55 protein-coding genes and 4 pseudogenes (2 of these 59 only partly in view) are annotated in these 55,662 nt (G+C 57.0%); 18 read left to right on the top strand and 41 right to left on the bottom strand.

Going from position 1 to position 55,662, the window contains the following annotated elements; all coding sequences use genetic code 11:
- The 12 genes and pseudogenes from ACZ9H3_RS06800 to ACZ9H3_RS06745 form a co-directional block, all read right to left on the bottom strand.
- Window positions 1-149, bottom strand: partial view of a phage virion morphogenesis protein gene (locus tag ACZ9H3_RS06800; RefSeq protein WP_476220175.1) — the 5' end (the start) only. It extends 304 nt beyond the left edge of the window; only the first 149 of its 453 coding nucleotides appear in the window; it begins with the start codon at window positions 147-149; its stop codon lies off the left edge, out of view.
- Window positions 142-666: a phage tail protein gene (locus ACZ9H3_RS06795; RefSeq protein WP_476220174.1), complete on the bottom strand. Its 525-nt coding sequence runs from the start codon at window positions 664-666 to the stop codon at window positions 142-144. The genes ACZ9H3_RS06800 and ACZ9H3_RS06795 overlap by 8 nt, the downstream gene beginning before the upstream one ends.
- Window positions 663-926 carry an Rz1-like lysis system protein LysC gene (gene lysC, locus ACZ9H3_RS06790; protein ID WP_476220173.1) on the bottom strand — a complete coding sequence of 88 codons (264 nt, stop codon included), beginning with the start codon at window positions 924-926 and terminating at the stop codon, window positions 663-665. The genes ACZ9H3_RS06795 and lysC overlap by 4 nt, the downstream gene beginning before the upstream one ends.
- Window positions 850-1,212 (bottom strand): annotated as a pseudogene (locus ACZ9H3_RS06785) (Rz-like lysis system protein LysB); the annotation flags it as partial. The gene lysC and the pseudogene ACZ9H3_RS06785, both read right to left, overlap by 77 nt.
- A 277-nt stretch (window positions 1,213-1,489) precedes the next feature.
- On the bottom strand, window positions 1,490-2,338 hold the full coding sequence (locus ACZ9H3_RS06780) for an N-acetylmuramidase domain-containing protein (protein ID WP_476220172.1): 849 nt from the start codon (window positions 2,336-2,338) through the stop codon (window positions 1,490-1,492).
- Window positions 2,335-2,613, bottom strand: coding sequence for a phage holin family protein (locus ACZ9H3_RS06775; RefSeq protein ID WP_157193327.1), 279 nt, complete (start codon window positions 2,611-2,613; stop codon window positions 2,335-2,337). Before ACZ9H3_RS06775 ends, ACZ9H3_RS06780 begins: the two co-directional genes overlap by 4 nt.
- Window position 2,614: 1 nt before the next feature.
- Window positions 2,615-2,968 carry a putative holin gene (locus ACZ9H3_RS06770; RefSeq protein WP_446443975.1) on the bottom strand — a complete coding sequence of 118 codons (354 nt, stop codon included), beginning with the start codon at window positions 2,966-2,968 and terminating at the stop codon, window positions 2,615-2,617.
- A 27-nt stretch (window positions 2,969-2,995) separates the two neighbouring features.
- A complete protein-coding gene (locus tag ACZ9H3_RS06765) occupies window positions 2,996-3,205 on the bottom strand; it encodes a tail protein X (RefSeq protein ID WP_476220171.1) in 210 nt (69 codons plus the stop codon).
- Window positions 3,205-3,669, bottom strand: coding sequence for a head completion/stabilization protein (locus ACZ9H3_RS06760; protein WP_476220170.1), 465 nt, complete (start codon window positions 3,667-3,669; stop codon window positions 3,205-3,207). The genes ACZ9H3_RS06765 and ACZ9H3_RS06760 overlap by 1 nt, the downstream gene beginning before the upstream one ends.
- Window positions 3,670-3,772: 103 nt before the next feature.
- Window positions 3,773-4,474 (bottom strand): phage terminase small subunit, encoded by a 702-nt coding sequence (gene gpM, locus ACZ9H3_RS06755; RefSeq protein ID WP_476220169.1) that lies wholly within the window; start codon window positions 4,472-4,474, stop codon window positions 3,773-3,775.
- A gap of 3 nt (window positions 4,475-4,477) precedes the next feature.
- A complete protein-coding gene (locus ACZ9H3_RS06750) occupies window positions 4,478-5,482 on the bottom strand; it encodes a phage major capsid protein, P2 family (protein ID WP_476220168.1) in 1,005 nt (334 codons plus the stop codon).
- A gap of 30 nt (window positions 5,483-5,512) precedes the next feature.
- Window positions 5,513-6,370, bottom strand: a complete 858-nt coding sequence (locus ACZ9H3_RS06745) for a GPO family capsid scaffolding protein (protein WP_476220167.1) — start codon at window positions 6,368-6,370, stop codon at window positions 5,513-5,515.
- A gap of 151 nt (window positions 6,371-6,521) precedes the next feature.
- Between ACZ9H3_RS06745 and ACZ9H3_RS06740 the strand changes: the two genes are divergently transcribed.
- On the top strand, window positions 6,522-8,276 hold the full coding sequence (locus ACZ9H3_RS06740; RefSeq protein WP_476220166.1) for a terminase ATPase subunit family protein: 1,755 nt from the start codon (window positions 6,522-6,524) through the stop codon (window positions 8,274-8,276).
- Window positions 8,276-9,319: a phage portal protein gene (locus tag ACZ9H3_RS06735; protein WP_476220165.1), complete on the top strand. Its 1,044-nt coding sequence runs from the start codon at window positions 8,276-8,278 to the stop codon at window positions 9,317-9,319. Before ACZ9H3_RS06740 ends, ACZ9H3_RS06735 begins: the two co-directional genes overlap by 1 nt.
- 101 nt (window positions 9,320-9,420) lie before the next feature.
- Here ACZ9H3_RS06735 and ACZ9H3_RS06730 read toward each other — a convergent pair whose 3' ends face one another.
- The 3 genes from ACZ9H3_RS06730 to ACZ9H3_RS06720 all read right to left on the bottom strand — a co-directional run bounded on the left by ACZ9H3_RS06730 (window position 9,421) and on the right by ACZ9H3_RS06720 (window position 11,819).
- Window positions 9,421-10,740 (bottom strand): KAP family P-loop NTPase fold protein, encoded by a 1,320-nt coding sequence (locus ACZ9H3_RS06730; RefSeq protein WP_476220163.1) that lies wholly within the window; start codon window positions 10,738-10,740, stop codon window positions 9,421-9,423.
- Between the two features lie 78 nt (window positions 10,741-10,818).
- Window positions 10,819-11,637, bottom strand: coding sequence for an ORF6N domain-containing protein (locus ACZ9H3_RS06725; protein WP_476220162.1), 819 nt, complete (start codon window positions 11,635-11,637; stop codon window positions 10,819-10,821).
- A complete protein-coding gene (locus ACZ9H3_RS06720) occupies window positions 11,634-11,819 on the bottom strand; it encodes a hypothetical protein (RefSeq protein ID WP_476220161.1) in 186 nt (61 codons plus the stop codon). Before ACZ9H3_RS06720 ends, ACZ9H3_RS06725 begins: the two co-directional genes overlap by 4 nt.
- 1,426 nt (window positions 11,820-13,245) lie before the next feature.
- On the opposite strand from ACZ9H3_RS06720, the gene ACZ9H3_RS06715 reads away from it, so the two are divergent.
- Window positions 13,246-15,720 carry a hypothetical protein gene (locus ACZ9H3_RS06715; protein WP_476220160.1) on the top strand — a complete coding sequence of 825 codons (2,475 nt, stop codon included), beginning with the start codon at window positions 13,246-13,248 and terminating at the stop codon, window positions 15,718-15,720.
- Window positions 15,721-16,107: 387 nt separating this feature from the next.
- Here the strand turns inward: ACZ9H3_RS06715 and ACZ9H3_RS06710 are convergent, their stop codons facing one another.
- A complete protein-coding gene (locus ACZ9H3_RS06710) occupies window positions 16,108-16,665 on the bottom strand; it encodes a hypothetical protein (RefSeq protein WP_476220159.1) in 558 nt (185 codons plus the stop codon).
- Between the two features lie 239 nt (window positions 16,666-16,904).
- Between ACZ9H3_RS06710 and ACZ9H3_RS06705 the strand changes: the two genes are divergently transcribed.
- From ACZ9H3_RS06705 to ACZ9H3_RS06685, 5 genes are all read left to right on the top strand, one after another.
- Window positions 16,905-18,605, top strand: coding sequence for an FAD-dependent monooxygenase (locus tag ACZ9H3_RS06705; protein ID WP_476220158.1), 1,701 nt, complete (start codon window positions 16,905-16,907; stop codon window positions 18,603-18,605).
- Between the two features lie 10 nt (window positions 18,606-18,615).
- A complete protein-coding gene (locus tag ACZ9H3_RS06700) occupies window positions 18,616-18,804 on the top strand; it encodes a DUF2783 domain-containing protein (RefSeq protein WP_083199803.1) in 189 nt (62 codons plus the stop codon).
- Between the two features lie 86 nt (window positions 18,805-18,890).
- The gene (locus ACZ9H3_RS06695) at window positions 18,891-20,240 is read left to right on the top strand and encodes an MFS transporter (RefSeq protein ID WP_476220156.1); all 1,350 of its coding nucleotides are present in this window, start codon (window positions 18,891-18,893) and stop codon (window positions 20,238-20,240) included.
- Between the two features lie 76 nt (window positions 20,241-20,316).
- The gene (locus ACZ9H3_RS06690; protein WP_476220155.1) at window positions 20,317-21,126 is read left to right on the top strand and encodes a helix-turn-helix transcriptional regulator; all 810 of its coding nucleotides are present in this window, start codon (window positions 20,317-20,319) and stop codon (window positions 21,124-21,126) included.
- 472 nt (window positions 21,127-21,598) lie between these two features.
- Complete coding sequence (locus ACZ9H3_RS06685) at window positions 21,599-22,393, top strand: helix-turn-helix transcriptional regulator (protein ID WP_476220154.1); 795 nt, start codon at window positions 21,599-21,601, stop codon at window positions 22,391-22,393.
- Here the strand turns inward: ACZ9H3_RS06685 and ACZ9H3_RS06680 are convergent.
- The 3 genes from ACZ9H3_RS06680 to ACZ9H3_RS06670 all read right to left on the bottom strand — a co-directional run bounded on the left by ACZ9H3_RS06680 (window position 22,345) and on the right by ACZ9H3_RS06670 (window position 25,386).
- Window positions 22,345-23,004 (bottom strand): LysE family translocator, encoded by a 660-nt coding sequence (locus ACZ9H3_RS06680; RefSeq protein ID WP_476220153.1) that lies wholly within the window; start codon window positions 23,002-23,004, stop codon window positions 22,345-22,347. The two genes, ACZ9H3_RS06685 and ACZ9H3_RS06680, sit on opposite strands and share 49 nt — an antisense overlap.
- Window positions 23,005-24,300 (bottom strand): hypothetical protein, encoded by a 1,296-nt coding sequence (locus ACZ9H3_RS06675; RefSeq protein ID WP_330523832.1) that lies wholly within the window; start codon window positions 24,298-24,300, stop codon window positions 23,005-23,007.
- 120 nt (window positions 24,301-24,420) lie between these two features.
- Complete coding sequence (locus tag ACZ9H3_RS06670) at window positions 24,421-25,386, bottom strand: endonuclease (protein WP_476220152.1); 966 nt, start codon at window positions 25,384-25,386, stop codon at window positions 24,421-24,423.
- Window positions 25,387-25,587: 201 nt separating this feature from the next.
- On the opposite strand from ACZ9H3_RS06670, the gene ACZ9H3_RS06665 reads away from it, so the two are divergent.
- Both ACZ9H3_RS06665 and ACZ9H3_RS06660 read left to right on the top strand, forming a co-directional pair.
- Window positions 25,588-26,169: a hypothetical protein gene (locus ACZ9H3_RS06665; protein WP_476220151.1), complete on the top strand. Its 582-nt coding sequence runs from the start codon at window positions 25,588-25,590 to the stop codon at window positions 26,167-26,169.
- A gap of 129 nt (window positions 26,170-26,298) precedes the next feature.
- A complete protein-coding gene (locus ACZ9H3_RS06660; protein WP_476220150.1) occupies window positions 26,299-26,772 on the top strand; it encodes an OsmC family protein in 474 nt (157 codons plus the stop codon).
- A 505-nt stretch (window positions 26,773-27,277) separates the two neighbouring features.
- Here ACZ9H3_RS06660 and ACZ9H3_RS06655 read toward each other — a convergent pair.
- A complete protein-coding gene (locus tag ACZ9H3_RS06655; protein ID WP_476220149.1) occupies window positions 27,278-28,237 on the bottom strand; it encodes a DMT family transporter in 960 nt (319 codons plus the stop codon).
- 104 nt (window positions 28,238-28,341) lie between these two features.
- On the opposite strand from ACZ9H3_RS06655, the gene ACZ9H3_RS06650 reads away from it, so the two are divergent.
- Complete coding sequence (locus ACZ9H3_RS06650) at window positions 28,342-29,226, top strand: LysR substrate-binding domain-containing protein (protein WP_476220148.1); 885 nt, start codon at window positions 28,342-28,344, stop codon at window positions 29,224-29,226.
- A gap of 130 nt (window positions 29,227-29,356) precedes the next feature.
- Here the strand turns inward: ACZ9H3_RS06650 and ACZ9H3_RS06645 are convergent, their stop codons facing one another.
- Both ACZ9H3_RS06645 and ACZ9H3_RS06640 read right to left on the bottom strand, forming a co-directional pair.
- A complete protein-coding gene (locus ACZ9H3_RS06645; protein ID WP_454241853.1) occupies window positions 29,357-31,039 on the bottom strand; it encodes a SulP family inorganic anion transporter in 1,683 nt (560 codons plus the stop codon).
- Between the two features lie 340 nt (window positions 31,040-31,379).
- Window positions 31,380-31,766, bottom strand: a complete 387-nt coding sequence (locus tag ACZ9H3_RS06640) for a hypothetical protein (protein WP_454241852.1) — start codon at window positions 31,764-31,766, stop codon at window positions 31,380-31,382.
- A 183-nt stretch (window positions 31,767-31,949) separates the two neighbouring features.
- Here ACZ9H3_RS06640 and ACZ9H3_RS06635 point away from each other — a divergent pair, with 183 nt between their 5' ends.
- A complete protein-coding gene (locus ACZ9H3_RS06635; protein WP_476220147.1) occupies window positions 31,950-32,456 on the top strand; it encodes a DUF1993 domain-containing protein in 507 nt (168 codons plus the stop codon).
- Window positions 32,457-32,559: 103 nt separating this feature from the next.
- Here ACZ9H3_RS06635 and ACZ9H3_RS06630 read toward each other — a convergent pair whose 3' ends face one another.
- The 3 genes and pseudogenes from ACZ9H3_RS06630 to ACZ9H3_RS06620 all read right to left on the bottom strand — a co-directional run.
- Window positions 32,560-33,330: an EAL domain-containing protein gene (locus tag ACZ9H3_RS06630; RefSeq protein WP_102051965.1), complete on the bottom strand. Its 771-nt coding sequence runs from the start codon at window positions 33,328-33,330 to the stop codon at window positions 32,560-32,562.
- A 247-nt stretch (window positions 33,331-33,577) separates the two neighbouring features.
- Window positions 33,578-34,012, bottom strand: a pseudogene (locus tag ACZ9H3_RS06625) (methyl-accepting chemotaxis protein); the annotation flags it as partial.
- 108 nt (window positions 34,013-34,120) lie between these two features.
- Window positions 34,121-34,837: pseudogene (locus ACZ9H3_RS06620) on the bottom strand (PAS domain-containing protein); the annotation flags it as partial.
- A gap of 300 nt (window positions 34,838-35,137) precedes the next feature.
- On the opposite strand from ACZ9H3_RS06620, the gene ACZ9H3_RS06615 reads away from it, so the two are divergent.
- Both ACZ9H3_RS06615 and ACZ9H3_RS06610 read left to right on the top strand, forming a co-directional pair.
- Window positions 35,138-36,676 (top strand): cryptochrome/photolyase family protein, encoded by a 1,539-nt coding sequence (locus tag ACZ9H3_RS06615; protein WP_476220146.1) that lies wholly within the window; start codon window positions 35,138-35,140, stop codon window positions 36,674-36,676.
- Complete coding sequence (locus ACZ9H3_RS06610; protein ID WP_330523824.1) at window positions 36,673-36,819, top strand: DUF2256 domain-containing protein; 147 nt, start codon at window positions 36,673-36,675, stop codon at window positions 36,817-36,819. The genes ACZ9H3_RS06615 and ACZ9H3_RS06610 overlap by 4 nt, the downstream gene beginning before the upstream one ends.
- 50 nt (window positions 36,820-36,869) lie before the next feature.
- On the opposite strand, the gene folE is transcribed toward ACZ9H3_RS06610, so the two are convergent.
- From folE to ACZ9H3_RS06560, 10 genes are all read right to left on the bottom strand, one after another.
- Window positions 36,870-37,430: a GTP cyclohydrolase I FolE gene (gene folE / locus ACZ9H3_RS06605; RefSeq protein ID WP_102051961.1), complete on the bottom strand. Its 561-nt coding sequence runs from the start codon at window positions 37,428-37,430 to the stop codon at window positions 36,870-36,872.
- Window positions 37,427-37,906, bottom strand: a complete 480-nt coding sequence (locus ACZ9H3_RS06600; protein ID WP_330523823.1) for a thiol-disulfide oxidoreductase DCC family protein — start codon at window positions 37,904-37,906, stop codon at window positions 37,427-37,429. The genes folE and ACZ9H3_RS06600 overlap by 4 nt, the downstream gene beginning before the upstream one ends.
- Window positions 37,907-38,053: 147 nt before the next feature.
- Window positions 38,054-38,437, bottom strand: coding sequence for a VOC family protein (locus tag ACZ9H3_RS06595; RefSeq protein ID WP_330523822.1), 384 nt, complete (start codon window positions 38,435-38,437; stop codon window positions 38,054-38,056).
- Between the two features lie 180 nt (window positions 38,438-38,617).
- Window positions 38,618-39,745 (bottom strand): FAD-binding oxidoreductase, encoded by a 1,128-nt coding sequence (locus ACZ9H3_RS06590; protein WP_476220145.1) that lies wholly within the window; start codon window positions 39,743-39,745, stop codon window positions 38,618-38,620.
- Between the two features lies 1 nt (window position 39,746).
- Window positions 39,747-40,820, bottom strand: a complete 1,074-nt coding sequence (locus tag ACZ9H3_RS06585; protein ID WP_330523820.1) for an aromatic ring-hydroxylating dioxygenase subunit alpha — start codon at window positions 40,818-40,820, stop codon at window positions 39,747-39,749.
- Between the two features lie 202 nt (window positions 40,821-41,022).
- On the bottom strand, window positions 41,023-42,144 hold the full coding sequence (locus tag ACZ9H3_RS06580; protein ID WP_476220144.1) for a DUF2817 domain-containing protein: 1,122 nt from the start codon (window positions 42,142-42,144) through the stop codon (window positions 41,023-41,025).
- Between the two features lie 73 nt (window positions 42,145-42,217).
- Window positions 42,218-42,985 (bottom strand): ABC transporter ATP-binding protein, encoded by a 768-nt coding sequence (locus ACZ9H3_RS06575; RefSeq protein WP_330523818.1) that lies wholly within the window; start codon window positions 42,983-42,985, stop codon window positions 42,218-42,220.
- 30 nt (window positions 42,986-43,015) lie between these two features.
- On the bottom strand, window positions 43,016-43,729 hold the full coding sequence (locus ACZ9H3_RS06570) for an ABC transporter permease (RefSeq protein ID WP_065759652.1): 714 nt from the start codon (window positions 43,727-43,729) through the stop codon (window positions 43,016-43,018).
- A complete protein-coding gene (locus ACZ9H3_RS06565) occupies window positions 43,726-44,415 on the bottom strand; it encodes an ABC transporter permease (protein ID WP_065759651.1) in 690 nt (229 codons plus the stop codon). Before ACZ9H3_RS06565 ends, ACZ9H3_RS06570 begins: the two co-directional genes overlap by 4 nt.
- 132 nt (window positions 44,416-44,547) lie before the next feature.
- The gene (locus tag ACZ9H3_RS06560; RefSeq protein WP_099775215.1) at window positions 44,548-45,318 is read right to left on the bottom strand and encodes an ABC transporter substrate-binding protein; all 771 of its coding nucleotides are present in this window, start codon (window positions 45,316-45,318) and stop codon (window positions 44,548-44,550) included.
- 466 nt (window positions 45,319-45,784) lie between these two features.
- On the opposite strand from ACZ9H3_RS06560, the gene ACZ9H3_RS06555 reads away from it, so the two are divergent.
- Window positions 45,785-46,726 carry a LysR substrate-binding domain-containing protein gene (locus ACZ9H3_RS06555; RefSeq protein WP_330523817.1) on the top strand — a complete coding sequence of 314 codons (942 nt, stop codon included), beginning with the start codon at window positions 45,785-45,787 and terminating at the stop codon, window positions 46,724-46,726.
- Window positions 46,727-46,752: 26 nt separating this feature from the next.
- On the opposite strand, the gene ACZ9H3_RS06550 is transcribed toward ACZ9H3_RS06555, so the two are convergent.
- Together ACZ9H3_RS06550 and ACZ9H3_RS06545 are read right to left on the bottom strand one after the other, a co-directional pair.
- Window positions 46,753-46,971, bottom strand: a complete 219-nt coding sequence (locus ACZ9H3_RS06550; RefSeq protein ID WP_099775213.1) for a hypothetical protein — start codon at window positions 46,969-46,971, stop codon at window positions 46,753-46,755.
- A gap of 317 nt (window positions 46,972-47,288) precedes the next feature.
- Window positions 47,289-48,620, bottom strand: a complete 1,332-nt coding sequence (locus tag ACZ9H3_RS06545) for an OprD family porin (protein WP_099775212.1) — start codon at window positions 48,618-48,620, stop codon at window positions 47,289-47,291.
- Window positions 48,621-49,071: 451 nt separating this feature from the next.
- On the opposite strand from ACZ9H3_RS06545, the gene ACZ9H3_RS06540 reads away from it, so the two are divergent.
- Window positions 49,072-49,965, top strand: coding sequence for a methyl-accepting chemotaxis protein (locus tag ACZ9H3_RS06540; protein ID WP_476220142.1), 894 nt, complete (start codon window positions 49,072-49,074; stop codon window positions 49,963-49,965).
- An 81-nt stretch (window positions 49,966-50,046) separates the two neighbouring features.
- The gene (locus ACZ9H3_RS06535; protein ID WP_102051952.1) at window positions 50,047-50,340 is read left to right on the top strand and encodes a hypothetical protein; all 294 of its coding nucleotides are present in this window, start codon (window positions 50,047-50,049) and stop codon (window positions 50,338-50,340) included.
- A gap of 123 nt (window positions 50,341-50,463) precedes the next feature.
- Here ACZ9H3_RS06535 and ACZ9H3_RS06530 read toward each other — a convergent pair whose 3' ends face one another.
- Complete coding sequence (locus tag ACZ9H3_RS06530) at window positions 50,464-51,327, bottom strand: methyl-accepting chemotaxis protein (protein WP_371917192.1); 864 nt, start codon at window positions 51,325-51,327, stop codon at window positions 50,464-50,466.
- Window positions 51,328-51,558, bottom strand: a pseudogene (locus ACZ9H3_RS06525) (HAMP domain-containing protein); the annotation flags it as partial.
- A 1,001-nt stretch (window positions 51,559-52,559) separates the two neighbouring features.
- Between ACZ9H3_RS06525 and ACZ9H3_RS06520 the strand changes: the two are divergent.
- On the top strand, window positions 52,560-54,725 hold the full coding sequence (locus ACZ9H3_RS06520; protein WP_476220140.1) for a methyl-accepting chemotaxis protein: 2,166 nt from the start codon (window positions 52,560-52,562) through the stop codon (window positions 54,723-54,725).
- Here ACZ9H3_RS06520 and ACZ9H3_RS06515 read toward each other — a convergent pair.
- On the bottom strand, window positions 54,722-55,531 hold the full coding sequence (locus ACZ9H3_RS06515; protein WP_102051945.1) for an IclR family transcriptional regulator: 810 nt from the start codon (window positions 55,529-55,531) through the stop codon (window positions 54,722-54,724). The two genes, ACZ9H3_RS06520 and ACZ9H3_RS06515, sit on opposite strands and share 4 nt — an antisense overlap.
- 90 nt (window positions 55,532-55,621) lie before the next feature.
- On the bottom strand, window positions 55,622-55,662 hold the final stretch of the coding sequence (locus tag ACZ9H3_RS06510; protein WP_102051944.1) for a sarcosine oxidase subunit gamma. It continues 553 nt past the right edge of the window; only the last 41 of its 594 coding nucleotides appear in the window; the start codon falls outside the window, past its right edge; the stop codon is at window positions 55,622-55,624.

Raw genomic sequence — 55,662 nt, 5'->3', positions numbered from 1 at the left:
TCTGGATTGCGTTGCGCCCCGATGCGCTGTTGCTGGTTGCGGCGCAGGTCCCGGGCAATCTCCTGGTTGAGCTTGCGGCGGGCGCCAGGCTCCAACTTGGCGAGCAGGACGCCGGCCCAATCTTCCAGGGCGTGGAGGTTGTCAGCCATGACGGTGTGGGTGCGGGCTGGTCATATCGCCGCCGTCCTGGTTCGTGCTCTGCCATGCGGCGATCAGGGAGTCACCGGCGTACAACTGCCAGTCACCGGCCGGCAGGTACGGTTCAAGTTGAGGCTCGTCTGGGTGGCTGACTTGCAGGGTGCCGTTGTCCTTTTTCTTGACGATAACCCGTTCCGTGAGCGGGATCTCGATCGAAAGATCGACCTTGCTGTTGTCCAGGATGTCGGCCTCAAACTTGATGGCTTCCTTGCCCTTTTCCAGGTTGGCGAGCAGCTCATGCTGGTTGACCATCAGCCAGGCCAGTAGCGGGATCATCAGGGCGTCCGGGTGCCCAGCAAAGTCGGTCAGCATCACGTTCAGGGTGTACGCGTACTCGAATGAAAGACCCACCGCTGCGGTGCTTCGGACGGTACCGTTGTCTATGAACACCAGTAGGCGGTCGGGGTCATTGCGCAGCTCGGGCACGGCGGCGAGCAGATGATTGCGCAGGGAATCGGGCTTGTTCATGGTTGCTTGGCTTCCTGCTGGACCTGATAAACCGTATCGACCTGGGCCGCGCAATCGGCCCATGCCGCCTCTACCGCTTCCACGTCACGGAGCAGCGCGCCATTACCGGTCGGTTTCGCTGCTGGCAGGCTGCAGGGCACGACGACTGGACAGCCACTGACGATAACTTGCGGTTCCGGTGATGGCGGGGCGTTCGCGCAACCGGCGAGCAGCAACAGGCAGAGGCTGGCGGGACCAATCGGCGAGTTCAGCGTTTTCATGTTCGAGCTCCTGGATCTGGTTGAGGCTGTCGGCTAGGTCCTGGCGCAGCTGGTTCTGGGTGAGCCGCAGGGAGGTTTGGGCGGCGCGCTCGGCCTGCACTTCGCCCCCAAGACGGACGATAGTGGTGGCTTGACGGTCGCTGCGTTCCTTGAGCGTTTGCAGGCGCTGTTCGGCGTTGGCGGATTTGGATTTCTCTACCTGGAGGCGCTGATGTTGCCCCCAGAACAGCAGGGCCAAGACAGCTGCGGCTGCAACTGCCAGACCCAACTGGCGCAGTGTGTTCATGCCCTGTACCAGCCAGCGACGTTCATGGTCGCTTCGTCCAGCAGTTGCACCGGTCCTATAACCACCATTGGAGGCCCGGCCAATATGGTGCACAGAGCTTTGAAAAGTTCTTCTGCCTGCTCGACGCTAGTTTCTGCTGGGAGTACCAGGACATCTCCGCGATGTGCACGAAGCAGCACCATTTTTTGCAGCAGCTCGCTGTAAGGAACCGACCCACCAGGGTTCTGTGGTGGTTGGGCTATTGCCCCCGCTACTTCGCGCGGTTGGTATCCGCCGGTCATGCTGCCACCTCGCTGCAACCGCACGCGGCGTGCCGTTCGTAAGCCCGTTCGAGCTTCACGTCATAGAGATTTCGGGCATACGCGGGGCCGTTGTAGAGCTTGGCGAACTGGGCCCACTTCTTGCCCTTGAGGGCTTTGTGCAGCGCAGGATCGGCTTCAATGAAGCGGATGAAGGCATCGAACTGCTCGTTTTCGTCCTGGGACATTCGGCTCACAAAGTCCACCAGACTCGGATACCCCAGACGCTCCCAGTGGTAACCCATGATCTGGAAGGCGCCCCAGCTGGCTGACTCGTCGGCGCATTGGGTATCGAGCATGCGGGCTTGCGCCAAGCGCTGGTGCTCGCCAGGTCCGCCGATGTAGCCGCCATATCGAGGGTTGACCAGGTGCGGATACAAGGCGGCCAGTTCATCGGCGTGACGCTGCAGCTCGGCCACGTTGTCGTCCTCATGCCGAGGCAGCGCCAGGCGCTCGTACATGACGTGCCGCTCGAAGAGGATCTTCGGTTTGCCATTGGCCAGGAAGCCCTTGCCCTGACTCTCCACCTCGTTGACGGCATAGATCGAAGCGAGCTCAACGTCCAAACGCTTGGCACCGGCCAGCAAGGAGGCATTGCCCAGGAGCAACCGACAGTCACCGCCGAGCAGCGCAGATTGAGTTTTCTCCCCGGCAATACCATCGCCGACCAGGCCAACGCGGGCCTGGAAGGCACGCACGGTCTTTTCGGTGGCGTCGCCGAAGTCACCATCGACGGCCAAGGTTGGCTTGGCGCCGGCCTGATTGAGCTGTTTTTGCAGTTGGCTAACAGCTTGGCCACGGTCACCGTGACGTAGGGTAGGAGTCATACGCTTGGCCTCAACAGGGCGGCAACGTTGCCGCGCGATCGATAAATCAGTGTGCAGAGCAGCACGGCGGTAACGGCTTGCCACAGGCTGACTGGTGGGCGGTACAGCAACAGCTCAAGCCCGCACATGCACAGCGCGGCGCCGAACAGGCTGGCCAGTAGCGAAATTCCGCGCCGGTACCGGGCACTGCCTCGGCTGTAACAGGCCAGCCGCAGAGCACCGAGCAGGTAGGCGCTGGCAGTGATCAGCGGAATGATCAGCGTGATGATGGACATTTCAGCTCCCCCCTCTGATGCGGCGCAGGATCTCGAACAGGTCTGCCTGCTCGACCCAGAGCATGGCCTTGATGCTGATCGGGATAACGATCAGGGCACAGGCAAAAGCGGCACCTCCACTGTTGATGATCGGCGCGAGCTTCAACGCCACCGGCGCGAACAGATAGCCCACGCCAGCCGAAAGCAACAGCGAGCCCAGCCGTTGCCAGGCCTTGAGATCGCGCTTGATACTGGTCACCAGCCAGGCACCGAGGATGGCGCCGAACAGCGCTTCCCCATCGATCAGCGGCACAGCGGTGGCCAGGCCAAGGCCCATCAGCAGGCCGGTAATAGAGCTGGAAGTCGGGTCAGCCATGGCTCGGGGTCCTTTGATTGGCGGCGGTCAGTCCCATAGGTTCACCACCTGGCGTTGTTCAACTTGCGGCGCGGCATCGGGCAGGGTGACCTGTGTGCCGTGCGGAATAATGGGGCCGTGGTCGGCCAGGCCGGGGTTGGCGTCGAGGACGGTCTCGGTGACGCCAGCGGTGCGACCGTAGTAGCGCCAGCAGATGGCGTCGACGGTGTCGCCTTGATTGGCGATCACGGTGGCCATCACAGCAGTTCCACAGTGGTGTGGCTGATACCGAGCAGTGAGCGCAGGGCCTTGCGGGCATCTCGACGCAACTGGTCGGCGCTGGTTTCTTCCTCGGTGACTTTCTTCTCGCCGCTGTTGGTGGCGTCGAAGCTGCTGTAGCGTTCCACCAGCTCGGCCAGGGCGTTGCAGTAAATGACTCGACGATAGAGGTGCAGCTTCTGGCTTTCGTCCTTGATCTGTTCCGCCGGTACTTCAGCCAGACTGCTGAAGCCTTGGGCGATATGGGCATCACGGAAGCCGGCAAGCTCCCGGTTGGCCTCGATCATGGCATTGACGGCGGCGACCTCCAGGCGGTCGTCGGTGACGGAGTTGGTAATCCGCATGGCAGCGCGCAGGTGCTGGCCGTTGATCTCTGGCCAGAAATCACCATTGCTGATCGGGAAGGCGGTAGTTGGAATACCGCCGGCAATGAATCCGCTCATGCTGGTCGCTCGAATAGGTCGGCGGTGGTCGGGACTTCACAGCTGGGTCAAGGAGTAAACCCGCTGATCCGCCCCGAGCCGCCGGGTGCGTGGGGACGCTCGGTTAGCTGGCGGGGCCAGCGTGTTTCTTGAGGAGGCGCTCGGCGCGCTCCAGGTCTTTCTTGCCACCGCAGCTGCTGTTCAGTTCGATCGCCCGTTTGAGCAGGTCGATGCCGGCTTGCAGCTGACCCGGTTGCCCGGGCTGCTCGTCGGTGATGCCCTCCAAGGTGGCGCGACCAAGGGCCAGGACCAGCTTGGCGCGGGCCTCGTCGGGCATATCCTGGTCTTCGGTCAGCACGGCAGTGGCGGTGAGTACTTCCAGTGGGAAGGTGCCGCCGGCCTTTTGCGCTTTAAGCGCCGCGGTAGCAACTTCCTCGGCCACTAGGCAGCCGGTGGTGCGGTTGAAGCGGTCCGGCATCAGCAGGCTGTGGCGCAGGACGTATTCGGCGACCTGCAGACCACCGGTGAAGTCGCCTGCGTCGAAACGCCAGACCATCAGGGTGGTGAGCACATCGTCCTGAGCGCCCTGGCCAGCCGAGAGCACGCCATCAACGTAGGGCACGTATTCCGGCAGCATCTCGGCCTTGAGCTTCGCCTTGCCCTCCTGCGACTGCACTTGCTTCAGACGGAATTGGTCCTGCTGCAGCTTGGCCAGCATCACCTCGTAACCGGTGGCGCCATCCATCAGGGCGGCAGGGGCGACGGCTGCCGCCTCCTGAGCTGCGCGCTTGCGCAGCTGGTTGCGTTGGGCAAGGGTCAGAGCCATGACTTACACCCGCTCGATGTTTTCGACCAGGGCGACGAGGCCGAGGTCTTCGATGACGTAGTCCTCGTTGGAGGACTGGTAGTCCGCTACGCGGTCACGCTCCGGCTCATCTTTCAGGTGACGGCGGCGGGCGCCGGTCTGGACGTAGATCGAAAGGTTGGACAGGGTGGTGATCAGTACGCCGCCTTCGATGAAGAACGGTGCATCCTCGATCGGCAGGTTGCCCAAGCGACCCTTCTTGATGACCTCGTCGGCGGCGTTTTCTTCCTGGTTGGAGGCGGCACCTTTTTCGACTGCGGCCAACTGCTTCTCATGCAGCAGGGCGCGATCAACAACCACGACAAGGTCTGGCCGTTTGCGGTGCCATGGGTCAAGCATCTGGATTGCGTCGAAGACCAGGCCGTCGAGGGTCTTGTAGTCGCCGGTGGCGCCGATGGTGACTTTTCCAGGGGTGGCGCCTTCGTCCAGAACGCGCTCAGGGGCCACTTCACGGATTTTCTGCAACCAACCCTTGTTGACGTCCTGCAGCAGGGGATTAGTCGCCAAATCAGTGGTCACGGCAGCGCTGGTGCCGTTGAAACCGATCATGATGCGGTCCAGACCCTGGCGTTCAGCGATGGAGCCGGACAGTTTGACCTGGAAGTCCGGGAACTTGGCCCAGGCATCTAACAGGGCGTAGGGGAATGCAGTGTCGAAGTCGGTTTTCTTGCAAGCGTAAGGGCACTTCTTCATTGCGCTTACGTCGCGAGGATTGCGGGCGTTCTGCGAGGTGTTGGTGCGGCTGGCGGTCGGGCCGTTGACGCCGAGCAAGATGGCCTCGCCAGTTTGCTCATCCACTGAAATGATGTTGACCTTTTTCAGGAAGTCATTGGACTCCTGGATGGCGCTTTCCAGCTTTTGGTGCGGGGTTGCCGCGACGGTGAATTTTTCAGTGGCCGAGGCGACGTCGTTGATTTTGGCCTGTTGGGCCAGGTAACCGTTGAAGGCAATTCGAGTTTCTTTACGCATGGTGTGCTCCGAGTGGGCGACGGTGTTGTGTCAGAAGTCAGTCAGTGCTTGGCCAGCACCACCGGTGGCGACTGGGCGCTTCTGGCTGTGGTCTTCGGTATCACCCAGGCGTTTGATAAGGTCGGCGACATCGCCGGCCAGTTTTTCGTGGGCGGATTTCAGGGTCGCGAGCTTGGTTTGCTCGGCGGTGAAGGCACCGCCTTGCTCCTTGGCGTGCGAGGCTAGGGCTTCGACGGCCTCGCTCAGTTCGGAGAATTGGGCGTCGTCCCTGACGGTTTTGTCCTTGTTCTTGCCGAGGAGGTCGGTGACGCGCTTGAACAGGCCGGCGACCTTGTTCTCGCTGTCAGCCAGCTCTTCGAATTCAAGTTCTGCCTCAAGGGCTTCGGTGAACATGGAGGTCGCGGAGTAGTGGCGGTCCTTGAACGGGCTTGCATCCGGCTTCTGTGCAGAGAAGGCGAGCACATCGGTACCCAGGCTGGCGGGGGAGTCGGTAACCGCCAAGCCAACGATGTAGGCCTCACCGCTGTCGGCGAAGCTCTCGTCGATTTCGATGGACGTGTAGATTTTCTGCTTGGCCTTGTTCATAGCCACCAGATCGGGGGTTGGTTCGATCTGGGCAAAGAGGGCGAGCTTCTTCTGCCCGGCGATCTCAACCTCTTCGGCTTTGACGGCGGTTATGTCGCCATAAGCCTTGAAGGGGCTGTCCGGCAGCAAGCTACGGAAGTGCTCCAGCCAGACGCGGGCACCGTAGGTGTTCTGGCTAAAGTTTTTGGCGGCTTGTTCTAGCCAGGAGCGTTCGATTTTGCGTTTGTCGGTGGTGGCGCCTTCGACGGCCACGCGAAACCAGTTGGAACGGAATTTTTTGGCGGGTGCGATGTTTGCGGCCATGCGGGCTGTCCTCATTGCGGTGGCGTTGTGCCTGGCGATGAGGGCATGGTCGGCATCGCGCGATGGCGCGGCAATGTGGGGGAGTTGTAGCGGGGAGGGTTACAGCGCGCGGAGATAGGGCCACGCACGCGCGAACGGCAGCATCTGCTGCATGAACGCTATCGTCGACCTACCCACCGATCACCGCCGGCATGCCAAGCACCTGTATTGGCAGGGCTACCGTGTGTGCGAGATCGCCGAGCTGCTCGGCGAGAAGGAGAAAACCCTTCACAGCTGGAAGGCTCGCGACGAATGGGACCGGGCCACGCCTCTGGAGCGTATCCAGGCAGCCACCGAGGCCCGCCTGGTACAGTTGATCCTCAAGGACCCTAAGTCCGGCGCGGACTACAAGGAAATTGACCTACTCCACCGGCAAATGGAGCGGCAGGCCCGAATCCAACGCTACCAGGACGGCGGTACCGAGACGGACCTCAACCCCGAACTGGCTAAGCGCAACGCTGGAGAAAAGCGTAAACCCAAGCGGAACGATATCCCAGAGGAACACGTCGAGAAGTTGATCGAGGCGTTTCTCGATGGTTGCTTCGACTACCAGAAAGACTGGTACCGCGCAGGCAATCAGCGCACCCGCGCCATCCTGAAGAGCCGGCAGATCGGTGCGACCTACTACTTCGCTCGGGAAGCGCTGATCGACGCACTGACCACCGGGCGCAACCAGATTTTCCTGTCGGCCAGCAAGGCGCAGGCCCATATTTTCAAGGCCTACATTCAGGCATTCGCCCGCGAAACGGTTGGGGTAGAGCTCACCGGCGACCCGATCATATTGCCCAACGGGGCCGAGATGCACTTCCTCGGTACCAACGCCAGGACTGCCCAGGGCTACCACGGCAATTTCTACTTCGACGAATTCTTCTGGACCTTCAAGTTCAACGAGCTGAACAAGGTCGCCTCCGGTATGGCGATGCAGAAGCAGTACCGCCGGACCTACTTCTCGACCCCAAGCTCGATGGCGCATGAGGCTTACACCTTCTGGACTGGCGAGCGCTTCAACAAGGGCAAGCCAACCTCTCAGCAGTTGAAACTGGACGTCAGTCACGATGCTCTGCAGCAAGGAAAGCTCTGCGACGACCGGATTTGGCGCCAGATTGTCACCATCCTAGACGCGGAGGAGCGGGGCTGCGATCTGTTCGACATCGATGAGCTGCGGCTTGAATACGATGCGGCGGCATTCCAGAACCTGTTGATGTGCCAGTTCGTCGACGACGGCGCGAGCATCTTCCCCCTGAATATGCTGCAGCCCTGCATGGTGGACAGCTGGTCGATCTGGGAGGACTACCAGCCATTCGCCGCCAGGCCATTTGCCGATCGGCAGGTATGGGTCGGATATGACCCAGCCGAGTCCGGCGATACCGCTGGCTTGATCGTGGTGGCGCCGCCGTTGGTCCCGGGTGGCAAATTCCGGGTTCTGGAGCGCCATCAGTTCCGGGGAATGGACTTCACTGCCCAGGCCGAGACCATTCGCCAAGTGACACGTCGCTACTGGGTGACCTACATCGGCATCGACACCACCGGACTTGGCAGCGCTGTTGCGCAGCTGGTACGCCAGTTCTTCCCCGCCCTGCGCACGTTCTCCTACAGCCCAGAGGTCAAGACGCGCCTAGTGATGAAGGCCTGGGACGTGATCAGCAAGGGGCGCCTGGAGTTCGACGCCGGGTGGACAGACCTTGCCCAGTCCCTGATGGCCATCCGCAAGACGGTCACCCCGGGCGGTCGACAGTTCACCTATACCGCCGGGCGCACTGACAACACCGGTCACGCCGATCTGGCGTGGGCACTCTTTCACGCATTGCACAACGAGCCGCTGGAGGGCCAGACCGTGGCCAACACCGGCATCATGGAGATCTACTGATGAACAGCCCCCAGGAACTGGCCTCTGTGCCGCAATCCACCGATGGTGAACTTCTGCAACAAACCGGGGGCGGGCAGTCGATGGCGTTCACCTTTGGCGACCCGGTACCAGTGCTCGATGGTCGGGAGATTCTCGACTACCTAGAGTGCTGGTCCAACGGCAGATGGTATGAGCCGCCGGTTTCGCTGGATGGCCTGGCGAAGTCGTCGAAGGCCAGCGTCTACCTGCAGTCTGGCCTGATCTTCAAGCGCAATGCACTGGCCCGCACATTCATACCGCACCGGTTGTTGAGCCGGCAGTCTTTCGAGCAAATCGTTATGGACTGGGGCTGGTCGGGCAATCTTTACCTGGAAAAGCGCGACAACATGCTGCGCCAGGCGATCGGCCTGCAGCCCTGCCTGGCCAAGTACATGCGTCGTGGTAATGACCTGGCCACCTACTACCAGGTACGCGGCTGGAAGGATGAACATGAGTTCAAGGTGGGAAGCGTCTGTCACCTGCGGGTTGCGGATATCAACCAGGAGATCTACGGCCTACCTGAATGGCTCCCGGCTTTACAGAGTGCTCTGCTCAATGAGAGTGCCACCCTGTTCCGTCGCAAGTACTACCAGAACGGCAGTCATGCCGGCTTCATCATGTACATGACCGACGCCGCCCAGAATGAGGACTTCGTCAACGACCTGCGCACGGCGATGAAGAACAGCAAGGGGCCGGGCAACTTCCGCAACCTGTTCATGTACGCACCTGGTGGCAAGAAGGACGGCCTGCAACTGATCCCGATCAGCGAGGTGGCGGCGAAGGATGACTTTGGGGCGATCAAGAATATTAGCCGCGACGACCAGTTGGCCATGTTGCGCATTCCACCGCAATTGATGGGGGTAGTGCCGCAGAATGCTGGCGGCTTCGGATCGATCCGCGACGCTGCCCAAGTATGGGCCGTCAACGAGTTGGAGCCGGAACAGGCCAGGTTGTTGCAGATCAACGAATGGCTGGGAGAAGAGGTCGTCAAGTTTCGGCCGTATGAGATACCGGGGCAGGGGTGAGATTTCCTGTGCAGTAAACGAGGCGACGGGCTGATCGTAAACATCAACCCGACGTCGAAACACACGAGATAACCAAAAAGTTTAGGTCAGGCCCTCGAAAACTATCCAGCAGAAAAGCTATCTAGTTTTTGCACTAGCTGTCCAAGAAACATACTTCTATGTCGGGTTGGGATGTGTCTAGACTTCCTTTTAGCATCTTGATCATTATCAAGAGAATTAAATTCTTCGTCAGGCATCAAGCAGGCATGTAACCATGACAGGATGTTTTCCATTACATAGTTGTCGCTCTTTGGGTCTGGGTAATATTTCAGCGCGTCATGAATGTCTACCAAAGGAATGCTTCCACCCGCCAATCGAGAAAATAAGCCTGGGCGCATAACTTTCAGGGTACACACTGCAGAGATTAACGGTTCATGCAGGTCGGCATCTGGTTTCTCAGTCAGTAGCATGATCGCTAAGTTCGAGTAAATCCGTTCAAGTTCACGAAGCGAGCAATTCAATTGTGTGCCAAGAGCAGTGAAATACTCTGTCCACTCACCTTTTACAAAGCCATATTGATGTGCTAGGTATTTGCAGTATTTTTCTATATCGCTATCCCTTCCTTTTTTCTTGGGTAGCGTAGCCTCAATCGAGATAAATTTCTGCAAATAAGTGTGTGCGTCAATATTTGTCCCATATGTCGACTTTATTGATTCTTGTAGCTGAGCTTTATTCATTACTAAAATGAAATTGACATTGGGCACAGAAAATAGGTGTTTGATCTTCTCCAGCATCTCTATTGCAAAGGATGGGCGGCATCGATCTAGTTCATCGATAATAATGGTCAAAGGGTATTCTGATGGGGTTTTCAGGCCACCCGGAATGGTCGAGAGAAAAGACTTGAAATGCTCTACGGATTCGCGCTCCGCTTTATGATTTGTTAGTCGATCTTTAATGTATTTTTCGGCGCTGTCGCTTATATCTTTGGAAATATCTTCGCCTATGTTTTTAAGTTCATCTAAATCCGCTTCCTTGATTGCCCCTGCGGATATGGCGCGAATTCCAATTTTTGCACTCAAGGACAGTACGTGCGCGCCAACGTTTTTAGCTTTGTCAATAAACTCCTTGGATTTCTTTGGTGGTGCTTTTGCTGACACGTAATCAGTTATCGCCCCTGCGACAACCATGAATGCATCATCTAGGTAGTCAGAGGCGAAGGCATCAATATAGATGTTAGGAACTTCTTCTTTGTCTAACGTTTTTTGCCATGTTTTTACAAACGTTGACTTGCCCTCGCCCCAGTTGCCGTCAAGACCTATGACCAACGGGTCTTTTGAGTTTTTAACAATATTGGCAAGAGCGATGCCGAAATTTTTACGGCCAAAGATGTCATGGCCAAAGTCATTGTTTTCTATTGGTGTGGGCTGTAAAACTATTTTCATCATTACATCCTTTTAGTTTGAAGATGGTCTTTGTTAGGGTGTGCGGGATTTTATTTGCGACGCTTGCGTAATCTCTCCCTATTTTTCAAATACCCAACATTTAATGCTCTTGCCGGACAATTTACTGTGAATCGCACGGTTTTTGTGTAAACAGCGTGGGGAGTGGCTCTGCCAGAGGGCCTGGCGAAGTGCGCTATCGAAGCATAGAGGCTGGCCATTCTCGATCAGTTGAGTGGCTAACTCCCGTAGGTTGAGTGCGAGCAGGTTGCTGGCCGTTGCATGGTTGTACGCAACACCCTTGCCGTCGAGGAAAGCCAGCGCTTCCCAGAAGACCTTCAATACATCCGGAGCCTTTGGGGTAGAGCGCCCAAGGCTTTCAAGCTCTGGCGTGGGCAGACCCATTGCACGGGACATCTCGTCGAGCTGCTGATGGATGACTTCACGTAGACCCGCATCGCGGGTGCGGTGCAACTCTTTGGCCAGGGCCAGACGGTGGCGGGATTGGGCGATGCGCTGAGTGACGGGCGGAGCTGCAAGGCGCTCTCCCTCGAAGTAGCCATCCACAAGCATGTCCTGGACCTGCCAGGACAGGTCATCGGTGAAAGACTTCACCAGCAGCAGGTAGCCGCGTTGGGTCAGAAGAATGACGTCTTCATGAGCCTTATTCGAAATTGCACCTGGTCTGTGACGACGAAATTCGTCGGCACAAACTTTGAAGAAATGCTTGCCCTCAACAAACCTTTCTTTGTTGGCTCGCAGGTTCCTGCCCGCAGTTCCCTCGGGCCGCTGATGCACCTGATCAACCATGGCCAACGTGACCACGCGCTCGCCCTGGTGCTCGACAATCGTCAGATCGCTGTCGGCGATGCTGATCACTTGTCTGATTGCTGAAGTCATGACTTTGCTCCCTGCTCCATGGCTAAACACAGCACAAGCGCCTGCGCTGCAAGGCGGATAAAGCCCTGGTCGGTCTGGCTGAGCTGGCGATAGTACTGCAACAACGCCTCTTCATCAGCGGTATGCAGCAAGGTGAACGGGGAAAGATTATTGAGCGGACTACGAGTGGTGCGCTTTGACATGACATTGATCGCTGTGAAGAGTTGCTTTCTCCGCTGCCCAAACGCCAATTTGGGTGAGCGGAACCTTGTGGGTTGGCGTACCGGTCACAGGGCCAGCCTGCCCGAAGGCACCCACACACGGCCCGCCCATTCCAGGCAGCCATGCTGCGGACGCACAAAATCCAATCAACGTCGCCAAATTTGTGCGTACGAATTTCGTCTGTACAAAACCAACCGGAGTGGCTCCCATTCGCACCAGCATCAACGCCCCTCTATTCCTCAGCGTCTGATGCGCTACGCCCGGGCGCCGGCTAGCCAGGACCGTCAGACAGCACCTGGCGCGCGCACTCGTCCCCCCGCCACGCCGGCGGTCTAAATGTGTCGTTTTTTCTGCATCCCTGCATCGACCTCAAAGAAGTGCAGTCAGTGGGCGAGTAGGGTGCTGACGGTGTTTTGCATTCCCTGCGAATCCCTGCGGTGAGGGGGTATTTCTCGCTAGTACCGCTTCGTCTGTGCCATTTCTGGGGGCACCCCTCAAAAAAAGGTAATTTCGGTTAGGGGGGTATCCCGACCATGCTCTAGGCCTTGTGCTGCAAGGGTTTCAGCGATTACCCAAAAAGGTAAGTTGAGGTAATGGGAAAGGTAATTTTTTTGTAAGCGGCTGATTTTAAAGGGTTTTTATTTTCTCCCTTCCAACCGTACTGAAGGGTAATTCGATTACCTTTCAATTACCCTAAAATTACCTTTTACAAAATCTTTTAACTCGTTGATCTAAAAGGCTTTTAAGGCGTTCAAAAAATAAAATTACCAAAATTACCTTTTTTTGATGGGTCAACATGAAACGGCGATCACCCCTATGGGAGCCGTCTTGCGCAGTGACGTACACGCCCGCACTGGGAACACTCTGGGAACAAAAACGCTCACGATCGCACGCTGCAGCCCACGTAAATCAAGGCCTCCAGCTCGGCCAAGCGCTTTGCGTTGAGTTCGAATCTCTACGCTTCCGCCAAATTCAAAGCCCTGATTATTCAGGGCTTTTTGCATTCAGGGGTGGGCTCTACACCACCTCGATACCCTACATTCCTTTCCGCATCCAGCCTGCTGATTTCCGAATCGACACACTTCTCCATTGCGTAGCGGCTTCCCTTCGTTCATGTACCGTTCGGTTCAGCAATGGGAGTGAAAAGTGAAGCCCAGGCATTTTGTATGGCTTATTGCCATCCAGTAGCCAATATGGATACTAGCCGTATCGAAGGCGTGTGCTAGGAAGGGAGTCGAAAGCCTTTGCTTAGGTAGCCGAGTAGAGCAGTCGCTGTAGGGTAATTCTAAGATCCCTCCCGTTGCGAGAGGGATCTTATGGTTTCAGCGTAGTGTCAGATTCGTGCCATCCTAGCATCCTTCTTTAGGTTAAAACGCTTGTAATGGAAGCTCCATACTAGAGGTTCGAATGCAAAACGCAATAAGGGAATTGCTTGCGGCGGCAAAAAAAATCGACTTTGAAGGAGCTAACGAAGCTGAGACACGCCTCAAGCTGATTGATAAGATCATTTTTGATGTTTTGGGCTGGACTCACAATGATGTTCAGGTCGAAGAGCGTGTGTCTGAAGATGGTTCTACCACGTTCGCAGACTATGTTCTCAGAACTGCAAGTACTGCGTTTGTTGTAGAAGCAAAAAAAGTTGGGGTCGTCTTTAAGACGCAAGTTAAAGATAGGCGCCTAAAGCTTTCAAAGGCAAATATACAAGGTGATCTTGAAGAGGCTATTTTGCAGGCCAGAGATTACTGTAGGAAATTAAGCATCCAATTCGCGGTGGTTACGAACGGTAATCAGTGGATTATTTTTCCTGCAAATCGAACTGATCAGGTTACATTTCACAATTCGTATGCGCTAGTTTTTAACTCTCTTGAGTCTATTTTAAATACAGATTACTCTGAGTTTCACGATTTGCTTTCTAGGAACTCGGTGGTCAACTCCAGCTTGGAAAATAATCTGCTGGGGTATACTGAGGATCAGGTAGAGGGAAGGCGTTTAAGAAATTTCTTCAAGAGCCCTAGGACGGAGAGTAGCAACTCTATTTATCCGCTCATTGAGAATGCAATTACTACTTCGTTTTCGGATACGATAATCGAGATGGATCCCGATCTTTTTAAGCGGTGTTATGTTAACTCGCCTGAAAAGATTAAATTTGATCGACGAATAAATATGCATATCTCTAAGAGTCAGCATTTGTTCAGTTCTCAGCCTGTGAGGCCAATGCAGAGAAAGGATGCTAATTTTCTTAGGGATAAGATTCAGAGGTTGCAAGGTAAAAGTAAGCCGCTTGCTATTGTGATTCTGGGTACTGTGGGTGCGGGTAAAACTACGTTTTTGCATTACACCAGAAATGTCACTGCGGCTGAGATTTTTGAAAAAAAGGAAGGCCAGTCATATCCGCACTGGATACGTGTGGATTTTTTGAATTATACGAACGATAAGCTTCCGGTTGATTTTATTTATGAGGTTATAAAAGAGTACTTCATTGATGATCCTTTTTTTTCGGATCATGAGCTTTGCGTGGATAAAGCATACGGTAAAGAGTTTGAGGCGATCAGGAAGGGGCCCGCCTTTCGAATAGCTCAAGACCCAAAGGAATTTGACAAGCTTGTAACAAAAAGGCTTACCGAAGATTTCGACAAAATTAAACCTTACGCAGACAAACTCCTGGCTTATGGTGCATCCCAGGCCCCAGTGTTTCTGGTGATTGACAATATTGACCAGTTGGATGAAAAATTACAGTCAAGTATATTTACGGAGGCGGTTGCTTTTTCTTTGCGTCTGAGGTTGAATCTTGTTATTTCTTTGAGAAGTTCGACTTATGTAGAGCATAGGAACTCTCCAGCATTCAACGCCTTTGACTTTGATCCGATTCTAATTGAACCGCCGAAGATAGAGGCTGTTCTTTCTAAAAGATTTTTCCTGGCTTGGAATTTGCTTAGTGGTGAGTCGGGGGATTTCGTTTCAGAGAACGGTATGAAGGTCAATGTCTCTGATCTTTCACTGTTGATTGAACTGATTCAAGGCTCTGTACTGGGTACAGACGTCGGCGGGTTGCTAGAAGTCTTAGCTTCCGGGGATGTCCGTAATGCACTGCGCATGACAAGGGAGTTTATAGAGCACGGTTATTCAAATCCTGGTAGCGCTTACAGTGCTCATCGCAGCGGTCGTAGGTATACGCTGCCTAAGCATGAAGCCTTGAGGGCAATTTTGTTAGGTAATCAGTCCGTATATGACGAAGCCTTTTCTCCTATAGGTAACCCTTACGATTCTCATCTGGGGAGGACGGGCCTTCAGTTGACTCGGCTATTTGTTCTTTCGGCGCTAGTCCAGTGCTCGTCAGATGCTTCTTTTCAGTACTTGGATGGTATCGAAATTAATCAATGCCTGAGGAGTGTTGGAATAGGTGATGAGGCGGCCCTTAAGGTTTTAAATGACTTGTGTAGATTCAGGTTTATCTATACTGGTGCGCACGGAGAGGCTGACTTCAAGTCTAGCTATTACCCAAGTCGGCTTGGGGGTTATATAATTAGGGACTTGCTATCCAACTTTATGTTTGTTGAAAATATAATGATGGATACGTTCGTCGCCGACGAAAAGGTTTGGGCAAGGTTGAATACCTTGGCTCGGGATATAAATAATAGTTACGATAATAGGGCTGTTCGGGTCTGTTATAGGATTCAGCGTGTTAAGGAATTCCATGCTTACATGTCGCAGCTCTACTCGCAATTGTGTGAGGAGGCTGTCAAGCGGGCGCTGCCTAAAGAATGGCACGTAAACGTATTAAAAGAAATTTATCCGGCTCTAGAGCTAAATATGCGTAGTGCATTGGAGTCTGCAGAAAGGAACTACGGTGCTTTACCTGCGTCGATGGCAAGGCCGGTGTAACTACGACAAGTGGTGCTAACTTATGAGCACCACTACGTATTTTCTAGCGGGTTGGACTGACTATTTCACCAACCCGCCGGTATACGGTCTGGGTGATCCGTTTGTCGGTGTGTCCCAATAGGCGGCTAGCGTGGCCTAGGTCAACAATTTCGCTTGCTGCTTTAGGGCGAATGTCTCGGAACTGGAACTGTCGGATCTGCGTTGCCAGCACTACATCCGGTCATTCAAGCGCGTGTTTAATAGCTGACTATCTGGCACTGTCGAATCGGAGGCGTAACATTGATGCGGTTACGTTCCTCCCGTCTTCTGTGGTTATCAGGTAGGGGTTGCAGACACCGCGTTCTTTACGTTTTTGCAATAGACGCTCTAAAAGAAGCCCTAACTCGTTTATCTGGCTATTTTTTCTAATTGTATCCGCAATTGTTTAGATGCCTTATCTTGAGCCACTTGAATGTGGCCATCTACGCAATCAGTTGCCCGCATCGAGAGCACATCGGCAGGGCGTTGTCCCGTCAGATATGCCAGGTCCATAGCGTCTTGCAACTCAGATGCCGCCCATCTATAGACCGCATCCCAAATTTCTGGCCCAGCATAAAAGTCGCGCGGTCGTTCTTTGTTCTTCCGCACACCAGCCGCAGGATTTTCCTTCTCCGTGATGCCCCACTTCCGCGCGATGTTGTAGATGTGCGATAGAAGGGATATCTCCCGGTTGGCCCGGACCTTACCCGATCGTTTGTCCCGGTACTGGGCAATGATCTGCTGCGTGATAGCATCGATCGGTGCCTCGCTGAATGCTGCTCTGAGTTGCTTCAGCGAGAGCAGGTTATCCTTCTGTGTGCGTGGCATCTTGCCTGGTATGACGTCACGCTCATATCGATTGAAGACATCCCCCAGCAGGCGAACCATTTTGGGCACCGTTTTGCGATCAAGCTTGGCCCATTCCATCTTGGCGATGTCTAGGTCAGTGCCGAGGGGCGATTCATTGATCTACGGTCAGGGGCATCGAATGTGTCTTCGGGGCGGTGCAACGGCTGCGATCATCGCCGATGCGACGCCTGCCTACAGTTGGCGCTTGCACAAAGTTGTCTCCTCAAGGGGACATTGATTTTTCGCGCACCGCTTAAAGTCCTCTGCAATTCCGAACGGCTCAGGCCAATAAACATAAAAACCGGAGATGCACTGCGATGCACACACCGCTCGCCGAGCCTCGTCGCTCAATTTACTTCGATTACCAGGTTTTCCCTGCCCACACTGCCAGTGTGAATGCCGCACAGGTCGAGCGTCGACCTGTGGTCATTGTCGGCGCCGGGCCCATCGGGCTGACTACAGCACTGGATCTGGCCCGCTACGGCATTCCGTCGATTGTGCTGGAGGCTGAACGTCAGGTCAGCGAAGGCAGCCGCGCCATCGTGTTCACCCGCCGCTCCCTGGAGATTCTCCAGCAAGTCGGTGTCGCCGAACGGGTGATGGCAGCGGGACTTAGCTGGCGTTTCGGTAATTCCTTTTACCGCAACCAGCGGGTGTTCCGCATGGAGGCGCCTCATGACCCGGACGATCGCTTCCCGCCGATGACCAACCTTCAACAGCCTTGCCTGGAGCAGTTTCTGGTCGAGACCTGTCAGGCCAACCCGTTGATCGAGTTGCGTTGGGGCAACAAGGTCACTGCGCTCGTGCAGGCCGGGGATTATGCGACGCTGGACATTGATACGCCGGCCGGTGACTACACGCTGGAAGCCAATTGGGTTATCGCCGCCGATGGCGCGCGCTCGGCCATTCGCAGTCTGCTTGGCCTGCAACTGGAAGGCGCCGCCTATGAAGGGCGCTTTGTGATTGCCGACATCAAAATCGACCTCGACCTGCCCACCGAGCGCCTGGCTTACTTTGACCCGCACTGGAACCCGGGCAATACGGTGCTCATGCACCGGGAGCCCGGCAATATCTGGCGCATCGACTATCAGCTGCCGCGCGATGAGACGCCGGAACACGCCTTGTCCGCCGATTCCCTGCGCGAGCGAATCAATGCACAACTGGCCATCGTTGGGGTGCAGAATCCGCAGTGGGAGCTCGACTGGTGCTCGGTGTATTCGGCGCGGGCGCTGACCCTGCCGAACTATATTCATGATCGCGTGATTTTTACTGGAGATGCCGCACACTTGCTTCCAATCTTCGGTGTTCGTGGTGCCAACACCGGCTTTCAGGACTGCCATGACCTGAGCTGGAAACTGGCCCTGACCATCAAGGGCGTGGCCGGCCCGGGCCTGCTGGCCTCCTACAGCGCGGAGCGGGTAGGGGCCGCGCGCGAGATCATTGCCGAAGCCGGCAAAAGCACGCGCTTCATGACCCCGCCAACGCCGGGCCATTGCCTGGTCCGCGATGCGGTGCTGTCGCTGTCACTGACTCAGGCGTTCGTGCGTCCGCTGTATCACTGGCGTACCTCCCGGCCCCATGACTACGTTGATTCGTCGCTCAATTTCAAGGGCGATGACAACAGTCTCTACAGCAGCGGCCCTCACCAGGGTGCACCGCTGTTGAACATTCGGCTCGGTGATGACCAGTTCCTTTTCGACAGGCTGGGCGCGTCGTTCTACCTGCTGTATTTCACCGACGCCACCGAGGTGCCGGGTGATATCCAGGCTCAGGTGCAAGCACTGCGTGAGCAGGGTGTGCCGCTGCAGCTACTGGCTGTTATCGGCAATCGGCAAACCGCAGTCAGCGGCGCGGACGGGCAGGTTGATGACCACAGCGGGCACCTGCGCAGTAAATACGGGGCGAAGACGGGCAGTGCTTATCTGGTGCGCCCGGACCAGCACGTGTGTGCACGCTGGCATCAACTCAGCGGCCAGGCGCTGCGCGCCGCCATCGAAACAGCCTTGGGCAATGAGTGAGGACAACAGCATGGAACATAAACAACTGACCCTTATCGACATTGAAACGATCTACGACCAGCTCGCCGACGCTCTGGATCAAGCAGCCCAGGGCAAGCGCGAACTGTTCCTGGTGAAACTGGCGCTGCTCAGTGCTCACGCTCTCGGCGATGCCGAGCAGTTTATGGCGTTGACCCGCACCGCGTTGCTGGACCTGTAACCAGCACCCTGCCAATCGTGCAATTGCCACCGGCTTGAATGATCAAGCCGGTGCGCCTTCCTATAACAATAATCAGGAAGTCCTCAATGACTCGCAGCCCCATTGTCAGTGTGGCCACTTCGGCGGTGGCCGGTGCTCAAGACCGCTACCAGCAGGTGTGTAAAAAGGTCTCGAAAAGACTGATTGGCTTTTTGTTTGTCTGCTTTGTCTTGTCGTTTCTGGATCGCATCAACATCGGTTTTGCCGGCCTGACCATGATGGGCGACCTGGGCTTGAGTGGCACCCAGTTCGGTCTGGCCAGCACCTTTTTCTACATTGCCTATATCGCCTGTGGCATTCCCAGCAACATGGCCCTGGCGCGCATCGGCGCCCGTCGCTGGATCGGCAGCCTTATGATTGCCTGGGGCGTGGCCTCCACGTGCACACTGTTCGCCACTGATGCCACCTCGCTCTACCTGCTGCGTATCCTGGTCGGGGTGACCGAAGCGGGTTTTCTGCCCGGCGTGCTGCTGTACCTGACCTTCTGGTTTCCCGCAGCCTACAGGGCCCGAGCCAATGCGCTGTTCATGATCGCCATGCCGTTCACTGCTGGCTTCAGTGCGGCACTGTCGGGCCTGATTCTGGGGTTGGACGGCGTGTGGGGGTTGAAAGGCTGGCAATGGCTGTTCCTGCTCGAAGGCTTGCCCTCGGTGCTGATGGGCTGCGTGGTGTTCGGTTACCTGGATGACCGCCCGCAGCAGGCCAAGTGGTTGGATAACGAAGAAAAGATGCTGGTGCAGAAGGCGCTGGATGCCGATCGGCAGGCGTCGACACCCGCGGCTGCGCAGAATGCGCGCAGCGTGTTGGCCGAACTGACTTCGCCGCACATCCTGCTGTTCTGCCTGGTGTATTTTTGCCTGGTCAACACTCTGGCAATGATTGCGGTATGGACGCCGTTGATCGTAAAAAGCTTCAACACAGCCAGCAGTAACGCCTCGATCGGTCTTCTGGCAGCGATTCCACAGATTTGCACCATCATCCTGATGATCGTCTGGGGGCTGCATTCGGACCGTACCCGTGAGCGCCGCTGGCACCTGGTGCTGCCCATGCTGCTGGCCGCGGCAGGCTGGCTGCTCACGGCGCTCTCGAGCGTTCCAACGGTACAACTGGTGGGTGTGTGCTTGGCTGCCAGCGGCTCCTACAGCGCCATGTCGATCTTCTGGACTACGCCGGACCAGGCCTTGAGTTTCCGCGCGCGTGCCGTGGGCATTGCGCTAATCAATGCGGTGGGGAATATTGGCTCGGCCGTCAATCCGTTGGTGGTCGGCTGGCTGAAAGACCTGACCTTGAATTTCGGTTCAGGCTTTGTCTATGCGGCCGTTCTGATGATCCTCGGTGCGCTGTTGGCCCTGCGCCTGCCCATTGCCGCGCCAGCGATGCCAGAGACCTCGCGCTAAACGATGATAGAGTAGCGGGCACGTGCGGTTGGCAATCACCACACCACCTGTGCCCGACACGCGGAGAGAACCCGTCATGCACTACTGGCCCTTGCGTCCCGGCAGCAGTGAACACAGCCTCAATCTCGGCCACACCGCCAACCTGCTCGCCAGGGTCGGTGTGAACCGCAGCCGGTTTTTGGCCGCTGATCTGCTGCAGGTCATCGGCCCCGGTGTACCGCTGGCCCAGTGCACGATCTTTGCCTATCCGAAGCGCCGTAACCCAGAAGTGTTCTCCTTTGCGGACCGGGCGCGTGAAGTGTCGCTGCCGGTGATTTCCAACAAGTATGTCCAGCGCTTCTTTGGCCTGGATGGCAACCAGCAGGCGATGAACCAGAGCAGCGCAGTGCACAACACCATCGTGCAACGCCAGTCCATCGATGACATCGCGCACAGCGAGTACCGGCGCATCTGCTACGAGCAACCACAGATTTCCGAGCGCGTGGCCTTGCTGACCCACTGCGAAAGCAACCGCTGGCTGTCAGTGAACTTCTACCGTGGTCGTGAGCATGGACGTTTCTCGGAACGGGAAATGAACTACCTTGAAACCCTCGCACCGCTGCTGATCCAGGCCGTGCGCCTGCACTATCACGCATACCTGCATGCCAACGAGATGCCTCTATTGCTGGCCGAGCGGGTGATCAGGCAGCAGCACGTGGAGCTGACCTTGCGCGAACAGGAACTGTTGCGCCTGATGCTGAGCGGCCTGACGGTGGAAGACATCGCCGAGCAGCTGGGCGTTCGGCCCGTTAGCGCTGCGACCTACGTAAAACGCCTGTACCGCAAACTGGGCATCAATGGCTTGCGTGAATTGTTCGGGCTAGCCACGCGGGCCGAGTGGGCCTGAAATGGCCAGCGAACAGTAGCTGCCACTGCAGGAGCCGAAGGTGGTGCTGGTTTTGGTGACGAGGGGAGGGCAGTTTGAAAAGCCATCGTCTATTTGGATTACTGATCGGCGAGGCCGCGCTTGCACCATGGTGCTCAAGCACACGGACCGGCACGACTCGAGGACAATGCGCCTGGTGTGCGCTTTGCCGGGCGGGGCACAGGCCCCTCAATCCGCGGTAGAGGAGTCCGCAGAGGGGTAACGACCACAACAAACAGGTCACCGCTGTGACAGGCGCGTCACGTGGGGCCGCCGATAGAGGTTCGTTGCTACTGCCCCGCCCTGAATGAGGAAGTGAGGTTGCCGAGAAAAAAACTGTAAAAAAAACTATGGCTTTCTGAGAGCATCGTTTGTCTCTATTCTTTAGCCCATCAAGGGCTGGCTTGCCTGGATGGCAGCGATATCAGAGAGAAACGGGAAGATGTCCTTGGTCATGGAAAGCCTGAATAGGCATGAGCGAATTGAATGCTCAAGGGTCACCGCGAGCGGTGGTTTTTACCCAAAGCACACCCACGAAGAGTATGTGATTAGTGCCAACCTGTGCGGGCGAGAACGTATCTGGTACGACGGCAAACAACAGGACGTCAGCAACGGCGAGGTGACGCTCTACAACCCCATGACCGTCCAGGCTTCTCAGTTCTTCGAAGGAAACACTCAGTTCATCAGCTTGCACCTGGATGTGGAGCACGTGCGAAGCATCCTGGGTGAAACGTCTAGCAGCAGTGGCCTTCCCGTATTTACTGAAGGCGTCATACTGGATGGCGATCTGTTCCGCAGCATTGTCAATCTGCTCTCTCCCCCGGATATTTACAGCTGCGAAGAAGCCCAGTTAGAGCTGTTTAGTGAGCTCCTCCGCTTTCGTACAACACCCAGTGCTCCTGACGAACCTCTGCGGGTTACACACTTGATCAGCTTCATGAAAGCGAATCTGTACGAGCCAATTGACCTCGAAGACCTGTGTATCGAGGCCAACCTGTCCAAGTTTCACCTTGTACGAAGCTTCAAGTCCCAAAAGCACCTCCCGCCGATGCAGTACCTGAGACAGTTGCGCCTAATCGAAGCGAGAAGGCGCCTGCGCCTTGGTGATTCTCCCACCCGTATCGCCGTAGACCTGGGCTTTTTTGACCAGGCTCATTTGAGCAACGCGTTCCGCAAGGTCATGGGAGCTTCACCTGGTAGTTACAGCTCAATGCTTGGGGGCGTCGGGTTACCAATGAACTCGGCGTAACCGGTAACGACGACATAGGCTGCAAAGTAGGCAAAGATCAATGCCGAGGCGATGTAGGTGTACCTCACCAACTGTTGCCCCATTAACCGGCCTCCCTGCGCTGCCAGCGTGCACAGCACCAGAGCCCAGAATATCCCAGCGACGAAGAAGCCACTTAGGAACAAGCCGGCACCTGCTGCATCTGAACCCTGCCGGGCAATGATGGCCCCACCCACTGCGGCAAACCACAGGATGGCACTGGGCGACGACATGGCCAACATCACGCCTCTAGTAAAAAGCGCGCGGTTGCTATCACCCCATTGACTAGCCTCGCCGCCCGCCTCATTGCTTTTCACCTTCAAGGCGCTCATGAGCATTTTTACGCAGAGGTAGCAGAGCACAGCTGATCCACCGATCCATAGCACCCAGCGTACCCATTCGATTTGCAGCAGCACACTCATACCGGCCATGGCCAAGATGGCATAGATCAGATCCCCTACGCAGGTGCCAACCCCCAGCCATACCCCTTGAGCAAAGCCCCGCTGCATCGCCAGTGTGATCATCGCCATGTTCGCCAGCCCAATCTCCAGGCAAAGCGAGAGGCTGAGCAGAAAACCATTACTAAATTGCATTCAAGAGATCCCTTCTAAAATTTCCTGCGCATACCCTAGAGTGACGTCGCAGCCAGTCAAGCCGAACATTAAGTCTCCCTCCTCGCCACCCAGTCGATGTGGGCAATATTGCGAGATGAAGGCCTCAAACCGAGATAGATCGCCAGTGAGCCCAGCATTGATCAGGTCTTGAGCAATTGAACGCATAGCCCCAATGAAACGCTCGGTATCAACTGACCATGCCATGGGGTTTGTGCAATCAATCACCCCCAAATCCTGCAAAAGGCGGAGCTGAATGTAGGCAGAGCCGGCATCAGGGAACTGACGGGCTCCTCGTCGCAGGTAGCGTAGAAGCTCAAGCGTATACACACGTACCATCTGAGCGGGTTGCAGCTGTACCGTGTTCGCAATAGCTTGATCAACGCTTAGCAGGAAGCCGAACACATCGGCCAGCGCTTCCTGGATTACCATCGACCCCCAGCGATCATGCTTGCTCAGCTGACCAAAACAGGTGCTATCAAGGACGATTGAGTGGCCAAGGTCGTGCCCCCTGAACCAGATAATCAAATAGCGATCAAGCTCGTAGCCAGCGGGCAAATCAGCGGCCTGCCAATTGAAGAGTGGGGCTTGCTGCACTGCAATCCTTTCGAAAAGGCTGCGATAGGTGTTGGCAAAGACGATTGTTCGTTTCACCGGGGAGTATTTCACTCCCTGATCTTCAGGCATGAAGTAAGCAAAATGCTTTGGGAAGTAGTTTGCCTCTCCAGCGATGCCGAAGAGGTCGATGATTTTGTAAGTGCAGTGGGGCAACACCTTCAGCGGTGCACACAGGTCACTCGCCAGTCGCTGCAATGCTTCGGGGAAATGCTTATCTACACAATCCGATACCTGCTGCAGGCGGGCATTAGGGATACCGAAAAATGCCGAGCTGAATGTCTGACGAGACTTACCCAGCCACGTCGATAGATCACCCACATGGGCCACCAGTTCACGTTCATCCAGCCCGGCCACGGCTTGGCTCATCTCGGCAAATTGTGTATCCCCCATCAAACCTTCAGCGATGCAACCGATAGCGGTGCGAGAATCTGCGTCTTGCAAGTGCGCCGAGATTACTGCCAGGTGATTTGCAACGCTCTTCTTCAACTCATTGGCCATGCGCAAGTCGGGATCGCTGAACGCTTGCACGCAACGCATCGCGTCGACCCTCTGCAAAATTTGACGGATCGATTCGATGAGCTCGGGATGGAGCAAAGGGGAAGGTAGCTGGACAGTACGAATCACATGCTGTGGGCGCTGAGGCCAGAAGATTCCGTTCATGGTGATACTCCTTGAAAAAGGAGCCCATCACACCAGTTAGTCCTCTGCGCCTATTGGAAAAAATTGCTCAGATCCCTTTGACATGCTGGGCACGAGAATAGAGACAGAAGCACTCCTCAGCTACTTGCAGTTGCCTGCTTTACGATACCCCGCCGCCTTAGCGTCAGACTCAGAGTCAAACGTTATTTGGTTTTTCGCCGACACCTGCTCATAACCAGGGCATCCCTGTGAGAGGTGATACACCTGACTCTTCCGATTACCAATGATCAAACTTCCCCCGATTGCGCTTGCCAGGGTTGGCTGGACTGCTGCTTGCTGAGCTTTCACAGGAAGGGTGCTGACTAGCCCATCACCAACCGTCTTGTATCCTTGCGTCCAGCGACGTTCACCCGTTACGAAAGGATTGGAATGACCCATGATTGCAGCGATGCGCCTATCTCGCTCTTTCTCCCAAGACGAAACCGGGAACTGCTTGTCCCAGGCCATCAGTAGCTGTTGCTGCTGACGAGACATACTCAGTTTGTATCTGTCGAACATGTAAAAGGTTGTCCTTGCGACCAGCCCTTTGACCTCGTCACGTGGTTCGGCAGTTCGTTGATCGAAATCAACCCGCGTCTTGCACTGTCCATACTGCGGCGCTACCCCGTTAGCCATGCCGTAGTTGAAATTACTACGGTCGCCGTTCACCTCCCCAACTGATGGATAGAGGTTGAACAGGTCAGCTTCCATCGCTCGAAACACGGGATCATCGTCCACACAGTGCTCGCGCCCACCGTTCTGCCAGCATTGGCGCTGGTGACCGAATGTCCAGGCAGGAACGATGTGTTCCCATTCAGTCCGTTGCGCGCGGCTCTGTTGTTCCCTGGTTTTATAGCCGCAAGACTTAGCATCAACCCGGCCACCCGACTTACCGACCCATGTCCACTTGCAGCCGCAATACAGCTCGCCCATAGCACTGTTCGCTTGGTCGAGGTAGATCTTCTGCTTTGCTACGACCTTGGCTTCGGAAAAAGTCGACGGAGGGTTTGAGAAGGCGGGAGTGATAACAGAGAGGGTTAGCGTTAGGACATAAAACAGTTTTTTCATGAGACAGTGTTTTCAAATTCAGGTCGCGCATCATACGCGACGGACGTAGGGCTACGCCTGTAATCTACGTGAATTTAACTCAACGGCTGCTGGCGCAACGTTGGCTGCAGATAAAAACAGAGTATTGGTTGAGGCCCGAGATTCTTCAAATAAGAGTAACTGTTTACAGTGCGGGGACATCACATCGGAAGGTCAGTGGGTTTGAGACCACCCAGCAGGTTAACAACGGTTTGGACGTTCCAACCCGAGGCCCAGTTACAGGCATTGCTGCATGATGGCTTGTTACAGGGTGACTGGTCATACGTCTGCCCCGAGAACGAGGCGGTGTACCGCCTCATGTGCCGCGAAATGGCTGCCCGTGGCTTGTCCTGCGAGGGGCGCCCGCCGGTGTGGGGTTGGCATTCCTGTGGCGGTTACCAGCGAGCACCAGACGCCGAGCTGGCGCGCCAGTTACTGAGTGACCATCAACTGATCGAGACGCCCATAGTGCTGTTGACGTTCGAGTGCCCAGGTGATCAGGTGCTGAACTCGGACTACAACGTTTGGTGTGATCAGGTGTATTTCCCGCTATCTTCAAATGCAGCGCTCAAGCTATTGCCTGAAGCGGTGCATGGGTTGTTCGAGATCAACTACACGGCATTGGATGACGCACCGATTCAGACGGTGTTGCCGAGCTTGCGGCGCGAGTGGCTGGTGGAGGTGCGAAAAGTGCGTCTCGATGCCTATCATGAAGTATGTATTGCCGAACCTTGGTGGTCGATGTCATCCCCCACCAACATGTAGTGGTTTGCAATCGAAAACAGCCATGCTTGTTTGATGGTATTTCAGGCTCTGATCAATTGATATCTGTACATTCTCAAACAGGTCTTCTCATACCTGTTACGGTCAATCGTTACATTATCGAGGGCAAGGATGAAGACGCATACCTATGAGGCTATGGTGACCTGGACGGGTAACGTGGGTGAAGGCACCTCCAGCTATACCGCCTACTCACGAGACTTCGTTGTTGATGTGCCAAGCAAACCGGCCCTTCTTGGATCTGCTGATCCGGCATTTCGAGGTGATCCCAAGCGATGGAATCCCGAGGATATGCTGGTCGCATCTTTATCTGCCTGCCATAAGCTATGGTATTTGCACCTTTGCGCGGTCAACAAGGTGAAAGTACTGGAGTACGTTGACCAGGCCCAAGGGAACATGGTCGAAGGTGACGCACATCGAAAAGGACATTTCACCGAGATCACGCTACGCCCGCGAGTTAAGGTGAGCGCCGGTTCAGACACGGATTTGGCGATGCGTCTGCATGAGGATGCACACCATGAGTGCTTTATAGCCAACTCGGTGAATTGTCCGGTGAGCTGCGAGGCGGTTATCACTGTGGAGGAATAGCGCTAAGGCGCTTTGGAGGAACGCATCTGAATGAGAGTCCGGCCATGCCACAACCTTAAAGCAAGCGCCTCCCGAGCGTCGCTCGTGAAATAGCGAAGCGGGTATCGGTTTTATTTATGGGCATTGGCTGCATAACCAGCTTCTTGGCGTCCCTTGTCAGGGGGCAGGCTCCCAGTTACCTGATGGCGCATCCGCAGAAATCGAATCCGAACGATGAGCAAAAACGCTCTTCGAACTTACACAAGCCCAACGAATGACAGGATAACCAGGACGATCACGACGGCCCCGACGATATAGACAATGTTGTTCATGAACGCCACCTCTTGATCTGAGCAGAATTGCGACACACACGGTGTCTTGTTTAGACGATACGGCACCTCTGCCCGCAATTCCGTTCGGCAACGCACATAGCGCCGTTCCCAAGACGTAACCTGCGCGTAGAAAGGCAAGTTGGCGAGTTGGGCAGGTGCGCGAACTTCTGCCTTTCTGGTGTCGACACCAGAGCTCATGCTGCCTCGTCCGCCATAGCTGCTTGTGGTGCGGCCTTGGGTTTACCCGGCTTCAACCGTGACACGCCAAACAGCACCAGTGCCAGGCCGGCGATTTGGTAGGTCGAGATCGTTTCGTTGAGCAAGGCCCAGGAAGCCAGCATCGTCAGCACCGGCCCCAGGTTACCCACGGCTGCGGTTTGTGTGGCGCCCATGCGCTGGATTGCCAGCGCCGCCCAGTAGATCGGCAGCACGGTGGAAAACACCGCCATCAACCCCGCGTTGATCCAAACCGCCGTAGGTAAATCGCGCAGTTGCGAAGTGTCCGCCACCATCAGGTAATGGGCCAAGACCATGATCGACGACGCAGCACCTGCCAAGCCTGCCAGGCGCATGGAGCTCATGTGTTTGAGCATCATGCCGGTGCCAGAGTAGTACAGGGCATAGACCACGGCGCTGGCGAATACCCACAGTGAGCCGAGGATCACCTGGCTGCCCAGGCCCGAAACGCTCAGGTCGTGGACGAAGGCGACGCCCAGGCCGGCGTAGCAGATGCCCATGGCCGCCAAGGTGCGCAGTGTTGGCTTTTCGCGCAGGGCGATCGCCTGAAAGATCAGCACCAGCGTGGGGTAGATGAACAGGATCAAGCGCTCAAGCCCGGCGCTGATGTACTGCAGGCCGTAGAAGTCGAAAAGGCTCGCCAGGTAGTAACCGAACAACCCCAGCAGTAGCACGCGCACGACGCTGCCCAAGGTTAACGGCGCGCTAGCTTGCTGGCGGCTTAACCACACCAGCCAGATGAACAGGGGCAACGACAGCCCCATGCGCAAGGCGAGGAGGGTGATCGCATCCACATGGCTGGCCGCGTAGGAGAGCTTGACGAAGATTGCCTTGAAGCTGAACCCCAAGGCCGCCAGCACCGCGAACACGCTGCCGTTCTGGAGATAACGCTGGAAATGTGCGTGCAAAGGTTTCATAGGAAGTACGCGATAGGATTTGCAAGGCGTTATTCTGAGCAGAATGGTCGTTCACTAGATATCGCTTTTTAGTGAAGGTGCCTTTCTGAAATGGAGAAACCCTCATGCACTTCGATCTTCAGGACCTGCGCCTGCTTGCTGCCGTTGCCGCCACGGGGAGCCTGAGCAAGGCCGCAGCAACCTTTCCGGTGGCCGTGTCTGCCGCCAGCACCAGGTTGCGTTTGTTTGAGGAGCGCTGCGGCCTGACCCTGTTCACCCGCAAGTCTGGCGGTATGCAGCTTACCCCTGGCGGTCACTTGGTCCTGGAGGCTGCTCGCAGTGTGCTCGGAGAGGCTCAGAAGCTGCAGGACACGCTAAAAGATCTGGCCGGGGAACGACGTATTACCCTGCATTTGGCTGTCTCCACCGTGACCAACAACACCTTGCTGCCAGCAGTGCTTGGGCCGTTTCTTTCCAACTACCCAGAAGTTGATCTGCAATTGGTGGAACATAGGAGTGTTGATGTCCTGAGGGTGGTTCGGGCCGGTGAGTGCGAGATTGGCGTATATGACGGCAGCCTCATCAATGAGGGGGTTGTGTCCTTGCCGTTCAGCACCGAACGCTTGGTACTGTTGGTGCCGGCGGATCATCCTTTGGCTGCGCGTGAGCAGTTGCACTTGCGCGATGCACTTGGTTACGCGTTCGTCTGCCTTCCTGCAGAGCGGGCGATGCAGCGCTTCATTGAAGAACTGGCCCTGAACCTTGGCATGCCGCTCAAGATTCGAGTGCGCGCACCCAGTTTCGAGGCGATCGCGCAGCTCGTAGCCCAGCGCGCCGGCATTGCCATGCTGCCCGAAACCGCAGCCCATCGTGCCGCGCAGGAGCTGTCTGTCCGCTGGGTGCCGCTGGAAGAACGGTGGGCGACGTTGGAAATGCGACTGTGCTTTCGCGGGTGGGATACGTTGAGTTCCCATGGGAGGCAGTTGGTGAGCTATTTGTCGGGGCAGTGAGGGTTGCACCAAGCCAAGCCAAGGCACGCCACGCCAGGACAAGCGTGAACAGTGAAGGAGCCGCAATTGCGGCTCTTTTTCATTGCGTCACCTCAGCGCCTCACCGAGCTTGGGGGGCGACGTGTCAATCTCAAGTGATGCCACCTGCCGACGCGCCTTCCTGAGCTTGATACTTTTCTATTGCCGCATTGGCATTGAACAGCATGCGTTCAGAACCCAGTTTTTCATCGAATTTGGCACGTCGCACCATATCCAGTACCCCGGGGTTCAAGCCTGCGAGCCAGAGGCTGGCGCCCAGTTCGGTCAGGTTTTTCTCGCCTTCTATAAGGGCCTGCAGTGCCGAGTATTCGATATCGGGCACCGCGCTCATGTCCCAGACAATCACGTGTGGTTGGTACTGCGCTTCCAGTGCGATGATTTGTTCTTTCACGTAGTCGGCATTGAGGAAAAACAGGCGGCCTTCTGGTCGTACGATCAATAGCCCCTTGAACGTCTCGTCATTGGGGTGCTCTTCTGAAAGAGGGCGCAGTACGTCGGTGCCGGGCTTGCGGCCAAGAACGTAGAGGTGCGGGCGTGCGGTCTGGTAGGCCAGGCTGACCAACGATACGACGATGGCTACGGTAATCCCTTGCAGTGTGCCGAACAACAGTACACCGACCGTGGCAACGAGCGCCCAATAGAACTCCATTGGCCTTACTTTGCGGATTGCCATGAACTCCTGCGGCTGAATCAGGCCCACGGAGTAGTAGATGACGATGGCAGCAAGGGTAGCGTGTGGGAGGAACCCGAGGAGCCCCGAGAGCAGCAGCATGGTGGCCAGTGCCGCTGCGGCCGTGACGATGGACACTTTTTGGGATTGCCCTCCTGTGGCGCGTACAACCGCCGTTTGAGACGTGCCGCCACCGGCCGGCATTGCGCCGAACAATGCGCCGCCAAGGTTGCCGAGCCCGGTGGCAACCAGCTCACGGTTGGCGTTGATAGGTGGGTCGCCGGGCCGGACAAAGGCACGACCTGCGGCAATCGTCTCGGTAAAGCTCATCAGGGCGATCCCGAGTGCACCAGGCACCATCTGCTCGACCAGGGTCAGGTCGGGCAGGGTCAGTGAGGGTAACCCTTGTGGAATCACGCCGACCGTCGAGGCACCAAGTGCTTGCAGGCCGAAGTACCAGGACGCGGCAATACTGCCGCCGACCACCACCAGCGGGGCAGGCGAGTGCGCCCATAGACGCTCCATCAGGATGAGTATCAGGAATGCTGCTGCCGCCACTGCGAGGGTGATCAGCGAGCTTTCTGGCAGGTGATGGATGATGTTGAGGATGTCGACAAAAAAACCGTGTTTGGTGATGTGGATGCCCAGCAGTTTTGGCACCTGGTCCAGCACGATCACCAGGCCGACCCCGGCTTTGAAGCCGCTTAACACCGGGGTGGAAATGAAGTTCGCGAGAAACCCAAGGCGTATCAGGCGTGCCACGAGCAGCATCACGCCAACCAGTGCGGTTAGCGTCGCCGTTGCCGTGATCAACTTTCCGGGGTCGCCATCGGGGACGGCCAAGCTGATCTGTGCTCCGGCCAGGATCGCCAGTGTGGCTGAGGAACTGACGCTGAGTACGCGTGAAGTACCCAGAAATGCGTAGATCAGCATCGGCACGAAGGCGGTATACAGGCCGACAGCAACAGGCAAGCCTGCGACGGTGGCGTAGGCCATGGCTTTGGGCAGCACAACCGCTGCTGCAGTGAGGCCCGATACGATATCGAGGCGAAGTGAGGCGGTGTTGGAGTGAGCGGTTTTCTCAGCCTTCAGGTGCGTTTTCACACTGCCTCTCCTGGTCGGTTCAGCCGCTTGGAACGCCGAATGACTCCCTTTCCCGTGACGTTTGAGCGAATGCTTAGCGTTCAGCAGTCGCACTGAGGCCTGACGTAAGCCAGGCCTGTTGGTCAGGCAGGTTCTTTGTCTGAATCAATGATAGATGGGAAAAAGCGAATGATCGTGCAGTGTGGGTCAGCGAGCCGCTGCAAAAACAGCCAAGCGCCTCGCGAATGAAGATGAAACCGAGACGACTTGGTTGCCCCTGACAAGTCGTCCCTGGTCTCGAGCAGGCCATGGCACCTTCAACGGCGCCACAAGCCACTGTCGAACGATACAACGCCTGGTCTTAGATTCTGGAGCAGGCTTGTGCGGCATCGAGCAACCGCCCTCTGTCATACCATGCGTCTCTCTGGTAGGCAGAGTAGGTGCTGTGGCCGTTAGCGCTGGAAAGTACAACTAGCCCTTCTGTTGTAGTGGGGTCTGTACTGCCGAAAAACAGATCGGTTTTACCGTTATCTTCCACGGTAAACGTTGGGACGCCATTCTTGACCTCGTTTTTTACGCACGCTATGTAGGCGTTATTGTCCCTGGACGTAACGCCATCAACCGTATCGTGACCAACGCGTATATCAGGGTTGTGTGCGCATCCGGAGATAATGAGTAGGGCGCACATCCATGAAATTTTACGACCTCTGATGGGCTTTGAAAGCTTGCCAAGTATCATGCTTTTCATGATGGTAACTCCAAGCTCAAACCGCGGGGCAGCTGAAAGTATAGTCAGCCTCTGCTGCTTGCCGACGGCCCCCACACAAGTGAGCGCCTTCAGCTATCGTTAACAGAAGACGCCAAACAGGACGGCATGTTCATCTGCAAGGGTCGGACGCCTGTTAGACCACGTTCTCTCCGGAGAAAGCGTATGTCTGTCTCCATGTACCAAGCCTCTATCCCTGTATTCGTCCGCGGGCTGGATAATCTGGCAGCCATTCTGCGCAAGGCCGCCGCCCACGCTCATGCCAAGGACATCATGCCGGCGTTCTTCCTCAACGCCCGACTTGCCCCCGATATGTTTGCGCTGGTGCGCCAGGTACAGATAGTGTCCGATACTGCCAAGGGGTGTGCTGCTCGTCTGGCAGGGGTAGAGGTACCGAGTTTTGCCGACACTGAAAGCAGTTTTCCCGAATTGCAGGCGCGCATTGCCAGAACCGTCACGTTTCTGCAGAGCATTACCACGCAGCAACTGGACGGCAGTGAGGCACGCCCGATTACCCTCAAGGTACACGACAAGGAAATCCACTTTGCCGGGCAGGACTATCTGCTGTGCTTTGCCATACCCAATTTCTATTTCCACCTGACCACTGCGTACGGCATCTTGCGTCACAATGGGGTGGACATCGGCAAGGCGGATTATCTGGGCAGCCTGTGATGACTGCCCCATTGCGGCGTATGCGCCTTGGGATGGCGGCCTGAATCAGCCGCGCGCCGAGAAAACTGCATTCGTGCAGGGTGGATCAACCCGGTGTCCAGCGTTACAACACGCTGTGGTCAGGCCAGTTCACTGTCGGCAAGGTTTCAAATTCTGGTCTTGCAAACAGGTAGCCTTGATAGAGGTTGATACCCAAGGCCAGCAGTTGTTGAAGCTCGGCAGTTGTTTCTACACCCTCTGCGATCACATTGATATTCAATGCCTCGCAGACGCCTAGAATGCCTTTGACAATCGCTTGCCGTACCGGGTCGGTGCAGATGCGCCGTACAAGGCTCATGTCGAGTTTTATAATATCCGGCTGAAACTCTGCCAGTAGATTCAAGCCAGAATAACCTGCACCAAAATCATCGATGGCGGTCTTGAAACCCTGTAGCTTGTATTCTCGAATAATGCTTTTCAGGTGTTCCTTGTCCACCAGCTCTTCATTTTCGGTAATTTCGAAAATCAAGCGCTCAGTAGGGAAACCAAAGCGCCGCGCCGCGTTAAGCGTGGCACGAATGCAGGTTTCCGCCTTGTATACGGCGTTAGGCAAGAAGTTGATGCTGACAAAACAGGGGATCTGTAACCTGGACGCAAGCTCAACCGCTTTTACCCGGCACGCCTGGTCAAAGGCATAACGGTTTTCTTCGGTGACATTGCCAAGAATGGTGGCTGCGCCACTGCCATCGGTACCGCGTACCAAGGCCTCATAAGCAAAAACACTGTTGTCGCGAAGATCGATAATCGGCTGGAATGCCATGCTGAAGTCGAAATTCAGTTTCTTGCCCTCTTTACAGGCTTGGCAAGGGAGCGTCGAAGGTGTTTCGTCAATCATTTAGGACCTGGCCTTTAGTGCTCATGGGCTTTCGCGGGCTCCTCGGATTTTTAACCCGCTAATGTACAGTGTTCATAACCACGCTAGGCACAGGTTCCTTCTTCTACCTATCGGTTGCAGACAACGATGGGGGCGTTACCGGATGTTCAGGCGATTGCGAGTCCCTCCGTGGTACTGATGTTCGCATGGTGCGCCCCCTGAAAACTGATCTGCCGCAGATCGTAACAGGCTTTTGTGGCGGTGCGGATCACTGTAGCTCATTGGCAAAACGTCCAACCGCGCCAACGACCTGCTTGGCGCCGTTTTGGATTTCCACAATCACGGCGCCGGCCTGGCTGGCTAATGCAAGCCCTTGTTCGGCCTGTTCTCGACTGCTGAACATCTCTTGAACGGCCTCGCTGGCGAGCGCCTGGTTCTGCAGTACGACACTCACGATTTCTTCCGTTGCCGCGCTTGTGCGGCCAGCAAGCTGACGGACTTCATCCGCAACCACTGCGAAGCCGCGACCCTGCTCACCTGCTCGGGCGGCTTCAATGGCTGCGTTGAGCGCCAGCAAGTTGGTCTGCGAGGCAATACCGCCAATGGTCTGCACGATGGAACTGATTAACAGTGACTGCTTGTCGAGTGCCTCAATCCGATGGGTGGCCGATTGCATCTGTCCGGCGATCTGCTGCATGGTTTGCACTGTTTCCTGGACAACTGCCGCACCCCGTTCTGCGCTCACATCGGTCTGTAATGAGACGTCATAGGCGACCGCTGCTGCTTCTCTCACCTCAGTTTCCCGTGCGACCTGATCGGTGACGACGCTGGCGAATTTCACCACTTTGCACAGATTGCCTTCCGTGTCGTAAACGGGGTTGTAGGTGGCCTCCAGCCAAACCTCACGACCGCGGCTGTCAATCCGCTTGAAACGGTCAGCGACGTATTCTCCGTTGTTGAGTGTCTTCCAGAACGCCGAGTACTGAGGTGATGCAGCGTCCTCTGCACTGCAGAACATGCGGTGATGTTTGCCTTTGATCTGCTCGAGCGAGTAGCCCATGGCCTTGAGGAACTGCTGGTTGGCGGTTACAACGGTGCCATCCAGTTTGAACTGGATTACCGCAGTAGAGCGGATAAGCGCATCGATGAACGACTCATTCTCTTTTATCTGCTCAATGGTCCGGCTGACTTCGCTGCCGTAGCCCTGAATGTGGGAAAGCTCGCCGTTTTCGCCGCGAATGGGAAACCAATGCAATTTCAACCAAGCAAGGCTGCCATCTGCACGCAGATAGCGGTAGTCGTCGCTGATCGGTTCGAACTTTTCCACGGCAGATCTGAACGCGTGGAAGCAGGGCAGTTTACTGACGTAAGGCGGCACAATTTCGGATAGCGGGCGGCCTCTTAGATGCTCGTCTCTGTAGCCCAGCGTTTGCGCGAAATGCGGGTTGAAATCGCAGATACGGGTTTGCGCATCAAGCCGTATCGATAGCATGCCGCGATTCATCTGCTCAATGAGTTGGCGCAGCATGTACAGCTCTGCGCTCTGGTCTTGGAGTGCTTTTTTCAGGCGGCTGTTGAACATTAATGGCTCCATGAGTGTTTACAGGCAGGCAACAGATCTGACCTGTCATCAATAGCGCTATGTAGAATTTGTACAAGAAGTTAAAATTGTACAGGTTTTTACCGGCTGAGGCGGCGTGCAAGGCGTCATGAGCACTTGCTGGGCCAGTCAAACGTGTGATCTTGAGGCAGGAAGCATGCTGAATGGGTGGATGCACCTGGTAAACGCAAAAAACGCGCGCAACCGTTTTATAGCGGACGCTGCAGTATGAACGGTACTCGACGGCTGTGCCTGGTTCTGGGCGATCAATTGTCCTTCGACCTGCCTTCACTGCAAGGGCTGGATACCGAACGCGATACGGTGCTGTTTGCCGAGGTGATGGAGGAGGCCCGCCACGTGCCTCATCATCCGCAAAAAATCGTGCTGGTTTTCAGCGCCATGCGCCACTTTGCCGAGGCGCTGCGCCAACGTGGTTTCCGTGTGCAGTACGTCGCTCTGGATGATCCGGATAATACGGGCTCACTGCCGGGGGAATTGCGCCGCTGGCATGGGCTATTGCAGCCAGAAGCGCTGCACCTGACCGAGTGTGGCGACTGGCGTCTTGAGCATTCGCTCACGTGCAGTGGCCTGCCTATCCACTGGCATGTTGATAGCCGTTTCCTGTGTAGTCGCGCCGAATTCGCTTCCTGGGCCAAAGGCAAAAAGCAGGTGCGCATGGAGTTTTTCTATCGCGAGATGCGGCGCAAGAGCGGGCTGCTCATCAATGGCGATGGCAGCCCGGTCGGAGGGGCCTGGAACTTTGATGCAGACAACCGCAAGGCGCTGCCCAAGCACCAGCGGGCTCCATTGCCCGCGCGCTTTACCGTGGATGCAATGACCCGTGAGGTGATTGCGCTGGTGGCCGAGCACTTCACTGACCACTACGGTTCGCTGGAAGCCTTTGACTATCCCGTGACACATGCCGATGCGCAGGCATTGTGGGACTACTTTCTGGATTTTGGCCTGGCGGCCTTTGGCGATTATCAAGATGCCATGGCCCAGGATGAGCCGTTTCTGTTTCATGCCCGTATCAGCGCTGCGCTCAACATCGGCCTGCTGGATGTGCGTCAGGTGTGCGCGGATGTAGAGGCGGCCTACTGGTCTGGCAGGATCCCGTTGAATGCTGCCGAAGGGTTTATCCGCCAATTGATTGGTTGGCGTGAGTATGTGCGCGGTATCTACTGGCTGCAGATGCCCACCTATGCCAGCCTTGATTTTTTCGGCAACAGCAGGCAACTGCCAGTGTTCTACTGGACGGGCGACACGCGGATGAACTGTATGCGCCAGGTCATCGGCCAGACATTGGAGCACGCCTACGCCCATCATATTCAGCGGCTGATGGTGACCGGCAACTTTGCCCTGTTAGCGGGCATCGTGCCGAGCCAGGTGTGCGACTGGTATTTGTCCGTCTATATGGACGCCTTCGACTGGGTCGAGCTGCCCAATACCCTGGGCATGGTCATGCATGCCGATGGTGGCTATCTGGGCTCGAAGCCTTACTGTGCCAGCGGACAGTACATCAAGCGCATGTCGGACTACTGCAGTGGCTGTGTGTACAACGTCAGTGAAAGTACAACGGACACTGCCTGCCCTTTCAATGCGCTCTATTGGCACTTTCTGATGCGTCACCGTGACCTGCTGCAGCGCAATCAACGCCTTGCCATGGTGTATAAAAACCTCGCACGCATGTCGGAGGACAAGCAGCAGGCGCTCTGGCAGCGTGGCGAGGCGTTACTGGCCATGCTGGATGCCGGTGAGGCGTTGTGAAAAAGAGCGACCTTCCAGCCAAAACCTGCGTGGTCTGCGGGCTGCCGTTTGTCTGGCGTAAAAAGTGGGCGCGCTGTTGGGATGAGGTGCGCTACTGCTCAGAGCGTTGTCGGCGGCATAGGCGCTGCACGGTCGAGCGGTAGGGGCGGTGCAGGTGACGTCGGTGTAACGCCGTCTTGCACCGGTCCTGGCATCAGCTGCGCCGCCCAATCAGTTGCAGGAACTCGTGACGCGTGGTGCACGACTCGCGGAAGGCTCCCAGCATCACGGATGAGGTCATTACCGAGTTTTGCTTCTCCACACCGCGCATCATCATGCACATGTGCTTGGCTTCGATGACCACGGCCACACCCGCGGCATCGGTGACGCGCTGGATGGCGTCGGCAATTTGTTTTGTGAGGTTTTCCTGTATCTGCAGGCGACGGGCGAACATATCGACCACGCGGGCAACCTTCGACAGCCCTAACACTCGCCCGGTAGGGATGTAGGCCACATGCGCCTTGCCGATGAAGGGCAGCATGTGGTGCTCGCACAATGAGTACAGTTCGATGTCACGTACGACGACCATCTCATCGTTGTCCGACTCGAACAGGGCACCATTAACCACTTCCTCCAGGTTCAGGGTGTAGCCATTGCACAGGTACTGCATTGCTTTGGCGGCGCGTTTGGGGGTGTCCAGTAACCCTTCACGTTCAGGATTCTCGCCGACGCCGGAGAGAATTTCACGGTAGTGCTCGGCTAATGACAGGTTCATTTTGACTCCTTGCAGCCATGTGTTGTTTGAAGGGTATGCGGGTTGCCTGGCGCGGATGCCGACTTCGGCAGCGTACAGTGGTTGTCACGACAGCGACGGCTGCCATCGGGATGAGGTAACCAGGCCAAATGGGGGCGTAAGTGGCAGAACAGGCGATAGCCGATGGCAAACAGTGGCCGCAGGGGGCGCCAAGTCAGTGGTGCGGCCCACGCACCCAGGCCTGCTGCTCGCCAGCTCCAGAGGGTGGCGTCCAGGCCCGTAACCCATTGACCATTGGCAAAGCGCGCATGCAGGACTGATTGCATGCGCTCAAGGGTGAAACCCAGTGCAGGCGCATCGAAGTCGTCGCTGCTGATATCAACCAGTAGCAGCCGGGCGTCTGTAGCACGTCGGCGCAGGAGCTTGATTTCCCGAGCGCAGAGCGGGCAGTCACCGTCGAAGTAAAGCGTCAGGGGCCATTGCTCTATCTTGTACACGACTAATAGCCTTGTATAGGTTTTGTATAAGATAGGTCGAAAAATGCGGCGTTACAATGGCTTTGTTTTTTGCCGTCACATCAATCGTCATGGCCCATAACGAAAAATGCCCGAAGCAGTGCTTCGGGCATTTGATACGGCTGTTGATCAAGCCGGTTTGAAGCAGTAAACGGCTAGTTTGTTGCCATCGAGATCACGGACATAGGCGGCGTAGGCATTGGGTGCCCAATTGCGCGGGCCCGGCTTGCCTTCGTCTTGACCGCCGGATGCCAGGGCGGCCGCATGGAAGGCGTCGATCGCTGCACGACTCGGTGCTTCAAAGCTGATGGTGACGCCGTTGCCGACGGTGGCTGGCTTGCCGTCGGCGGGTTTCAGGACGAAAAAGGCCGGGGAATTTTCGCCCCAGATCGAGCCATTGTCGCCCAGGTCGGCGATACGCTTGAGGCCTAGTTCACCCAGTGCCTTGTCGTAAAAGCCGCGGGCTTTGTTCAGGTCGTTCGTGCCAACGGTGACGTGTGTGAAGATGCTCATCTTTGGGTTCTCTTGGGTTTGTACAATAGGGTCAGGGGCGTGCGGGGCCAGGGGAGTGCTTCCCCAAGGGGTTGTCGCCAAGCTTGCTGGTTCGCGCTCCATCATGCACGCGTGATATCGCCGATGCACTCGAAAGCGTAGCCCACGCGATTCTCCGCCAACCAGTGGTGGGTGTTGATCCTACGCGCGCAGTTCTATGGTCAGTGCACTCGTTGGGCGTGTGCAGCAGAGCAGGATGTTGCCGTTGATGGGGGCATCCAGCGGTTCTTCGAAGTACTCGACAGTACCTTCCCTGAGGCCGACCTGGCAGCTGTTGCACAGGCCTGCCCGGCAGTTGAACGAGGGCGTCAGGCCGGCCTGCTCGGCGAGGTCAAGCAGTGAGTGACAGCCCTGTTGCCAGTCCACGCGGGTGCCAGATGGCAAAAAATGCACAGTCAAGGCGTTGTCTGTCGCTGTGGGTGGGCTGCTGATGGCTGGCGTCACGGACGCTGGGGCTCGCTCCTGATCGTTCTCAAGAACCGTTGCCGGGCCGAAAAACTCATAGTGAATACGCTGGCGGTCGATTCCCAGGTCGCGCAGCAGGCGCCAGTTCGCCTGCATGAACGGTGGTGGACCGCACAGGTAGACCTCGTAGTCGTCCAATGGCAGTAGCGCTTGCAGGGTTTCCCGGTTGATCAGGCCCTGGCTGTGGTACGCCGGGTTGGCCTGATCGTCGACGCTCGGGCTGCGGTAGCAGAAATGCACATTGATCCCGGGGCGCCGATCGGCCAACTGGCGTACTTCATCACGGAACGCATGTACGGCACCGTTCTCGCAGGCATGGATAAAGTGCACGGTGCGGGTTGAATGGCGGCTTAGCTGATGGAGCATGCTCAGCATGGGGGTCAGGCCCACGCCACCGCTTAACAGCACGACGGGGCGTGTGCTTTTTTCGTCGAGGACGAACTCGCCGGCAGGCCCGGCGACCTCGAGCAGATCGCCGACCTGCACCTGATCGTGCAGGTAGTTGGAGCCTTGCCCGGGTGGCAGTTGTGGTTGGTCTGCGGGTGCGGGCTCGCGCTTGACGGATATGCGCAGGTGCGACAGGTCGTTACGGTCGCCTGAGAGGCTGTAGTTGCGCAGCAGTGTGGCGCCGTTGCCCGTGGGCAGGCGAACCACCAGGAATTGCCCCGGCACGAAGGGCGGGCACGCGCCATGATCTGCCGCCAGCACGAACGAGGTAATGACCGCACTTTCCTGTTTCTTTTCGATCACCCGCAAGGCCCTGAAGCCTTGCGCGCTGAGTGTCGTCTTCGGTTGAGTGCTCATCTCACGCCTCCGTCTTGTCGTGCTCGGCCTGCGCTTGGCTGCGGGCGATCAGGCCATTACGTTGTTCGATGGCGATCAACTGCTCCAGGTTGCGGCGAAAGCGCAGCGGGCCTGAGTCGGAGGCCAGGTCGATGTTGGGGCTGCGCTTGTTGGCCATGCCTTGATGGACGGCGCTGAGCACGACACGGTCTTCGGCGAAGGCGTGACGCACGTCTTCATCGAACTGTCGGGAGACGTCCTGGTTCTCGGGGTCGAAATTGCGTACCTGGAACCAGTAGTAACGGGTGTTCTCCTCGTCGATGGGGGTCATGAAGTTGTAGGAGTTCATCAGGAACACCTGCTCGTGCAGTTCGCCCTCGTCGCTGCCCGTGCCGGCCGGGGTGAATATCGCCTTGATAACGGCCTGGGCGGGGTAGTGCACTTCGTAGTGCTGTTTGCGGTCGCAGTTGCCAGTGAACTTGACGAACTTGGCGTAGAAAGGCGCCACTTCCACATCGCGCATCCAACGCGAAACGATCACGCCGGTATCGGTTACCCGCGTTTGCAGGGGCTCTTGGGCGCACGCTGCATTGCCAAAGGACGACTGATGTACCCAGGCGACATGGGAAGGGTCGAGCAGGTTATCGGTCACGTACAGGTAGTTGCACGGCACGACCATACTGTCGCCACGGTTGAGCCCCCATGCCGGATCACCCCATTCCGGGACTTCACAGATCTTCGCTTCGTCGGCCAGTTCGGGATCGCCCATCCAGATCCAGATCAGGCCGTAGCGCATGGCAAGGGGGTAGCTGCGAACCTTGGCACCCTGAGGGATGTGTCGGCTGCCGGGGGCACGGACACAGCTGCCGGAACAGTCGAAGGTCAGGCCGTGGTAGCCGCACTCGATGTCATCGCCCTGGCGACGCCCCATGGACAACGGCAGCTTGCGGTGGGGGCAGGCGTCTTCAAGGGCCACCGGGGTGCCGTCGGTCTTGCGGTAAAGCAGCACAGGCTCACTGAGCAGGGTGACGGGGTACAGTGCTTCGCCCAACTCGGCTTCACTGGCGGCTACGTACCAAGCGTTGCGCAAAAACATGGGGTCTCTCCTTATTGTTCTGGTTTTCACCCTGTGCGGCAGGGCGAGGCTTTCGGCGAAGCCAGAATACGAGGCACTGATAAGCTCAGAATAGATACTTAAAACTGTTTATTGATTTAGAAAAACTAAATCGTTTTTTGCAGGCAAACCAAAGCGACGCTACGTAGAGCGTCGCTTTGTACAAGGGTGTCAGGCGCTGTGTTTAGCGACGGGCGGCGGGGTGAATCTTGGGTAACGCACTCAAGGCTCGTTCCCAGATATGCTGGGTGCGCAGCCAGACGACGGCGTGCCAGTCAGGGTCCGCCGGGTAGAACTGCTCGACCAGTTCCCGTTTGATGTGCGCCGCGACCTTATCGTCCAGGTCGCCATGCAGGTGCAGCCACTGGTCGTTGCGCAACACGGTGTGAACCTGCTCGCCCGGGTAGGTGCCGCATTCAATGACAAATGGCATCAGGTGTACGTGGGGCAGGGCATTGAGAATCGCCTGTGAGGTGTAGCCGGTTGCTGTTGCCGCTACGCCGGTGTCGCTATGGCTGTCGGCTCCGGTCATCAACGTGTACAGCCACGGGCCATAGAGGGTCTGGGCATCGTGCAGTGCCGGGTAGGCAGACTGGGCAATGGTCATCAGCATCGGGTGCCCGTAGTCGCCGGCTCCGGTGTGCAGGTCAAAGCACATGGCAACCTCGCTGTGCGCCAGATGGGTTTGCAAGATCGTGTGCAGGGTGGTGTTCGACCACGCGGGAGACTGGCCGCCATAGAACAGGCCATCGGGATGACGGTACTGGCCGGCCTCGACAATCGACATCACGGTTGACCAGCCTTCGGCGCGAATTCGCTGGTTGAGCAGCGCGTCAGCCTGCTCCCGTAGCGGACCGTGCAGTTGGGCGCAGGTGTAGATGGGGTGCAACGTTTCGTAGGCCTGGTTGTCTGGTAGTGCCTGAGAGAAGTCCAGTTGGTTGCGATTGAGATCGATGTTGTCTTCGTTGACCCGACGCATCCAGGCGGTGCCCCAAGGGTTGATCAGGTGGATCATCAGTACCGCGACATCCGCAGGCAGGGGCGCGTTGCCGAGTGCGTGCAACCATTTGATCTGGCAGTCGGAGCCATAGAACCCTTCAACGCCGTGAGTGCCGCTGAGCGCAACCAGCACCCGTTTGGCCTGGGGATCACCGAGCAGGGCAACGTCGGTGCTCAGCGTCTCGCCAAAGGGGCCGCGCAAGGGGTGGCGGTATTCGCTCAGGCATGCGCCGGCAGCGTTGGCCGCCGCTAGAAACTGTTCACGTTGCTGGGCGAAACCGGGATGTTTGGGGAAACCTGCGAGCATGGTGGCCTCGTATCGATAGGCCGGCCCCGGGCATCCAGAGGTTGCCCGGTGGCCAGCAGGGGAATGTGCCGACTTACTTCAAGCGCCCGGAGAGGAACTGAGTAAGGCGTTCGCTTTTCGGATGGTTCAATACCTCGCCGGGTGGGCCTTCTTCTTCAACGCGGCCCTGGTGCAGGAACATGACATGGTTGGAGACGTTGCGGGCAAAGCCCATTTCATGGGTGACCACGACCATGGTGCGGCCTTCCTCGGCCAAGGCCTGCATCACTTTCAGGACTTCGCCGACCAGTTCCGGGTCCAGGGCGGAGGTCGGCTCGTCGAACAGCATCACCTCCGGTTCCATTGCCAGTGCCCGTGCGATGGCCACGCGTTGTTGCTGCCCGCCAGAGAGGTGCGAGGGGTATTTGCTTGCCACGCTTGCATCCAGCCCGACCTTGTTCAGGTAGTGGCGTGCCCGCTGCTCGGCGTCCTTGCGCTTCACGCCGAGGACGTGGACCGGCGCTTCGACGATGTTCTCCAGCACCGTCATGTGTTGCCACAGGTTGAAATGCTGGAACACCATCGACAGTTTGGTACGGATTTTCTGCAACTGGCGAGGGTCGGCAATCTGCATGGCTCCGTTGATATCCAGCTTGGTGCGGATCTCTTCGTTGTTTACGGCAATACGTCCGCTGCACGGTTGTTCAAGGAAGTTGATGCAGCGCAGAAAGGTGCTTTTGCCTGACCCGCTCGAGCCAATGATGCTGATGACATCGCCCGCTTTGGCGCTGAGCGATACCCCTTTGAGGACTTCATGGGAGCCGTATTTTTTATGCAGTTCATCTACGTTCAGCTTGTACATGTTCGATGCTCTCTTATTACTTACGGCGGGTCAGTGAGTCTGTGGCTTCAAGAAGGCTAGCCAGCGCATTTCGCAACGTCGGAACAGCCAGACCAGGGCAAACACCATCAGGGCATACAGCACGGCTGCAATGCCGAATGCCTCGAACGAGGAGTAGGTTTCCGAGTTCACGTCGCGGGCAATCTTGAGCAGGTCGGGCACAGTGGCGGTGAACGCCAGGGTGGTGGAGTGCAGCATCAGGATCACTTCATTGCTGTAGTACGGCAGTGCGCGTCGCAGTGCCGAAGGCAGAATGATCCGACGGTACAGGGTGAACGGCGACATGCCATAGGCCCGCCCGGCTTCGATCTCGCCATATGGGGTGGCACGAATGGCGCCCGCGAATATTTCCGTGGTGTAGGCGCAGGTATTGAGGGCAAAGGCCAGCAAGGTGCAGTTGATCCCTTCGCGGAAGAAGGCATCCAGCACCGGCTGCTCGCGGACCATCTGCAGGCTGTAGATACCGGAGTAGAGAATCAGCAGCTGGATGTACAGCGGCGTTCCTCGAAACACATAGGTGTAGAACCAGACCGGCCCACGGATGAGAGGGTTTCTCGACACCCGTGCCACAGACAAGGGCACCGAGAGGAGGCCGCCGAGGGCAATGGCAACGACCAGCAGCCACAGGGTCATGGCGACGCCAGAGAGCTGATAACCATCGAACCAGAGGTAGGCTTTCCAGTAGTCCTTCATGATCTCGGTCATAGTGCGGCTCCCTTGACGCCGATGTTGTAGCGGCGCTCCAGCCATAGCAGCAGGCCGTTCGAGACGGTGGTGATGGCAAGGTAGATCAGTGCACCGATGATGCTGAAGAAGAACAGTTGCATTGAGTTCTTGCCGGCATCCTGTGTCACTTTGACGATATCGATCAGGCCGATGATCGAGACCAGGGCGGTCGCCTTGATCAGTACCTGCCAGTTGTTGCCGATGCCCGGCAATGCAAACCGCATCATTTGTGGAAACAACACCCGGATAAAGATCTGCCGACGGCTCATGCCATAGGCAACGGCTGCTTCCAGTTGACCGGCAGGTACGGACTGGAATGCACCGCGAAAGGTCTCGGTAAAGTAGGCACCATAGATGAAGCCCAGGGTGATAACGCCGGCAACGAACGGGTTGATATCGATCTGCTCGACCTGCATCCATTCCGTGAAGTTGTTCAGCCAGATTTGCAGGCTGTAGAACAACAGCAACATGATGACCAGGTCAGGGACACTGCGGATCAAGGTGGTATAGCCGGTTGCCAGGTTACGTAACAGCCGCTGTTTGGACAGCTTTGCCGAGGCACCGGCCAGGCCGATCGTCACGGCTACCAGCATTGAGAGCAATGCCAGTTGGATGGTCGCAAAGGTACCGTCGAGAATGAGCGAACCATAGCCCTGTAAAAGCATGTTCTGTCTCTCCGTAGGCAATGGGGGGCCGTGGGCCGTCCATTGCGAGGCTTGAGTGTTCGGGGAGGGGCTGTGTACCTACAGCGCGCTCAAGCGCTGGATAGCAGGCGATTGAGCGCGTTGTAGCTGTCTTCAGTTATAGATGTCGAAGCTGAAGTACTTCTTCTGAATGGTGTCGTAGGTACCGTTCTTGTGCATTTCTGCCAGTGCGCCGTTGATGGCCTCGATCAGCTCATGGTCATCCTTGCGCAGGCCGATTGCGATCCCTTCGCCCAGCAGTTCGTCGTGCTTGACGGCATCGCCGGCGAACGCAAAACCGGTGTTCCTCGGTGTTTGCAGAAAGCCGATATCGGCCACGGCCGCATCGGTCAGGCTGGCATCGATCCGCCCGCTGACCAGGTCTGGATACAGCACGTCCTGGTTCTGGTACGAGACCATGATCACCCCGTGTGGTGCCCACATGGCCTTGACGAAGGCTTCCTGGGTGGTGCCTTGTGCAACCCCGACACGTTTACCCTTGAGCGATTCGACCGTTGGCAGCAGTCCGCTGTCCTTTTTCGCGATCAGGCGATTGGGCGAGTTGTAGAGGCGATCGGAGAAGGCGACATTCTGTTTGCGTTTCTCGTTGACCGTCATGGCCGACAGCACGCCGTCGAACTTCTTCGCCCTGAGCGCAGGAATGATGCTGTCGAATGCCGTTTCGACCCAGACACATTTGGCCTTGAGCTGAGCGCAAATGGCGTTGCCCAGATCAATGTCGAAGCCAACCAGCTCGCCGTCAGCGTTTTTCGACTCAAAAGGCGCAAACGTCGGGTCTACGCCAAAGCGAATAACGCTCAGGTCCTTGGCGAGGACGCCGGTGGAAGCCAGTGCAAGGACAGTGGCAAGGACAAATTTTCTCATTGTTGTTTTCCTTTGTCTGTTACAGGGGGCGGAGGGTACGTGGCTAAAGCACAGATACATCATGATATGCATGTACTTGTATATACATGAATAGCAATATGCAGGCCAAACTGCGCCCGCGCAGGTGCAAGGCTCTGTTCCAAGGGGTTTGAGCGCTGGAGGGTAATCCGAGGGGTGGGGCGGTGCGCGGTTTCGTTACGCATTGTTACGTCGGGCTTTTTTTTGTTCCCGTTGGAACACGTTGAAGCCCGTGGGGTATCCCATCGGTTAGGCGAGTAACGCGCGACGCTCTGGGTAGTGCGTATAGACATGGTGCTCTCCTTGTTTTTGCTTTTTTGTTAGGGGAAGGGGAGGCAGTGCCAAGGCCAGCATACGAGAGTCTGAATTTGCGAAAAGATGCTGAAAGCTGTTGCTTTGTATAGCTGGGCTAAAGTATCAAGCCGTCAGCACCTTTTAGGAGAGACTGATGAACAGCTTGCCTTCTCTGCGCGCCTTACAGGTTTTTGAAGCAGTCGGGCGCTACGGTGGCATTATCGAGGCCGCCAGGCGTCTGGGGATTTCTGCCGGTGCGGTCAGCCAGCAAATGAAACTGCTGGAAGATAGCCTGGGTTTGAGCCTGACCTTCAAGGTGGGCAAGCGTATCCGGTTGACCGCGGCGGGGCAGCGTTACCATGAGAGCTGTGCGTCGGCATTCGAAAGCCTGCGCATTGCCCAGGTAGAGGTCGAGCGCTCGAAAAATGCCAGCAACCTGCGCATCAGCGCCCTGCCGTCGTTGCTGTCCGAGTGGCTGGCACCCCTTATTTACGCGTGGCAGAGCGATCACCCGGGGCTCAACCTGTTTCTCGACGGCAGCCATGCCGAGCCCTCGCCTGATGGCTACGAAGTCGACTTCCGGCTCACGTACGGTGACCTTGAGTCGACCGAAAATGCCATTGAGTTATTTCGCGATTGTGTCGTTCCGGTGTGTAGCCCCGGCCTGATTCAAGATGATCGGCCACTGGATACCCCGGCCGATCTGTTGGCCTACCCGTTATTGTCGATTGACTGGCTACCAAAGTTCGCTTCGCCGCCGTCATGGCGCGACTGGTTTATGGCTCAGGCGGTCGATTGCTCGTCGTTGCGTGACGGCTACCGTGTTTACTCATTGTCATCAATGGCGATTCAGGCCGCATTGTCGGGGCAGGGCGTAGTACTGGCTCAATGTTCGATGATCGCCGGTGCGCTGGCGGACGGGCGCTTGATCATGCCCTTTGCACACGCATTGCCGATGCCCTCATCGTATTTGCTGGTGGGTGCCAAGGGCGCATTCGACAATGCCCACTGCCGTGACTTCCATCGTTGGCTGGTAGCGCGAGGACGGGAGCAAATGTTCATTAACCAACAGTTGCTGGCCGGTTCCGCTCCATAAACCGAGGTGGCGTTGCTTCGGTGCTGCTACGCCTTGAAACACGTATCAAGCCAATGATCCAGCTCACTGACGGTGTAATGGGTCCACTCGGTGATTTGCTCCAATCGCATCGCAACGCGAAGCCTGTTTTCGTTGGTCAGGGCGTAGCCGCGTGTCCGCAGGAACTGATCGACGTAGTCCTCAATGTCCAGTATTTCGTTGTCAGCAGACAGCACCGCCTGCATTTTTTCAAAGTGCTGCCGCATTGCGCCACTGTCCCAACTCAATCTGCTCACCCTGCTCAGTATGGAGGTATTTAATCATCTCTCCCTTACAGTGTAGGCGTGTGTCAAATTTATGGCAAAAAAATAGAGTTGTTGCTCGCTATGCTGGGTTGTTGACGCTGATCAGTTTAGCGAACAGGAGTGATCGATATCTTGTACGTTTGTGCCCGGTAATTTGCGATTGAGCACCGATTCCATAGAGTTTTGCGAGGTTCTGTGGCGCGCGATGGTAGCGGCGGTTTTATCCAGCTGTATGGGGTTCCCAGCGTGGAAAAAACCACCGCGTTACGGTGCAGCCGTTACAGGATCGAGATCGGGTAGTCGATGATCAGGCGCATTTCATTGTTGTCGCTCTCGGCCTGGTCGGCGTTGGCATAGTGGAACGACTGACGCAGGCGGAACGACAGGTCTTTGACCGGCCCGCTCTGGATGGTGTACTTGGCTTCCACATCGGTTTCGTGGTGCTTGCCGTTGTCACCATAGCCATAGGCACGGTAGGCGCTGTCTGCCGCCATGTGCGAGCCGTCGATGTTGTCACCGTTGATGTAACGGGCCATGAAGCTCAGGCCGGGCACGCCAAGGGTGTCCATTTTCAGGTCGTAGCGTACTTGCCATGAGCGCTCGCCAGGGCCGTTGAAGTCCGAATACTGGACCGAGTTGGCGAGGAAGATCGAGTCACCAGCAGCCCCCCCTCCGTTATCGCCAAACCCGACATAGTCAAATGGGGTATCGCCATCGACTTTCTGAAAGGCCAAGGTAACGGTGTGGGCGGTGAGGAAGGTGTAGGCCGCCGAGGCCGACCAGGTGGTGTTGTTGATCGAGCCGGCCTTGGCACTGCCTTCATCCAGTGTGCGGTAGAGGCTGAAGTCCAGTGCCACGGACTGGCTGCTGGAGATCGGCAACTGATAGTTCAAGTCACCATAGTACTGGCGCCATATATCCTTGAACTGCGAGGCGTACAGCATCAGGCCGAGGTTGTCGTTCAGTGCATAGCGTCCGCCGAGGTAATCGACATCGCTGGTCTCGACGTTGGCATAGGTGGCCCACAGGCCGCCGCTGGAACTGGTGGTGGCATTGGAGGTGCCGGCGTAGAAATGTCCGGCTTCCAGATCAAGGTTCTGGATCTCGCTGCTCATCAGCGAGAAGCCGGTGGCAGTCTGCGGCAACAGTCGGGTACCACCTGCGGCGAACACAGGGGCGGTGGGTTGCATCTGGCCAAACTTCAGCTCGGTCTTGGAGACGCGCATCTTGAGCGCGCCACCGGCGCGGCCGAACTCGTCTTCAGGGCTGCCGTCGCGGTTAACCGGCAGGTTGCCGGTTCCGGTCTGGCCTGAGCTGCCGTCAAGTTTGATCCCCCAGTAGCCGAAGGCATCGACACCAAAACCGACGGTGCCCTGGGTGTAGCCGGAGCTGAAGTTGGCCATGAACCCCTGGGTCCAGTCGCGGCGTGTGTCACTGCCGTTCTTGCCATCGCGATCGAAGTACATGTTGCGTAGCAGCACCTTGAGGCTGCTGTCTTCGACAATGCCTTTGGCTTCGGCCTGGTCGCTAACGAAGGGTGCTGCGTTGGCCAGTGGTACCAGCCCACCGGACACGGCCAATAGCAGTACGCCATTTTTCAGGTGATTCATCTTTCGGTCGCCCCTCTGCACAAAATGTCTGACAGACACTCGGTTTGAGATTGTTATGAATGGTCTTGTGGAAATGGCAGACAAGTACGCCGCGTTTGGCCCTGGAAGGCGCGTTGGCGTTGAAACATTGTTCTTCTTTTCGTCCGTGTGCACGGATCTTCCGGCATCTTGCCGAAAATGAACGTTTTCTGAATACCGAGGTTTTGTAAAAGACTATTCCCTGTTGAGTAACAGTCCGTCATGACGATGATACTTTTCAGGTATGGCGCCAGACCCACCTAATATTGGACTGCCACTACTTGCAGCCTCTATCGTGGGATAAAGAACAATAAGAGCGCCCTATGATTTCGATACCTTCTTCCCGATGGACGCTTGACGGGGTTCCACCTGCGCTATCGGTAACGTCATCTGCCTGTTTCACACCCTGCAGTGCCCACTCAAACCGCTGGTCATGGAGTCGGTCACGATGAGTCGTGGATTTCTGGCCGGTATCCTGCAACTGACAGGTGTGGTGATCGCAACGGCGTTAATGGTGTCAGAGGTGCCGCAGGCTGCCCTTGGCAGCGTGGCGTTACTGTGCTTTTTGTGTGCAGGGCTGCTGTATCACTTTCGCCCGGCGACGGTGATTGAGGTGCCGGTTGAATGCATGCCGAGCGGTGTGGCAGCGGTTGTGCCTGAGCCTGCGCCTGTGGTTTCGACAACCGAAGTAATTGCCCCCTTGTGGAGCGACGGCAGGCTGCAGAAGACGCTGAAAAAGCTTGATGACGCCATCATCCAGACCGAGGCCGACATGCAGTTCGCCGACCAGCTGGCGCGTGCTGCTGGTGCGCATGTGCGTTCAAGTGCCGAGAGTATCCAGGCGTCCTCGCACATCCTCTGTGAGCTCGACACGTCGATGAGCACGATCGCCCATACCTTTAATGAACTGGGTGCGCAGTCTGTGCGCATTGGCGCGTTGGTCGGCAGCATTCAGGATATCGCTCGGCAAACCAACCTGCTGGCACTGAACGCGGCGATCGAGGCCGCACGTGCGGGTGACCATGGACGCGGTTTTGCGGTGGTAGCCGATGAGGTTCGGAACCTGTCTCGTCGTGTCGCGGACTCCAGCGCCCAGATTCAAACCATTGCAGGCGAACTGCAACAATCGGCGGGTGACGCCCGAGCCGGAATTGAGGGGCTTGGTGCTTCAACACGTTCAGGCATGGAGCAAGCCAGCGTCGCGTTGCGCGCCATGGACGAGATACGCGGCGCCGCAGAGCAACGCATGCAGATCGTCGAACGGGTCATGGTGGGCTTGAGTGGGCAGCGGCAACTGTCCGGGGCAGCCCAGAGTTTGATCGAGTAAGCCGACCTTGCCGTCATGCGGATGCCGTGGGCTAGTCTGTTCATAGACGTCACGGCATAGCGCCGGTCCGAGGAGGCAACCATGAAGCGAGTACTGTTGAGCCTTGCCCTGTTCGCGATGGTCGGGTTCGTGAAAGCCGAAATTCCATTGGTGGATGCCACCTGCCCAGGGGGTATTGATGTTCACGCTGATGAAGGCGGGCCGATCTACATCAATGGCGAAGAGGGCAAACTGAAGACGTTGAATGAAAATAGCTATGAAGCCACTGGCCAAGGTATCACCATCTCGTTGAGCATCGACCGCGATGGCACACCTTCAGTCTCGTACAGCAGCAAGGACGGGGCGAAAGGGGTCTGCGAGCTGACAGAAGATTGAGGCGGCCAGATTGACCTTGACTGCACACAGGGTGGGCGACCGGGCACTGTTGCGCTCGGCGATCACCCTGTGCCAACGAGCCACTTGACGTCATTCATGTAGCCGCATCGGTGGCGCCTAGGGCTAGGTATCAAACCTGGCGACCACCGCACTCAACTCTGCCGCCAGACGCGACAGTTCATTGCTCGCCGCGTTGGTTTGCGAAGCCCCCGCCGCTGACTGCATTGACAGGTTACGAATGTTCAACAGGTTGCTATCGACCTCCCGGGCCACCTGCGATTGTTCCTGCGCAGCGCTGGCGATCACCAGGTTGCGTTCATTGATTTCGCCAATCGCCGTGTAGATGGATTCCAGCACTTCGCCGCACGCCTGGGTGATGGACAGGTTGGCCTGAGCTTTCTCGGTGCTTGAGCGCATTGACTGTACGGCAGTCTCGGTGCCGCTTTGCACGTTGCTGATCATCTGCTCGATCTCGCGTGTCGACTCCTGGGTGCGATAGGCGAGGGTACGGACTTCATCGGCTACCACTGCAAAGCCCCGCCCGGCTTCACCCGCCCGTGCGGCTTCGATTGCCGCGTTGAGTGCGAGCAGGTTGGTTTGCTCGGAGATACTGCGAATCACGTCCAGTACCTTGCCAATCTCCAGAATCTGGCCCGCAAGCTTTTGGATGTGCCCGGCGCTTTGCCTGATGTCGTCGGCCATGGCCTGGGTGCCGTCGATTGTGCCTCGTACCTGCTGTCGGCTTTGGGCGGAGAGACTATTGGAGTGGGTGGCGGCCTCGGAGGTCGATACCGCATTGCGGGCGACTTCTTCCACTGCGGTCGTCATTTCGGTCACGGCGGTAGCGGCTTGCTCCAGTTCGTGGTCCTGCTGCTGCAAACCTCGGTTGGTTTCTTCGGTGACGGCATTGAGTTGTGTCGCGGCGGCGGCGAGTTGCGCTGCCGAGGTGCTGATCTGAATGATGGTGTGGCGCTGGCTCTCCTGCATGCGCTGCAGTTCGCTGAACAACAGGCCGATCTCGTTCTGGCTGTCGACCTCAATGGGTTCGCGCAGGTTGCCATTGGCAATACGTTTGAAATGCTGGCCTGCACGCTCCAGCGGGCTCAAGACGCGGCCTGCGATAAACACCCAACAAAGCACCGCGAGCAGCACGGTCAGGGCCACCAGTACCCCGGCGGTGATCTGCGCGTGCTTGAGTTTCACACTGGCCTCGGCCATCAGCGCCTCACTGCGGCTGTTCAGCGACTGCATCATGCTTGTGCGCTGTTCCTGCAGTTTGCCCATGGCTGTTGAAGCCTCTGCGTTGACACGGAAATAACCCGCCAGATCATTTGCCCGGGCCGCTGTGCGCTGCCCCTCGATGGCCTTGCCGTACTCGCTGAACGAGGCTTCAAGCTGCAGGCCCAGGGCCCTGTCCGCGGGGGTTAACAGGGTGGACGAAAAATTGTCGATCTTTTCCAGGGCGGAACGCCAGATATCCTCCGAGCGGCCGAGCCGGGCTTTGGCAGCGTCCTTTTGTCCGCCGATGTCTTCAATGAACGCTGAGGACACGTTGGCACTTGCACGGATGGCCAGCAGCAAGGCGTTGTTGAGCCTGTCGGCCTGCAGCGCAGTACTGTGCAGCTCTCTGATATGGGCGTCGCTTCGTTCGGCTGCTCGCCACGCGTTGACAGTAGAGAACAGCAGCGCCAGAACAAACAGCAGCAGTACCCAGCACATCCCGGTACGGATTTTAAGATGACGAAACATGGCGATCGCTCCAAAGATCGAAGGAATTTCAGCGGATGCTTCGGCCATCCCGGGCGGGAAGTGGCGCGTCTGGATTGTTGTTATCAGAGTGATCCGCTGCTTCTGTATCTCTGGGCGGGCTGTTGATCTTGAGCGTGTAAAACGGGATTTGTGCGATTATCGAACGCTGATGGCGTCGACTCGCCTCTCTCAGGATTTCATATGCCCCGTGAGTGAGCGCGGAGCGCTTTACGCACCGTTTTGATGCGCGAAGGGCCTCCCTTGGCGCTGCGCGTTGGGTGCCGGGTGAGGGCTATTGGCTATTATTTTTTTCGGAAAATTACGCTGTAAATTCTATATTTTTTGGAGGATATGCACGGATAGATGCCATAAATCGACAGTTTTCTTTAGGTTGGATCGTTAGCATGCTTTCAACATGGCGTGGTAATTGCTTCCAGGTTCGATGCCCAATGTCGCAGCTGGAGAAGTGAATGTCGCTATCAAGCAATTCCATGCAGTTATCCTCCGCCGAAAAACGCTGGTTGCCCTGGTTTGGCAAGACCGGAAAACTGGCCATGAAGTGGTCTTGCCGTCTCAATCGATCGGCTTACCCGGTGATTGAGCAGACATTCGAAGCCATCGCCGAAACCCGGGTGAAGCTGCTGCAGAACTGGGCGCGGGAGCAGTGGGACCATTTGGCTGAACTGGCGGCTACCTTGAGCCGCGACGGTGGCCAGCCTGGCCCGGGCCTGTTGCTGGAGAAGCTGGCCCAGGCTGAAGACTTTTCCGAACTGTTTGTCGTCGACCCCAGTGGTGCGGTGATTGCCTCGACCTGGAATGGCCATGCCGGGCGGTCTCCGTGCAATGCCAAGGCCCTTGCCGCCGGGTTGCAGGCAGCGTTCCTGCACGGCCCCTACAGCGACCCACTGACGTTGCAGATTGGCCCTTCATCGTCGCGTTTTCATGACGAAGTCACGCTGATGTTCTATCAACCCCTGAAGGTCGACGGCAAAGTACTCGGCTGCCTCTGTGGACGGGTTCCGAACGATGTATTGGGTGATTTGATCCAGCGTGAGGCCGGGCACATTTTTGCCGAGTCAGGGGACAACTACCTGTTCATGGTGCAGTCGCGCTTCGATCCGGCAATCCAGCCGGGGGTCGCCTTGTCACGCTCGCGCTTCGAAGACGGTACCTTTACCCACGGCGAAAACCTCAAGAGCGGCGTGCATACGCCCTGGAAGACTGTTCAGGTGCAGCGTCACACTGAACTGGAACTGCGCTTCACTGATCCGTCGACCCAGGAGCTGCACCCTGGTGTGCGCGAAACCATCCGCACCGGCGCCAATCTGTTTGTCGCCTATCCCGGCTACTCCGACTACCGGCACATTCCGGTGGTCGGCAAGGGCGTTACCTTCCAGTTGCCCGGTTCACCGGACCGTTGGGGGATGATGTGCGAGGCTGACCTGGAAGAAGTCTACCGCCGCCGCTCGCTGAGTTACGGGCTGATGAAGCCTTACCTGGCAACCATGGCAGGCCTGTTTGGCTGCAACTACCTGATCCAGCATTACAGCGGTCTTTCCCAGGGCCTGATTGACCTCTGCGAGATGTCGAGCATGTTGGCTGCGGCGTTGTTGTTCCGTTCATTGGGCCCTAGGCGCCTGGCGGCACGCCTGAATGAAATGACCGGCGTCATCAGAACCATCGCCGAAGGCGAGGGCAACCTGCGCCAGCGCCTCGACTCGTCGCGCATGGCCAACGATGAGACCGGTGACATGGGGCGCTGGATCAACAGTTTCATCGACCATCTGGACGCCGTCGTCGGGCAGGTGATCAAGGCCAGCCACAGTGTCGGCAAGACCAATCAGCTGATGCTGGGGCGTAGCCAGGCGGCCAGTCTCACCTCTGAAGAAGTTGCCCAGGCGGTGCACAGCATGATGATCATCGTCGAAGACCAGTTGGGCGAGATCCAGCAGGCTTCGGCCAGTGCCGAGCAGATGAAACAGGCCATGGATGAAGTGGTCACCCGCGCCCGAGAGCAGTTTCTGGCGGTTCAGAAGGGCACTCAGTCGATTCGCAATGTCGTCGAGCGCTCGTCCTCCAGCGTCCAGTTGCTCGACAGCCGCATGGGTGAGATTGGCACCATCACCGGACTGATCAGCGATATCACCAACCAGACCAACCTATTGGCGCTGAACGCGGCGATCGAGGCGGCGCGCGCCGGTGAGCATGGCCGCGGATTTGCCGTGGTCGCCGATGAAGTTCGCACCTTGGCGTCACGTACCTCGAAGGCAGCCGACGATATCCGGCAGATGGTCGAAGGGCTGCAACGCGAAACGCAGCAGGCGGTTGGTTTTATGGAGGATGGGGTCAAGGATGTCGACAACAGCCTGCGCCTGGCTGAAGAGGCGTCTTCGGAAAACGTGCAACTGCACCAGGCCGTGGAAAACATGTTCGCGATCATTCAGCAACTGAATCAGCGCAGCCTGGACTACGGCAAGACCATCAAGCAGGTCGATCAGTCGTCTGCGCAAATGCGCCAGACCGTCACCGTGCTGCAGACCAGCGCGGAAACCGTCAGGCTCGATGCCAACAAGCTGCAGAAGCTGGTAGGGCTGTTTGAGGTAAGTAGCAATGCCCGGCAACGGGATGCGGCCTAGAGTGTGCCCGTTGTGCTGATACCTTGCGGGGTGTTTGTCTTGCGATAGCCGAGCTCTTCGCTGATCTTCAGTGCGCAGTGCATCAGCAACTCGGTAAAGCGTGCCTGCGTGCCGGCCGGGTCCATGATCGCATCGGGGCCGGACAGGTTGATTGCTGCGCTGATACGCCCGGTGTGATCGCGTACGCCGGTGGCGATAGCCGTCGAATAGTCCGAGCGATGGACGACCCATTGCCGCTCGCGGTCCACGGCTGTGAGCTGCTCCAGTTCCGGCAGGGTGCGCGGCGCTGGTGCCGGGTAGTCATCAAGGCGCACATGCTGGTACAGCAGGCGCAGTTGCGCGGTGCTCAGGTCGCTTAGCAGCACGCGACCCATCGCGGTGCAATGGCAGGCGATACGTGTGCCAATCGGGATGTTCACTGATAAGCGTTGGGCGGCAAAGGCTCGGTAGAGGTACAGGCTGTCGGTGCCTTCCCGGGTGCTCAAGTGGCATGAAAGGGACGTGCTGTCACGCAGTGCATTGAGGTGCGGCATGGCGATTTCGACAATGTCGCGGCTGGCCAGGTAGCTGAAACCCGTGGAGATGACCTGGGCGCCCAGTTCATAGTGATTGTTGTATTTTTTCAGGTAGCCCATGTCGGTTAGCGTATAGAGAATGCGGTAGATCGCCGAATTGCTTACGCCAAGCTGTTCGGCAATGTCGTTGATACCCAGCGAGCGGGTGTGAGCGTCGAACAACCCCAGCACACTGAGCCCACGTTGCAGCGCTGGTACGCTGTAGTCGGTTTCCTTTTCAAGGCTTGGCATCATCAGCTCCAGTGGTGTTGCGCGTCGGGTAGCCGGGTCGGCCAGCGGTGGCGACCCGGGCGTTGTACCTCGTTCAAGCCCGTGTGCGGCTTAATCCATCAACACTTCAGGCGCCAGCAAGGCACCGTTGA

This window comes from Pseudomonas sp. TE3910 (assembly GCF_056279025.1).
Note: the sequence above shows the minus strand (reverse complement) of the source record. Positions and strands in the feature narration are given on the sequence as shown.

Coding starts and splice junctions, on each gene's coding strand:
- ACZ9H3_RS06795 (WP_476220174.1), bottom strand. CDS start 666: ATGAACAAGCCCGATTCCCTGCGCAATCATCTGCTCGCCGCCGTGCCC.
- lysC (WP_476220173.1), bottom strand. CDS start 926: ATGAAAACGCTGAACTCGCCGATTGGTCCCGCCAGCCTCTGCCTGTTG.
- ACZ9H3_RS06780 (WP_476220172.1), bottom strand. CDS start 2,338: ATGACTCCTACCCTACGTCACGGTGACCGTGGCCAAGCTGTTAGCCAA.
- ACZ9H3_RS06775 (WP_157193327.1), bottom strand. CDS start 2,613: ATGTCCATCATCACGCTGATCATTCCGCTGATCACTGCCAGCGCCTAC.
- ACZ9H3_RS06770 (WP_446443975.1), bottom strand. CDS start 2,968: ATGGCTGACCCGACTTCCAGCTCTATTACCGGCCTGCTGATGGGCCTT.
- ACZ9H3_RS06765 (WP_476220171.1), bottom strand. CDS start 3,205: ATGGCCACCGTGATCGCCAATCAAGGCGACACCGTCGACGCCATCTGC.
- ACZ9H3_RS06760 (WP_476220170.1), bottom strand. CDS start 3,669: ATGAGCGGATTCATTGCCGGCGGTATTCCAACTACCGCCTTCCCGATC.
- gpM (WP_476220169.1), bottom strand. CDS start 4,474: ATGGCTCTGACCCTTGCCCAACGCAACCAGCTGCGCAAGCGCGCAGCT.
- ACZ9H3_RS06750 (WP_476220168.1), bottom strand. CDS start 5,482: ATGCGTAAAGAAACTCGAATTGCCTTCAACGGTTACCTGGCCCAACAG.
- ACZ9H3_RS06745 (WP_476220167.1), bottom strand. CDS start 6,370: ATGGCCGCAAACATCGCACCCGCCAAAAAATTCCGTTCCAACTGGTTT.
- ACZ9H3_RS06740 (WP_476220166.1), top strand. CDS start 6,522: ATGAACGCTATCGTCGACCTACCCACCGATCACCGCCGGCATGCCAAG.
- ACZ9H3_RS06735 (WP_476220165.1), top strand. CDS start 8,276: ATGAACAGCCCCCAGGAACTGGCCTCTGTGCCGCAATCCACCGATGGT.
- ACZ9H3_RS06730 (WP_476220163.1), bottom strand. CDS start 10,740: ATGAAAATAGTTTTACAGCCCACACCAATAGAAAACAATGACTTTGGC.
- ACZ9H3_RS06725 (WP_476220162.1), bottom strand. CDS start 11,637: ATGACTTCAGCAATCAGACAAGTGATCAGCATCGCCGACAGCGATCTG.
- ACZ9H3_RS06720 (WP_476220161.1), bottom strand. CDS start 11,819: ATGTCAAAGCGCACCACTCGTAGTCCGCTCAATAATCTTTCCCCGTTC.
- ACZ9H3_RS06715 (WP_476220160.1), top strand. CDS start 13,246: ATGCAAAACGCAATAAGGGAATTGCTTGCGGCGGCAAAAAAAATCGAC.
- ACZ9H3_RS06710 (WP_476220159.1), bottom strand. CDS start 16,665: ATGGAATGGGCCAAGCTTGATCGCAAAACGGTGCCCAAAATGGTTCGC.
- ACZ9H3_RS06705 (WP_476220158.1), top strand. CDS start 16,905: ATGCACACACCGCTCGCCGAGCCTCGTCGCTCAATTTACTTCGATTAC.
- ACZ9H3_RS06700 (WP_083199803.1), top strand. CDS start 18,616: ATGGAACATAAACAACTGACCCTTATCGACATTGAAACGATCTACGAC.
- ACZ9H3_RS06695 (WP_476220156.1), top strand. CDS start 18,891: ATGACTCGCAGCCCCATTGTCAGTGTGGCCACTTCGGCGGTGGCCGGT.
- ACZ9H3_RS06690 (WP_476220155.1), top strand. CDS start 20,317: ATGCACTACTGGCCCTTGCGTCCCGGCAGCAGTGAACACAGCCTCAAT.
- ACZ9H3_RS06685 (WP_476220154.1), top strand. CDS start 21,599: ATGGAAAGCCTGAATAGGCATGAGCGAATTGAATGCTCAAGGGTCACC.
- ACZ9H3_RS06680 (WP_476220153.1), bottom strand. CDS start 23,004: ATGCAATTTAGTAATGGTTTTCTGCTCAGCCTCTCGCTTTGCCTGGAG.
- ACZ9H3_RS06675 (WP_330523832.1), bottom strand. CDS start 24,300: ATGAACGGAATCTTCTGGCCTCAGCGCCCACAGCATGTGATTCGTACT.
- ACZ9H3_RS06670 (WP_476220152.1), bottom strand. CDS start 25,386: ATGAAAAAACTGTTTTATGTCCTAACGCTAACCCTCTCTGTTATCACT.
- ACZ9H3_RS06660 (WP_476220150.1), top strand. CDS start 26,299: ATGAAGACGCATACCTATGAGGCTATGGTGACCTGGACGGGTAACGTG.
- ACZ9H3_RS06655 (WP_476220149.1), bottom strand. CDS start 28,237: ATGAAACCTTTGCACGCACATTTCCAGCGTTATCTCCAGAACGGCAGC.
- ACZ9H3_RS06650 (WP_476220148.1), top strand. CDS start 28,342: ATGCACTTCGATCTTCAGGACCTGCGCCTGCTTGCTGCCGTTGCCGCC.
- ACZ9H3_RS06640 (WP_454241852.1), bottom strand. CDS start 31,766: ATGAAAAGCATGATACTTGGCAAGCTTTCAAAGCCCATCAGAGGTCGT.
- ACZ9H3_RS06635 (WP_476220147.1), top strand. CDS start 31,950: ATGTCTGTCTCCATGTACCAAGCCTCTATCCCTGTATTCGTCCGCGGG.
- ACZ9H3_RS06630 (WP_102051965.1), bottom strand. CDS start 33,330: ATGATTGACGAAACACCTTCGACGCTCCCTTGCCAAGCCTGTAAAGAG.
- ACZ9H3_RS06615 (WP_476220146.1), top strand. CDS start 35,138: ATGAACGGTACTCGACGGCTGTGCCTGGTTCTGGGCGATCAATTGTCC.
- folE (WP_102051961.1), bottom strand. CDS start 37,430: ATGAACCTGTCATTAGCCGAGCACTACCGTGAAATTCTCTCCGGCGTC.
- ACZ9H3_RS06595 (WP_330523822.1), bottom strand. CDS start 38,437: ATGAGCATCTTCACACACGTCACCGTTGGCACGAACGACCTGAACAAA.
- ACZ9H3_RS06590 (WP_476220145.1), bottom strand. CDS start 39,745: ATGAGCACTCAACCGAAGACGACACTCAGCGCGCAAGGCTTCAGGGCC.
- ACZ9H3_RS06585 (WP_330523820.1), bottom strand. CDS start 40,820: ATGTTTTTGCGCAACGCTTGGTACGTAGCCGCCAGTGAAGCCGAGTTG.
- ACZ9H3_RS06580 (WP_476220144.1), bottom strand. CDS start 42,144: ATGCTCGCAGGTTTCCCCAAACATCCCGGTTTCGCCCAGCAACGTGAA.
- ACZ9H3_RS06575 (WP_330523818.1), bottom strand. CDS start 42,985: ATGTACAAGCTGAACGTAGATGAACTGCATAAAAAATACGGCTCCCAT.
- ACZ9H3_RS06570 (WP_065759652.1), bottom strand. CDS start 43,729: ATGACCGAGATCATGAAGGACTACTGGAAAGCCTACCTCTGGTTCGAT.
- ACZ9H3_RS06565 (WP_065759651.1), bottom strand. CDS start 44,415: ATGCTTTTACAGGGCTATGGTTCGCTCATTCTCGACGGTACCTTTGCG.
- ACZ9H3_RS06560 (WP_099775215.1), bottom strand. CDS start 45,318: ATGAGAAAATTTGTCCTTGCCACTGTCCTTGCACTGGCTTCCACCGGC.
- ACZ9H3_RS06555 (WP_330523817.1), top strand. CDS start 45,785: ATGAACAGCTTGCCTTCTCTGCGCGCCTTACAGGTTTTTGAAGCAGTC.
- ACZ9H3_RS06550 (WP_099775213.1), bottom strand. CDS start 46,971: ATGCGGCAGCACTTTGAAAAAATGCAGGCGGTGCTGTCTGCTGACAAC.
- ACZ9H3_RS06545 (WP_099775212.1), bottom strand. CDS start 48,620: ATGAATCACCTGAAAAATGGCGTACTGCTATTGGCCGTGTCCGGTGGG.
- ACZ9H3_RS06540 (WP_476220142.1), top strand. CDS start 49,072: ATGGAGTCGGTCACGATGAGTCGTGGATTTCTGGCCGGTATCCTGCAA.
- ACZ9H3_RS06535 (WP_102051952.1), top strand. CDS start 50,047: ATGAAGCGAGTACTGTTGAGCCTTGCCCTGTTCGCGATGGTCGGGTTC.
- ACZ9H3_RS06530 (WP_371917192.1), bottom strand. CDS start 51,327: ATGCAGGAGAGCCAGCGCCACACCATCATTCAGATCAGCACCTCGGCA.
- ACZ9H3_RS06520 (WP_476220140.1), top strand. CDS start 52,560: ATGTCGCTATCAAGCAATTCCATGCAGTTATCCTCCGCCGAAAAACGC.
- ACZ9H3_RS06515 (WP_102051945.1), bottom strand. CDS start 55,531: ATGCCAAGCCTTGAAAAGGAAACCGACTACAGCGTACCAGCGCTGCAA.